This window comes from Burkholderia sp. WP42 (assembly GCF_000745665.1).
In the GTDB taxonomy this organism is placed as follows: Bacteria; Pseudomonadota; Gammaproteobacteria; order Burkholderiales; family Burkholderiaceae; genus Burkholderia; species Burkholderia vietnamiensis.
Genome location: NZ_JQJT01000021.1, coordinates 57,672 through 115,342 on the forward strand (window position 1 = coordinate 57,672; position 57,671 = coordinate 115,342).

The following is a 57,671-nucleotide window of genomic DNA, read 5'->3' on the forward strand; positions in this document are numbered from 1 at the left end:
CCGCGAAGTTCGATCTGTCGTTCCAGGTCGTCGAAAGCGCGGGCACGCACCTGATCCAGTTCATCTACAACACGCACCTGTTCCGCGCCGCGACCATCGCCGCGATGCGCGACCGGCTGCTCGCGATCCACGACGCGTTCCGTCGCGATCCGGCCATGCCGATCGATCGCATCGCGCTCTCCTCTGATGCGCCCGCGGGCGGCGAGCGCGTGCGGGTCGGCCTGCGCCTGAAGCGCACGGCCGCGCCCGCGGTCACGGCCGACGCCGCGATCGAGGAGAAGACCTGATGCGCGCCGTCCGTGGCGACCGCGGCGCGCGTCATGCGCGCGGCCGCGGGTCGTTCCAGCTAAACAAAACGTCTCAAGGAGTGTCCTGTGCAAGACAATAACGTGCTGGTCACCGACCATCGCTATGCGCATACCGCGCGTTTCTGGCGCGAAAGCCTGTCGCAGGTTGCCGGCGTCTATCGGATCGCACCGCACGGACCGGGCCGCCAGCCCGCGCGCCGGCTGTCGCGCACGGTGCCGCTCACGCGCGCGTCGGTCGACGTGCTGCGGCGCATCGGCGACGGCGAGCTCGGCGAGTTCGCCGTCGCGGCGGCGGGCATCGCGTTTCTGCTGTGGAAGTACTTCAGAATCCCCGTGACGGTGCTCGGCACGCCGGGCCTCGCCGCGCAGCCGTCGGCGCGCGCCGCCGCCATTCCGCTGATCATCGAGGTCCGTCCCGACGAGCGCGTCGACGACTATCTGGCGCGCGTGGCCGCGATCGTCGAAGACAGCTACGCCGCGCCCCATTTCCCGCTCGACACGCTGGTGCGCAACGAAAAGGACATGGACGTCGCGCAGCTCACGCGCGTCGCGCTCGCGGACGATCGCGTCCACCAAGCGCCCACCCTGCGCGACGACGACCTGCAGCTTCAGCTGCGGCTCGCGCGCGGCGAAATCGAGCTGCACCATAGCGACGCGATCGAGCCGTTCGTCATCGACGGTTTCGCGAACAGCCTCGGCGCCGTGCTGGAGGCATTCGAACGCCTCGACGCGCCGGTCGGCGACATCGTCGCGAGCACGCCGGCGGAGCGCCGGCTGCTGGCATCCTTCAACGAAACCGCGACGGCCGGGCCGCGCCACCCGACGGTCGTCGAGATGTTCGAGGCGCAGGTCGCCCGCACGCCCGCGGCGCCGGCCCTCGTCACGGACACGTCGCTGATGAGCTACGCGGATCTGAACGCGCGCGCCAACAGCCTCGCGCATCGCTTGCGCGAGGATCACGGCGTCGGGCCGGAAGCGCTGGTCGGCGTCATGTTCGACCGCTCCGAATGGATGATCGTCGCGATCCTCGGCATCCTGAAGGCCGGTGCGGCGTTCGTGCCGCTGGACCCGGCGTATCCGGCCGAACGGATCGATCACATCCTCGCCGACACGGGCCTCGCGCTGCTGCTGACCCACTCGGACCAGCTCGCGCAGTGGTATGAGTTCTCCGGCGCGACGCTGCTGCTGGATCAGGAGCTGCCCGGCTGGACGCCGCTGCCGGACAATCCGCCGTGCCGCGCGGAGCCGGCGCGGCTCGCCTACGTGATCTACACGTCCGGCTCGACCGGCAAACCGAAAGGCTGCCTGCTCGAACACCGCAATCTGGCCCACTACATCGGCTGGGCCGCCGACTACTACTTCCCGGAAAGCACGACCGGCAGCTTCGGGCTGTACAGCTCGCTGTGCTTCGACTTCACGCTGACCAACATCTTCTGCCCGCTGGTGCGCGGCAAGACGCTGCGCATCTATCCGCAGTCGGAGAGCATCGACACCATCCTGGCCCGCATGTTCCAGCCCGGCAGCGGCGTCGACACGCTCAAGCTCACGCCGACCCACATTCACCTGCTGGAATACATGAACCTCGGGCGCTCGGGCGTGCGCAAGGTGATCGTCGGCGGCGAGGAGCTCGCGCCGCAGCACATCGCGACGCTGCGCAAGATCGACCCCGCGATCGAGATCTACAACGAGTACGGTCCGACCGAAGCGACGGTCGGCTGCATCGTCGAGCGCGTCGACGACGTGCCGTCCACGGTGCTGATCGGCCGGCCGATCGCGAACACGCGCGTGTACATCGTCGACGACGCGCTGCGCCCGGTTCCGCTCGGCGTGCCGGGCGAAATCTGCATCGCCGGCGCCGGCCTCGCGCGCGGCTATCACCAGCGTCCCGACGTCACCGCCGCGAAGTTCGTCGAGCAGCCGTATCCCGACGAACCGCGCGTCTACCGGACCGGCGACATCGGCCGATGGCTGCCCGACGGACGGATCCAGTGCTACGGACGCGTCGACGACCAGGTCAAGATCCGCGGCCACCGCATCGAGCTGGGCGAGGTCGAGGCCGCGATCGCCGCGCACGAGGAAGTCGTCGGCGCGGCGGTCATCGTGCGCGAGTCCGCGCACGGCGCCCGCAAGCTGGCCGCCTATGTCAAGGGTTCCGCGAACCTGAGCATGGCCGACCTACGGGCCTTCCTGGCCGCGAAGCTGCCCGACTATATGGTGCCGTCCGACCTCGTCCCGATCGCCGAATTTCCGCTCAACGCGAACGGCAAGCTGGATCGCCCGGCCTTGCTCGCGCTGACGCCCGCCGCCGCACCCGACGATGCCGCCGTCGACGCCGACGCCACGCCGATTCAGCTCGAGCTGTTGCGGATCTGGCGCGATGTGCTCGACAACCCGGCCGTCGATCTCGCCGGCCGCTTCTTCGACTACGGCGGCGATTCGCTGCAGGCCATGCAGCTGGTGTCGCGCATATGGAGCAGCTTCGCGGTGGAGATCGGCATCGACGCGATCTTCGAGCTCCAGACCATCGGCGCCGTGTCCGACCTGATCGAGGCGTCGTCGCCGCGCGCCGGTTCGACGGCCGGCAGCATCGTGCCGCGCCCGCGCGCCGGCGACCTGCCGCTGTCCTTTCCGCAGCAGCGCCTGTGGTTCCTCGCGCAACTCGAAGGACCGTCGTCGACCTACAACGTCTCGAGCGCGCTGCGCTTCGAGGGCGAGCTGGACGTCGAGCGGCTGCGCGCCGCCGTGTCGGAGATCTGCCGGCGTCACGAGATCCTGCGCACGACCTTTCCGGCCGTCGACGGTCTCGGGGTCCAGCGCATCGCGCCGCCCGCGGCGGTCGCGCTCGACGTCGTCGACGTCGCGAGCGAAGCCGATGCGCTCGAACGGCTCGCGCAGCAGGCCGACCGGCCGTTCGATCTCGCCGCCGGGCCGCTCCATCGCGTCGCGCTGTATCGCGTGCATGCGCGGCTGCACGTCTTCGGCATCGTGATGCATCACATCGTCTCCGACGCGTGGTCGTCGGGCATTCTGCTCGGCGAACTGGCCGCGCTCTACGCCGGGCGCTCGCTGCCGGAACTGGCCGTCCAGTACGCCGATTACGCGGTGTGGCAGCACGAGCGCCTCGCATCCGCCGACACGCATCGAGAGCTTGCGCTGCTGAGCGCCGCGCTCGCCGATGCGCCGGACGTGATCGCATTGCCGACCGACCGCCCGCGGCCGGCGATCCAGCAGTTTCGCGGCGCGGTGCTGCCGTTCCAGCTCGACCGCGATCGCGCCGGCGGCCTGCGCGCGCTCGCGCGCGCGTCCGGCACCAGCACCTACATGGTCGTGCTCGCCGCGTATGCGCTGCTGCTGTCGCGCTACAGCAACCAGCAGGACCTCGTGATCGGCTCGCCGATCGCCAATCGGCGCTCCAGCATGACCGAGCCGCTGATCGGCTTCTTCGCGAACATGCTCGCGCTGCGCGTGGACCTGTCGGGCAACCCGAGCTTCGGCGAACTGCTCGCGCGCGTAAAGCGCGTCGCGCTCGACGCCTACAGCCGTCAGGAGATTCCGTTCGAGCAGGTGGTGGACGCGCTCGCGCTCGAACGCGACCTGAGCCGCACGCCGGTGTTCCAGGTCGTGTTCGCGTACGAGAAGGCGCAGCCCGACGCGCTGAACTTTCCCGGCCTCGTGACCACGCCGGTGCAGGTGGAGAGCCACACGTCGAAGTTCGATCTCACGCTGCACGTCGAGGATGCCGACGACGGCCTCGCGGGCGCGATCGAATACAACCTGGACCTGTTCGACGCCAGCACGATCGAGCGGATGGCCGGGCACTTCCGCACGCTGCTCGATGCAGTGATCGCCGCGCCGGACCGGCCGCTCGGCGAGTTGCCGCTGACGAGCGACGCCGAGCGCGCTTTGGTGACCGTCGAATGGAACCGCACCGACGTCGACTTCGGTGACGCGGCCGGGCAACCGCTGCATCGGCTGTTCGAGCAACAGGTCGAGCGCACGCCCGATGCCGTCGCTGCCGTCTATGACGGCGCGGCCCTCACCTACGCCGAACTCAACCAGCGCGCCAACCGTCTCGCGCACCGGCTCATCGCGCTCGGCGTCGCGCCCGATACGCTCGTCGGCGTCGCGATGGAGCGTTCGCTCGACATGATCGTCGCGTTGCTTGCGGTCCTGAAGGCCGGTGGCGCATACGTGCCGGTCGACCCCGACTATCCGGCCGAACGCGTGCGCTTCATGATCGACCACGCGCAGTTGCGCTGGCTGCTCACGCAGCAGCATCTGCTCGCCGCGCTGCCCGATACCGGCGCACGCACGATCGTCGTCGATCGCGATACGTCCGAGTTCGACGCCGCGCTCACGTCCAACCCGGCGCTGGACCTGAGCAACGACAACCTCGCCTACATGATCTACACGTCGGGTTCGACCGGCCGGCCGAAGGGTGCGCTCAACACCCATCGCGCGATCGTCAATCGCATTCTGTGGATGCAGCACGCGTATGCGCTCGACGCCGACGATGCCGTGCTGCAGAAAACCCCGTTCAGCTTCGACGTGTCGGTGTGGGAGTTCTTCTGGCCGCTCGTCACCGGCGCGCGCCTCGTGTTCGCGCGCCCCGGCGGGCAGCGCGAGACCGACTATCTGGTCGAACTGATCGAGCGCGAGCGGATCACCACGCTGCATTTCGTGCCGTCGATGTTGCGTGCGTTCCTCGATCATCCGCAACTCGACGCGCACTGCGCGTCGCTGCGCCGCGTCGTGTGCAGCGGCGAGGCGTTACCCTACGACCTGCAGCAGCGTTGCTTCGAGCGCCTGGATGTCAAGCTGTACAACCTGTACGGCCCCACCGAGGCCGCGGTCGACGTGACCGCGTGGGAATGCCGGCGCGACGACCCGCAGCGCATCGTGCCGATCGGCCGGCCGATTGCGAACACGCGCATCTACATCGTCGACGCACAGCTGCAGCCCACGCCGATCGGCGTGCCCGGCGAGTTGCTGATCGGCGGTACGCCGGTGGGCCGTGGCTATTACAACGAGCCGAACCTGAGCGCGGAGAAGTTCATCACCGATCCGTTCTCCGACGACCCGCACGCACGCCTCTACCGCACCGGCGACCTCGCGCGCTACCGCCCCGACGGCAACATCGAGTTCCTCGGCCGCATCGATCATCAGATCAAGCTGCGCGGCCTGCGCATCGAGCCCGGCGAAATCGAGGCCGTGCTGCGCACCTATCCGGCGGTCGACGACTGCGTCGTGATCGCGAAGACCGAAGACGCGCGAACCTTCCTGATCGCATACGTCGCGACCGCTTCCCGGGACATCGCCGGCCTGCGCGACCATCTGCGCGGCAAGCTCGCGGATTACATGGTGCCGTCGCAATTCGTCGCGCTGGCGTCGTTGCCGCTGCTGCCGAACGGCAAGATCAACCGCAAGGCGCTGCCGGCTCCGGCGGCAGCCGACGATGCGGCGCGGCCATACGCGCCGGCCGTCACGCCGCGGGAAATGCTGCTCGCGTCGATCTGGCAGCAGGTGCTGCAACTGCCTTCCGTCGGTATTCACGACAATTTCTTCGAGCTCGGCGGCGATTCGATTCTCAGCATCCAGGTGATCGCGCGCGCGAACCGGGCCGGGCTGCGCGTGACGGCGCAGCAGCTGTTCCAGTACCAGACGATCGCGCAACTGGCCGCCGCGCCCGACGCGCACGCCGCGCCCGCGCCGGTAGCCAGCCCGCTCGGCGATGCGCCGCTGACGCCTGTACAACACTGGTTCTTCGAACAAGACCTCGACATGCCGTCGCACTACAACCAGACGGTCCTGATCGAGGTGCCGGCCGACCTCGACGCCGCGCGGCTCGCGGACGCGTTCCGGCAGGTCTGCGAACATCACGACGCGTTGCGCACGCGCTTCTCGCGGGGCGCGGACGGCTGGACTCAGGAAGTGCTCGGCAGCGGCGCGATGCCCGCCGTCTTCGCGGTGCAGACCGTCGCAGGCGACGCCGCCGAGCGCCTCACGGCGATGCGCGCGGCGGCCGCCGACGCGCAGCGCGGCATCGACATCGTGCACGGCCCGCTGCTCGCGGCGCGGCTGTTCCGCGCGGCCGGCGAGCCGCTCGCCCGCCTGTTCGTGGCGATCCATCACCTCGCGGTGGACGGCGTGTCGTGGCGCGTGCTCGTCGAGGATCTGCATGCCGCGTACCACGGCCGGCCGTTGCCCGAGAAGACGACGTCGTTCCGCGAATGGGCGCTGCATCTGCAGCAACTGGCCGGCTCGCAAGCCGTTGCCGACGAAGCCCCGACGTGGCAGGCGCTGCTCGCGCAGCCCGTCGAGCCGATGCCGGTCGACTATCCGGCCGCGGGCACCAACAACGCGGTCGGCGATGCGGCGTCCGTGTCGTTCGAGCTGGACGAAGCCGCCACCACGGCGTTGCTGCGCCGGCTGCCGCGCGCGTACGACACGCGCATCAACGACGTGCTGCTGGTCGCGCTCGCGCAAGCGTGCAGCATGGCGACCGGCAACGTCCGCACCCGGATCGACCTCGAGAGCCACGGCCGCCACGTGGCCGATGCGGCGCTGGACCTCAGCCGCACGGTGGGCTGGTTCACGTCGATCCATCCGGTCGTGCTCGAAGTCGACGCGATGCAGGCGCCGGGCGACGCGCTGCGTGCCGCGCGGCAGCAACTGCGGCGCATCCCGGCCGACGGCCTCGGCTATGCGCTGCTGCGCTACCTGAGCCCCGACGACGCCGTGCGCGCGAGCCTCGCCGCGCTGCCGAAGGCCGACATCCTGTTCAACTATCACGGCCAGCTCGATACGGTATTGCAACAGTCCGACGACTGGCGGCCGGCACGCGAGGATCTCGGTGCGCTGCGCGCCGAGCGCTCGCAGCGCACGCACGCGTTCGAGATCGTCGCCGCCGTTGCCGACGGCAAGCTGCAGGTCGACTGGCATTACGGCGAGCGGCTGCACCGTCGGCAGACGGTCGAGAACCTGGCCGCGCACTTCAAGGACCGGCTGCTCGACTTCGCGGCATCGGTGCGCGACACCGCGTGGGACGGCGTCGACGACAGCTATCCGCTGTCGTCGCTGCAGCAGGGCATCCTGTTCCATTCGCTGTACGACCTCGACCCGGCCGCCTATTTCCAGCAGTTCAGCTTCGTCGTCAGCGGGCCGCTGCAGGTGCCGGCGCTGCGGCAGGCGTGGGCCAACGCGATGGCGCGCCATCCGGTGCTGCGCACCGCGTTCGCCTGGGCCGACCGCGAACGCCCGGTCCAGACCGTGCTGCATACGGTCGACCTGCCGTGGAGCTTCGTCGACTGGCGACACCGCGACGCGACGCGCCGCGCGCAGGACTTCGACGCGTTCCTCGCCGACGACCGGCAGCGCGGCTTCGATCTGCGCCGTGCGCCATTGTTCCGCTGCACGCTGATCCAGGAAACCGACACGCGCCATCGCTTCTGCTGGAGCGCGCACCACATCATCCTCGACGGCTGGAGCACCGCGATCCTGATGAAGGAGGTGTTCGACGACTACCTGTCGCTCGCCCGCAGCGGCGCGCCGGTCGCCGTCGCGCCGGTGCCCGGCTACCGCGCGTACCTCGACTGGCTCGCGCGCCATCCGCGCGCGGCCGACGAGCGCTGGTGGCGCGCCGAACTCGCAGGCTTCCGGGCCGCGACGCCGATCGCGGGCAGCGCCGCGCAGCCGGCGGCCGGCGACGCCGCGCGGCGCGACACGCTGCGCAAACAGCAGTTCGTGCTCGACGACGCGCTGACGGCGCGGCTGCAAGCGCTGCTGCGGGCCCATCGCGTCACGCTGAACGTGCTGATCCGCGCAGCCTGGGCGCTGGTGCTGTGGCGCCGCGCGGCGACCGACGACGTCGTGTTCGGCGTCACCGTGTCGGGCCGCCCGCCGGCGCTCGAGGGCGTCGAGTCGATCGTCGGGCTGTTCATCAACACGCTGCCGCTGCGCGTGCGCATCGCGCCGGAGCGCCCGTTCGTCGACTGGCTGGCGGCGCTGCACGCCGCACAGGCCGCGATGGAGCCGCATTCGTACAGCTCGCTGGTCGATATCCAGTCGTGGAGCGAGCTGCCCGCCGGCGACAGCCTGTTCGACAGCCTGCTGGTGTTCGAGAACTTCCCCGTCGCCGCGGCCCCCGATCTCGGGCCGGACGAAATCGAGATTCTCGACGTCCGCGCGTTCGCCGAATCGAACTACCCGCTGACGCTGACCGTGCATCCGAACGAGCGCATCGGCTTCGAGCTCTCGCACGATGCACGCCGCGTCGCGCCCGAGGTCGTGCGGCAGATGCTCGACACGCTGCGCGCGTTGCTGGAGCGATTCGCCGACGACCCGCAGCAACTGACCGGCCAGCTCGTCGATGCGGCGAGCGCCGCCGGCCGGCCGGGCACGCCGCACGGCGCGCCGGGGCACGCTGCGCCGGCCGTCGAGCCTGCCGCCGACGCGGCCGCGACGGCGCGGGCCGTCGTTGCGCCGTCGGCCGACGAGCGCACGTTGCTGGAGATCTGGCAGCGGATCTTCAAGCGCGACGACATCGCGGTCACGGACAACTATTTCGATCTCGGCGGCCATTCGATCATCGCGATCCAGCTGATGGCGAACGTCGAGAAGGCGTTCGCGCGCCGGCTGCCGATTTCCTGTCTGTTCGAGAATCCGACGATCGAGAAACTGGCGGCGGCGCTCGCGACCCAGGCGACGTCGGCGCGCACGGACGTGCTCGTGCCGATCCGCGACGGCGGCCCCGCGGCGCCGCTGTTCCTGCTGCCGGGCGCGGGCGGCAACGTGGTCTACTTCCATCCGCTCGCGCACCATCTGAGCGCGGCCCACGCCGTGTACGGGCTCGAAGCGCTCGGCCTCGACGGCTCGTGTGAGCCGCTCACTCACGTGGAAGACATCGCGGCCCGCCATGTCGAACGCATCTGGCCGCTGGTGGGCGCCGGGCCGTACTACCTCGCCGGCCATTCGTTCGGCGCGCACGTGGCGCTCGAGATGAGCCGGCAGCTCGTCGCCAAGGGCGCGGTCGTGAAACTGCTGGCGATCTTCGACGCGTCCGCGCCGGTCGACAGCACGGCCGCCGCCTACTGGCACGACTGGGACGACACCGACTGGCTCGTCGCGATCGCGCACGAAATCGGCACCTTCCTCGGCGCCGATCTTCAGGTGACGCGCGACGACCTCGTCGCGCTCGATCCCGACGGCCAGGCGGGCCTGATTCTCGCGCGGATCGGCGCTCGCGGCAGCTGGTTCGCGGACGCCGACTCCGACCGGCTGCGCGCCTATCTGCGCGTCTATCAGGCCAACTTCAAGTCGCGCTACGCGCCGCAGGCCGAGCCGCTGCCGGTGCCGATCGCGCTGTTGCGCAGCGTCGAGCACGACCCCGGCGACCACGCCCCGTCGCCGGAGATCGCGCAGCTCCGTCTGGACCCGACCTGGGGATGGTCGCGCTTCTCGACGCTGCCGGTAGCCGTGATGGACGTCCCCGGCGACCACCTGACCATGCTGCTCGATCCGCATGCCGGCGCCGTCGCTGCCCATCTCAACCCGTTCCTGGAAAAAACGCCCTCATGAAATCGACCGCGACGATCGACAACACCTTTGCCCGCAAGGTCTGCATCAACCTCGACCGGCGCCCCGACCGCTGGGAAGCGATGCAGCGCAAATTCGCGGAACAGGACATCCGCACCGTCGAACGGCTGTCCGCCGTCGATGCCAGACAGATCAGCGTGCCGGCCTCGCTGAGCCACATGCGGCCACAGGATTACGGCTGCACGATGAGCCATCTCGCCGCCGTGACACAGGCGAAGGCGGCCGGCGCGAGCGAAGTCCTGATCTTCGAGGACGACGCGTTCTTCGCCCCCGAGTTCGCGGAGCGCTTCCCCGAGTTCATCGCGCAGGTGCCGCAGGACTGGCACATGCTGTTCCTGGGCGCCTACCACTTCACGCCGCCGATTCCCGTCGCGCCGAACGTCGTGAAGGCCGTGGAGACGCTGACCGCGCACGCCTACGTCGTCAGGGACTCGCTGTACGACGCGTTCATTGCGATCAACGAACGGCCGCCCGCGATCAACGACCGCAACAACCTCGTGCTGCAGAAGACCTTCAACTGCTACTGCTTCGAGCCGAACCTGGTCGGACAGGAGTCCGGCTACTCCGACATCATGGAAGAGGTCATGCCGGAGAAGCCGCTGGCCTATTCGCTGCCGATTCCCGACGGCTGGTGAGCGCCGCGCGCGCCGTTCGCAGCAATCCCTATCCCGACAGGCTATGACGACCATGAAAATCACCACCGCCGACCACGAAGCGGCGTTCGTGCAGTCCGCACTCGATTCGCTCCACCGCGATCACAAGCTCGCCGAGGCCATTGCGCTGACCTTCGGGAAATGCGAATCGGCCGCCGACGTGATCGATCTGATTTTTCCGCTGATCACGAAGAAGCGGCGGGTCGATTACGTTCTCATGTACAGCATCGTGAGCAATCCGCGCACGCTGCTGCAGTTCCTTCGCGCGGCCGATTCGCGGCTGAGCCAGGCCGCCGCGTGGGCGCCCGCGTCGGTCGACGCGTCGTTGCGCGCCGCGGCCGCGGCGGCCGACCTCGGCTGGGACCGTGCGCAGCGCGTGCTGAAGTGCTGCGTGCTGTTCTCCGACTCGCCGCTCGAAATCGTCGCCAGCATCGCGTTCCTCGGCCGGCACGAAACCGCGTCGAGATTGCGGTCGGCGGCGCACAACGTCGAGCTGAGCCACCTGGTCAACTGAGCATATTGGCATCCCATGGATTTCGCTGAAAGCAAATCGCCGCCGTGGCATTCGGCCGTCACGCTGATGTGGCGCAGCCATCCGTGGCTGACGCTCGGCACGGTGCTGACGGGGCTGCTGAGCGGCGTCGCGTCGATCGTGGGCGTCGGCCTCATCAGCCGCGCGCTGCACGACCCGGACGAGCGACGCACGCTGCTGCTCGTGTTCATCGCGGTCAACGTCGTGGCGATCGTCTGCCGCAGCGGCGCTGCCGTGATGCCGTCCTATGCGTGCATGAAGCTGATGACGCGCCTGCGCGTCAACCTGTGCAAGCGGATCCTGGCGACCCCGCTCGACGAAATCGACCGGCGCGGCGCGCCGAACGTCCTGACGCTGCTCACCCAGGACATTCCGCAACTGAGCCAGACGCTGCTGACGATACCGACGATCATCGTTCAATCGGTCGTGCTGATCTGCAGCATCGTCTATCTCGCGTATCTGTCCTGGATCGTCTTCGCGTCGACGATGGTCCTGACGATCGTCGGCCTCGCGCTTTACCTGTTCTTCTACCGGAGGGCGGTCAATTTCACCGAGCGCGTTCGCGACGAGTTCGTGCGCTTCAACGAATACACGCACGGGCTCGTGTTCGGCATCAAGGAGCTCAAGCTCAACCGCGCGCGGCGGCGCTGGTTCACGCGTGCCGCGATCGAGCTGTCGTCGAAGCGCGTGGCCGGCTTCAATTACATCGAGCGCTTCTGGTTCATGGGCGGCGACACCATCGGCCAGATCACGGTGGCCGTGCTGCTCGGCTTCCTGCTGTTCGGCGTGCCGTCGCTCGGCGTCGTCGATCCGTCGGTGCTCACCGCGAGCATTCTCGCCGTGCTCTACATGATGGGTCCGCTGACCATGCTGATCAATATTCTGCCGATGGTGGCCGAGGGCAAGACGGCGCTCGCGCGGCTGGCGGAGTTCGGCTTCCTGGTCGACGACACGCAGGTCTCGCCCGCCGACCGCTCGCCTGCGCTCGCGCCGGGTTCCTCATCGGCCGGCGCGTGGCGCGTCATCGAGCTGAAGGGCGTGAAGATGAACTACCGCGATAGCGAGTCGACGACCGACTTCGTGCTCGGCCCGATCGACATGACGATTCATGCCGGCGAGCTGGTCTACGTGATCGGCGGAAACGGCAGCGGCAAGAGCACCCTGGGCAAGGTGCTCAGCGGCCTGTATGCGCCCACCGAAGGCCACATCGCGCTCGATGGCGCAGTCGTCGACGACGATGCGCGGGAGCGCTACCGAAACCTGTTCTCCGCCGTCTTCACCGATTTCCATCTGTTCGACCGCGTGATCGGCCCCGATCGCGAGGACGAAGGCATCGCGCGTGCGCGCCGATACCTCGAGACGCTGAAGCTGGCCGACAAGATCAGGATCGACGGCAAGCATTACTCGACGACGACCGCGCTGTCGACCGGGCAACGCAAGCGGCTCGCGCTGCTTTGCGCGTACATCGAGGATCGCCCGATCTATATCCTCGACGAATGGGCCGCCGATCAGGACCCCGTTTTCAAGCGGTTTTTCTACGAGGTGCTGGTGCCCGACCTGCGAGCGCGCGGCAAGTGCGTCGTCATCATCACGCATGACGACCAGTACTTCGGGCTGGCCGATCGCGTCATTCGCCTCGAGCGCGGCCGGATCTTCTCCGATACGGCGATGGAAACCGCGCGAGCCGAAGCGGCAGGATGAGCGGCGCGCCGGGCGCGCGCGTCGCCGTCGGCGGTTGATCGGCTGTCCCTGCTATCCGTTACAGACGCGGCCGCCGCCCGGTGCTTAAATCACGTCGGCATCCGTGCGCGCAAGCGCAGCTTCAACGTCTCATCAGGAATCCATTCATGGAGTTCAGCAGATTGTTCGCACACGTCGGCGAAGCGATCTCGAGCAGCGGGAGCCGACGCTTTCCCCGCATGATGTACAGCCTGATCTCGGCGGCGGTCCCCGTCGACGAGATTCGCATTTCGGAATTTTCGGTCGACGCCGCGCCCGCCGGCGAGCTCGCGATGCGCAGCCTCGGCGCCGCGCCCGACAAGACCGGCGCGGCAGGGGCCGGTCATGAAGCGCAGATGCCGCCGCAAGCGAGCGCGCGCCACGTGTACGTCGACGACACGCCGGCCGGCCTCGGCGCGGCCCCCGCGCTGGTCGAGCGCATCGTCGCGCTGCTGTCGGCAAACGCGTCGCCGCACGGCCGGCAATTCCATCTCGTGAGCCGCAAGCGCACGCACTGTTACGTGATCTCGTTGCATCGCGCCGAGACGGCTGACGATTTCTCGCCGCAGGAGCAGGACTTCATCAAGGAGCTGTCGCACGTGCTGTTTCCGATCGTCGCGAGCCACGCGACGGCGCTGGGCTCGGCTCCGCCGTCACCGGCGCGGCTCGCCGCCGTTGCGCCGCCCGCGACGGAATCTGGCCGCGAGCGCGTCGCGCGGCGATTCGCCGACCGTCTGCGACATGCCGGCGTCACGCTGTCGGCGCGCGAGATCGACGCGTGCACTGCGCTGCTGGCCGGCGACACCGTGGCCGCGATCGCGATGCGTTTGGCGCTGCGCGAAAGCACCGTCGAGACTTATCTGAAGCGGGCCGCCGTCAAGCTCGGCTTCGGCGGCCGTCATGGCCTGACGCGATGGATGCTGGACGAGACGGCCGGCGGCGCAACGGATGCCGGCCTGGAGCGCGCCGGCGGCGCGTGCCGCGACTGCGGGGCATCGCGCCTCGGTACCTGAACGCTCGCGGGTAGGATGCGCGAGGGCCGTCGGTTACTCTGCGTGCGTTGGGCCCGGCGCCGCGCGCTGCTGCATGGCGGCCGCCGATGCAGGCGTCGTACGAGCGCGTCACGTATCGCCACGGCGGCCGCGCTGTGCGTCGATTCGTACGCCGGCTATCGTACATTCGGACTCAACCGCGCCGCAGCGCCGACCGACATCGTCACGGCTCTTGCTGCAACCGGCGTCGAAGCGGCCGAGCACATCCGCAATCGGGGCTCGCTCGGCCTTGCCGGCGATCGTCGTCGATCGCCGGCATGAACCGGATCACGCTGCCGACGCGTAGGTCGTGCAGTCGTCGATCATCCATTTCGTGAGCCCGTGCCGGCCGCTGATGCCGAGCTTCACCGCGGCGCGCTTGATGTACGTCTCCACCGTGCTTTCCTTCACGCCGAGCTCTTCGGCCAGTTCCCGCAGCATCTTGCCCGCGAGCAGGCCGAGGCACACTTCGCTTTCGCGAGCGGACAGCGCGACCGCCGCTCGCGCCAGCCTCGACTCGAACTCGTGCCGCAGCGCGTCGACGCCCGGCAGGCCGCCCGTCGCAAGCGGCGCCGGCGCGCAGTCGCGCTCGCCGTGCCGGCGCGTCGACGCGTGCCATTCGACGAGCGGCAGCAGCGTATCGGCGAAATTCTTCAGGAACGACATTTCCCGCAACGAGAAGTCGTGATGCGACGCTGCGCGATGCAGCGAGATCACGTAGCGGCGGTTCGCCTTGCCCGACACCAGATGACACTGGAATCCATCGCATGCGCCGCGCGGCGGCGCGGCTTCGCTGCCGTGACCGTGCTGGCGCTGCGGGCTGATGTGGATGAGCTGCCGGTCGCTGGCGGACCGGATCCGGTTCAACAGCGGATGCGCCGGCTCGCGCTCGCCCTGCGCCGCCGCCGTGCCGAACGCGCCGAGCGACTGCACGTGCACCACTTCGCCGGCCGGCTTGTCGAGCGTCCATTCCGTCATTCGGGTGATGGCGAGCGGAACGGATTCGACCAGCAACGCATGCATGTCCGATGCGAATCGCTCGCTGCCGGCGCTCGAAATCACCTTCCCAAGCTTCGCGAATATCGCGACCATCTGACTCTCCTAGTTGTGCCTGCGTGACGACCAGCGGCGCAATGCCCGCGTGCATCGGCGCGATTTGCTGCCGCTGCTTCTCGACACGCATCGTTGCGCGCGGCTGCCGCGATTACCGCGCCGTCGCCACACGTGTTGAAGGCCAAAATCGAAAAACCCGACGACGTTTCGAACGGGATGAGTTCCCTGCAAATCAAGCAAAAATCGCAATCGAAAAATGAAACAATCATTTTCATTGAATTTGATCGGCATAAATACCCGCTGCGTATGATAGCCACGATTTTAGAAGTTTGCAGATGGCGTGATGGTGACTTCGTCGATTTTCGACCATCGAGAATACGAATTCAGCTTCCCCTACCGTCTGACACGTGAACGCAACATGAATCAGCTCGATAAATCAATATCATTTTGCATTGAATTTCTGTAACAATCCGATGACGTCGGCATACCACGAATTCTCGCCATTCGACGTTCCCGGCAGTTGGAATATCAACCTTTGCCGCGCCGTTTTTCTTTTAACCGTATGGCTTCGCGTTCCGCATACCGTGCATTGTTGCGAATCCCTCAATGCTCGGCCGAATATGCGCGACGAAAGGGCACAATTCATCGCGGCCGCCAGGCGGCCTCGTCCGACCGATTACCCCATTCGGCAATAAAAATCCACCTCGATAATATTTACGACGGTGTCGACGCCCGCGTTGCAAAATACCCACAAAATGCCGCTCATTGTCTGCCGCAAACCCACCACATTGAAGCCGCGCAGTTCATCAACTCCGCGGCTTGCTCACGGATGGATAAATTGCTAATCTCGCCCGGCGATATAACGCATGCGCCGTCCAATTACCTTGAATTACGATAGCGTTTATTCAGAAAATCGAAACATGCCTATAAACATTCACGCCGCATCATCTTTTATCGCGCGCCGTTGCTGACGGCCGCCCGCCGCAATTAAAGATTCAATCGAAATACCGATATTCCCTCGGCCGAAGGATCGGTCGACGGCTCGTTGCAAAAGTCGTCCGAAAAATACTCGTTTCTCTCGTTGAACGCCCGTGACGATGCGCGCTCGCGCCACCTCGTTCGCGCATCACACGCGCTTGAAGTGCCACACCCGCCTCAACGCATCGATTGCCGTTTCTCCAATCACAAAACGCATCCGAAGAACTGGAGCACACGATGAATCAAGACTTCCGAGACGAACCCGCGCGCCGATCCTTCCTGGCCGACATGGCGAAGCTGGCGGCGGCCGGCGTCGTCGCCGGCTGGACCCCGCTCTATCAGATCGCCGCGCACGCGCAGTCGGCCGGCGCGACGCCGCCCGGCTTTCCGGCCGACGTGCCGCTTTACAAGCAGGCGTTCCAGAACTGGAGCGGCGAAGTTGCCGTGCAAGACGTGTGGACGGCCGCGCCGCGCTCGGCCGATGACGTCGTCGCGATCGTCAACTGGGCGCGCGCGAACGGCTACCGCATCCGCCCGCGCGGCTACATGCACAACTGGTCGCCGTTGACGCTGGAGCCGGGCGCCGGCGCCGCGAACGTCGTGCTGCTCGACACGACGAAGTCGCTGACGAGCGTATCCGTCGACACGTCGGCGCATCCGGCGCGCGTCACCGCGCAGACGGGCGTGTCGCTGGAGAGCTTGCTCGCGACGCTCGAGCAATATGGCCTCGGCGTGATCGCCGCGCCTGCGCCCGGCGACATCACGCTCGGCGGCGCGCTCGCGATCGACGCGCACGGCACCGCGGTGCCGGCCGCCGGCGAAACGCTGCAGCCGGGCCATAGCTATGGGTCGCTGAGCAATCTCGTCGTCGCGCTGACGGCGGTCGTGTTCGATTCGGCGCGGCAGCAATACGCGCTGCGCCGGTTCGAGCGCAACGATCCCGAGATCGGCGCGTTCCTTGCGCATCTCGGGATGGCCTTCGTCGTCGACGTCACGCTGATCGCCGGGCCCAACCAGCGGCTGCGCTGCCAGAGCTTCGTCGACATTCCGGCTTCGGAGTTGTTCGCACCGGCCGGCACGGCCGGCCGCACGATCTCATCGTTGCTCGACCGCTCGGGCCGGATCGAAGCGATCTGGTTTCCGTTCACGAGCGCCCCGTGGCTCAAGGTCTGGACGCCGACGCCCAGCAAGCCGTTGTTGTCGCGCACCGTCACGCAGCCGTACAACTATCCGTTCTCCGATTCGATCTCGCAGTCGATCTCGGATCTCGTGAAGCGGATCGTGATCGGCGGCGAAGCCTCGTTGACGCCGCTGTTCGGCCAGACGCAGTTCGCGGTGACGGCCGCCGGCCTCGCGCTCACGCTCAGTGCGGACCTCTGGGGCTGGTCGCGCACGGTGCTTCAGTACATCCGGCCGACGACGCTGCGCGTGACCGCGAACGGCTACGCCGTACTGGCGCGGCGCGCCGACGTGCAGCGCGTGATCGGCGAGTTCGTGCAGTTCTATCAGAACCGCATCGACGCGTACAAGGCACGCAACGAATATCCGATCAACGGCCCGGTCGAGATCCGCATCACCGGCCTCGACCAGCCGGCCGACGTCGGCGCTGCAGCGGTGGCGCCGACGCTGTCCGCGCTCACGCCGCGCCCCGATCACCCGGAATGGGACGTCGCCGTCTGGTTCGACATTCTGACGTTGCCCGGCACGCCCGGCGCCGACCGCTTCTATCGCGAGATCGAGCAATGGATGCTGGCCAACTACACGGGTTCGTATGCGATGCTGCGCCCCGAATGGTCGAAGGGCTGGGGCTACACCGACACCGCCGCCTGGCAGGACGGCACCATGTTGTCCGTCACGATCCCGCGCCTGTATCGCGACGGCCAATCAACGACAAGCAACTGGGACGCCGCGCGAGCGACGCTCGCGCGCTACGACCCGCAGCGGATCTTTCGCGCACCGCTGCACGACCGGTTGATGCCGTAGCGAACCGTGCGACTGCGGGCTCGCTCGATGCAACGGAGCCGATGCCGATAGCGGCGCGCGAGCCGGGCCTGTTCGGCGCATAGAGGACGGCCGGTCCGGTGCGCCGCGAGGTGACGACTCGGCGCGCGGCCCGCGGCCGTCTGCGCGTGTCCGAGCGGCCTCGCAGCCCGCTGTAAAAATCGACGCAGCGGCGATCGCGCCGATGCCCAGGCTCGCGTCGTTCGACCGATTCGGTTCGCTCGTCACGGTGTCGCGCACACGCGCCGTGAATCGTCGGCGGGACGATCGCGCGTCGCGTCGTTCGCGCACTTGACGAGGTTCGTAAGCGGAATCGAAGCGATGGGAAAGATTGCGGACGACGAACCGACGTTGCGCGGGCGCGTTACATGCGCTGCATCGATGAACGCAGCATGTACCGTACCGCGGATACGGCGAGCGCCGGGCGATACGCAACCTGCGCGTACCGCCCGGCGTCGCCCGTTCCGACGGCTGCTTGCTTCGCCTTCGATCAGCCGATCGATCAGCGTGTCGGCACAGACGCCCTGTGTCGTCACGCCAACTTCGGCTGCCGCACGCTTGCTCGTTCCGAAATCGGCGTTGCCGCGCATGCTCGCCGCGGCGGCCGCATCTTCATCGAACGGGCGCGTCGGCGTCGGCCTGGCGGCGCGTATTGCCGAGCACGGCGACGAGCACCAGCCCGCCGATCAGCCCGAGATGCTCGAAGAACGCGTTGAGCGCCATGAAGCGCGCGGCGCCCGACATGTTCCAGAAGTCGGCGGCCACCAGCATCGCGACGAGCGTCAACACGCCGAGGCCACCGGCGCCGAGCCACGTGAAGCGCCGGGACAACACGCACAGCGGCCCGCCGATCTCGACCACGATCGCCATCGCGGCCCAGACGGGCCCGGGATGCAGGCCGAAGTGCGCCTGCTCCGCGGCAGCTGCATTGAAGTCGAGCAGCTTGTAAATGCCCGCGATCAGATACGCGGACACCAGCGCGGCGCGCGCGACCGGCAGCACCCACCGCTGCGACAGCAGTGCGCCGCCCCAGGCCGGACAGTCGTAAGCCGCACGTGCCGTCATCTCAGATCGCCCAGCACGAGCATCCGAACGCGCCCCAGAAGCCCTTCGCGTCGGACGTCGGCAACGCGCTGCCCCATGCGCCCGCGTGCGCATGCTGGTGAACGTTGCATTCGTTCGCGCAGCCGCACATCGCGGCGGCCGCCGCGCGTTGCAGCGGCGCACCGGCGCGCTGCGTCGCGCCCCAGCCGCCGTAGCCGCCGAACTCGCGCACCGGCGACCAGTCGGGCATCGCCGGCGGGATCGGCGCGTCGTGCGACTCGAACGGCCCCGCACCCCAGACGATCTTGCCGTCGACCACCGTCAGCAACGCAGTCGTGGCGGCGATATCGTCCTCCGCGCACGCGAAGAAATCGCGATCCGGGACCACGAGGTCGGCAAGCTGCCCCACCGCGATGCGCCCTTTCTTGCCTTCTTCGTTCGAGAACCACGTCACGTACTCGGTCCACATCCGCAGTGCGGTTTCGCGATCGAGCAGGTTGCGCTGCGGATACATCCTGAGGCCGCCGACCGTCTTGCCCGTCACGAGCCACGCGAGCGATACCCACGGGTTGTACGACGCCACGCGCGTCGCGTCGGTGCCGGCCGACACCTTCAGCCCCTTGCCGAGCATCTTCGCGACCGGCGGCGTCGCCTCGGCGGCTTGCGCGCCGTAGCGCTCGACGAAGTATTCGCCCTGATACGCCATCCGGTGCTGCACCGCGATGCCGCCGCCGAGCGCGGCGATCCGGTCCATCGATTTCTCGGTGATGGTTTCCGCATGATCGAAGAACCAGTTCAGCCCTTCGAGCGGGATGTCCTTGTTGACCTTCTCGAACACGTCGAGCGCGCGGCTGATCGTTTCGTCATAGGTCGCGTGCATGCGCCACGGCCAGCGGTTCTCCGCGAGCACGCGCACGACGCCTTCGAGGTCGTCCTCCATCTGCGCGGGCAGGTCCGGGCGCGCCACGCGGAAATCTTCGAAGTCGGCCGCGGAAAACGCCAGCATCTCGCCGGCGCCGTTGTTGCGGAAGTAGTCGGTTCCGTCGTGATACTTGACGCTCTTGGTCCAGTTCACGAAGTCTTCCTTCTCGGCGTTCGGCTTCTGCGTGAACAGGTTGTACGCGATGCGGATCGTCATCTCGCCGGCGTCGTGCAGCTTGCGGATCACCTCGTAGTCTTCCGGGTAATTCTGCGAGCCGCCGCCCGCGTCGATCACGCCCGTGACGCCCAGCCGGTTCAGTTCGCGCATGAAATGGCGCGTCGAATTGTATTGATACTCGAACGGCAGCTTCGGCCCCTTCGCGAGCGTCGCGTAGAGGATCGTCGCGTTCGGGTTCGCGAGCAGCAGGCCGGTCGGGTTGCCGGCGGCATCGCGCAGGATGGTGCCGCCCGGCGGCTCCGGCGTGTCCTTCGTATAGCCGACGACACGCAGCGCCGCTGCGTTCAGCAGCGCACGATCGTACAGGTGCAGGATGAACACCGGCGTGTCCGGCGCGACTGCATTGAGTTCGTCGATCGTCGGCAGGCGCTTCTCGACGAACTGATGCTCGGTGAAGCCGCCGACCACGCGCACCCACTGCGGCGCGGGCGTCACGGCCACCTGGCGCTTGAGCATCTCCATCGCGACGGCGAGCGACGGCACGCCGTCCCAGCGCAGCTCCATGTTGTAGTTCAGTCCGCCACGAATCACGTGGCAGTGGTTGTCGATCAGGCCGGGCAGCACGCCGCGGCCGCCGAGATCGACCACCTTCGTCGCGCGGCCCGCGAGCGGCATCACGTCCGCGTCGCTGCCGACGGCGACGAAGCGGCCGGCGGCAATCGCGACCGCGGTCGCGATGGGGTTCGCGCGGTCGAGGGTCGTGAATCGCCCGTTATGCAGGATCAGATCCGGTTGGGTCACGGTTGCGGTCATGTGCATCACCTCTTGATGATCAGAAGCCAAACAGCTGTTTGACGGTGGGCAAGGCCTGCACGCCGATCAGCATGCCGAGCAACCCGACCAGCGCAATCAGCGGCGGTGCGGGAGAGCGAACCTTGATGGCGCTGTAAATCACACCGATCAGCAGGCCCGCACCAAGGGAAACCAGATAAGGTTCCATGCGATAAATCTCCCGGAGAATGTCGAACGCGGCGGCGGTGTGCCGGCCCGCATGCCGCGCGCGGCATGCGTGACGCGCTCACGTGCGCCCGCGCGGCAATGGCCGCTGCGGCGGGTTCGCATGGAACCCGCCGCAGCGGCCGCGACGGTCGTAGCCCGTCTGCGCTTACTTCGCCGGAACCGGCGGGATCGACTCGTGCGGCGTCGCGGTGCGCGGCGCGGTCTTGTGGACCATCGTGTACGCGTAGTCGACGCCCATCCCGTACGCGCCCGAATGCTCCTTGGCGATCGCCATCACGGCGTCATACGTTTCGCGGCGCGCCCAGTCGCGTTGCCATTCGAGCAGCACCTGCTGCCACGTGACCGGCACCACGCCGGCCTGCACCATGCGCTGCATCGCGACGTCGTGCGCGGCTTGCGACGTGCCGCCCGATGCGTCGGACACCATGTAGATTTCGTAGTCGCCTTCGAGCATCGCGCACAGCGCGAAGGTCGTGTTGCAGACTTCGGTCCACAGGCCCGACACGACCACCTTCTTGCGGCCGTTGGCGGCCAGTGCGTCGCGCACTTTCTGGTCGTCCCACGAGTTCATCGACGTGCGTTCGAGCGTCTTCTGGTTCGGGAACACGTCGAGCAGTTCCGGATACGTGTGGCCCGAGAAGCTGTCGCTTTCGACGGTCGTGATCGTGGTCGGGATGTTGAAGACCTTCGCGGCCTTCGCGAGGCCGACGACGTTGTTCTTCAGCGTCTGGCGATCGATCGATTGCACGCCGAACGCCATCTGCGGCTGCTGGTCGATGAAGATCAGCTGGCTGTTGTGCGGAGTCAGTACTTCAAGCTTCGGGTTGCTCATGGCGATGATGTCCTTTGACGCGGAGAAATGTGAGGCTTGCCCCGCCGACGAATCTGCGAGGCGTCCGATGCGTTGTGTCGAGCGGTTCGACAGTCAACGCGCACCATTTCAGCGGCAAGCAGCCGACTACGCCAGTTAATCGTTCTGATTATCTCGACCAGCGATATTCAGGCTTAAAAGATCTGAATTTCAATGAAGGCACATGGGATGAACGCGAAGACCTGATAGGCTGATTCGAGACTTTCGGATCGCCGCCGAACCGGTCGCGATCGCCATTTCAACACGCTGTCCGTCACGTTCCATTGCCATGAAACCGTACGTTGCTTCACTTCTCGCCGGCATTCTCGCCGGCATCGTCTACGCGCTGATCGGCGTGCCGTCTCCGGCGCCGCCCACCATCGCTCTGGCCGGCTTGCTGGGCATTCTGGCGGGCGAACAGATTCTTCCCGTCGCGCGGCGGATGATCGGCGGCATTCGGCTCGGGACCGCCTGGCGCGAGGCGAAGTGCAGTCAGCACATGTTCGGTGCGCTGCCGGGCGGTCATGCGGCGGATGCTGGGGCGAAGCGCGATTGATGGCAGGACAGCCGGCTTGCGTGAGATCCCGGCGAGGTCTGCAAACGGCCGTCGGATTTGGACGTGAGGCGTTGCCGCATGCGGCTCTCAGTCGAGACCGCCGGCTTTTGCACGAAACGGACGATTGACGCGCCTGGACGGTGTCGCGGCGCACACCGTCACGACGTCACGTTCTGCGCGCCAAGCTCGCCGAGCAAGCAGCCGGCTGCTTGCCCATCCCAACAGCAGCGCAACCGCTGGGCATTCGCCGGCGCCACCGTCGAACCACCTGTCGGCGAGCGATCGACGAATCCGCGCACGCCACCCCCCTCATCCCCCCGCCCCACCGCCTCCCCGCACCCCGCTCCGATAAGCCCCCGGCGGCACCCCATACCAGCGCTTGAACGCCTGCGAAAAGCTCGATAAATCGCTGAAGCCGAGCCGTTCGGCCACTTCGGTCAGCGGCAGATGCGCGTCGCCGAGCAGCGCCTCGGCCATCGCGCCGCGGGCCTCGGCCAGCAGCGTACGGAACGTCGTGCCCTCCTCCTGCAGCCGGCGCTTCAGCGTGCGCGGGCTCGTGTTCATCAGCCGTGCGATGTCGTCGAGCGAAAACGGCACGTTGCCGGGCGTCGCGGTCAGATACTGCCGCACCATCTCCGCCGTGCCGATCCGGGCACGCCGCGCATCGAGCAGATGCGCGCACATCTGCTCGCACATCGAAACGGTCAGCGGATTCGCATGCGGCAATGGACGGTCCAGAAACGTGCGATCGAACCCGAGGCTGTTCGCCCGCGCGCCGAATACCGGTTCGATGCCGGCAATGCGCGGCGCGGCGCCACTCGGCGCGCTCGCCGCCTGCATCGTGAAGCGCGACAACCTGAAATCGCCGCCGCCAATTTCCTGCAGCAGCACGGCAGCGGCCGCCATGTCGCGCTCGACGAGGAAACGGCTCAGATCGGCCTCGAGCTCCGGCGCACCGAAATTCAGCACGCCCGTATGCGGCTCCTCGCGGTACGTGATCACCGTGTACGCATACGTGAGCGGTAGAAAGCGCATCGCGAGCGCCAGCGCGTCGCGCGCGGTCGCGCTCGCGATCAGCCCATAGCCCCACACGCCGTACGCGGAGAAGTGATAGCGCTGCCCGACCTCGAACCCGAGGCCCGGCGCACGCCCGAGCGCGCGCACCAGGTTGCCGGTCAGCCGCAGTTCCTGCGCGGCCGTCACCTCGGCATTGGGATCGTCGAGCTGCGCGTCGGCGAGGCCCGTGCCGGCCAGCAGCCTTGCATGCGGCACGCCCCGTTCGTCGCCGAAATCGACCAGCAGCCGTGCGCTGGCCGGACTCCGGGTGAAGTCCCAGAAGCTCATGCGGAGAAACCCTCGAAGCGCCGATTTGGCCCAAATACTAAAACAATTGTCCCGAACCAGCATTGGTGTTTTCCCATGCGGCCCGCACCATCGGCGTCATCAGTCGTCGCCCGAACGACGCCAACACCCGGAGGAGACACCATGCGACCGAGTCGCCCACCCGAGCTCGCCGCCCGCTTCGAACGCCAGCGCGCCGCCTATGCGCGCGATCCCGCGCCGCCGCTCGCGATCCGCCTGTCGCGGCTTGACCGTCTGCGTGCGCTGCTCGATACGCATGAAGCCGCGCTCGTGCAGGCGATCGACGCCGATTTCGGCGGACGCTCCGCGCACGAGACGCGGCTCGCCGAATTGTTCGTGGTCCGTAGCGGCCTGCGCCATGCGCGCGCGCACCTGCGGCAGTGGATGCGCGAGCGCCGCGTGCCGACCGCCGCGCATTTCCGGCCGGGCTACAACCGGATCGCGCCGCAACCGCGCGGTGTCGTCGGCGTGATGGCGCCGTGGAACTATCCGCTGCAGCTCGCGCTCGGGCCGGCGGTCGCCGCGCTCGCCGCCGGCAACCGCGTGCTGGTCAAGCCGTCCGACCTGACGCCGCGGCTGTCGGCCCTGCTCGAATCGCTCGTCGCCGACGCGTTCGATGTGGACGAACTCGCCGTCGTCACCGGCGACGTCGACACCGCGAAGGCGTTCGCGCGCCTGCCGTTCGACCATCTGTTCTTCACCGGCTCGACCGCGGTCGGGCGCGACGTCGCGCAGGACGCGGCCGCGAACCTGACGCCGGTCACGCTGGAACTGGGCGGCAAGTCGCCGGCGATCGTCGACCCGTCGTGCGATCTGGCGCACGCGGCCGCGCGCATCGCGTTCGGCAAGCTGCTCAACGCCGGCCAGACCTGCATCGCGCCCGACTATCTGCTGGTGCCGGCCGGCACCGCCGAGACCGTCGCGGCACGCGTGGCGGACGCGATCGCGCATCACTACCCGACGCTCGCCGCCAATCCCGACTACACGTCGATCATCGCCGCCACGCATCGCGACCGCCTCGCGGCGCTCGTCGACGACGCGCGCGCCGGCGGCGCACGCGTGCGCGAAGTGAACCCGGCAGGCGAACGCTTCGCTGCCGGCTCGCGCAAGTTCGCGCCGACCCTCGTGCTGGACGCGCGCGACACGATGCGCGTGATGCGCGAGGAGATCTTCGGCCCGGTGCTGCCGATCGTCGAATACGCGGATCTCGACGAGGCGATCGACCGCGTGAACCGCGGCCCGCGCCCGCTCGCGCTGTACTGGTTCGGCCGCGACGCCGCGCGGCGCGATCGCGTGCTGCGTGAGACGGCGTCGGGCGGCGTCACGGTGAACGACTGCCTGTGGCATCTCGCGCAGGAGCACCAGCCGTTCGGCGGCGTCGGCGCGAGCGGCATCGGCGCCTATCACGGCAAGTGGGGCTTCGATACGTTCAGCCACCACAAGCCCGTGTTCCATCAGGCGCGCCGCAGCGGCACCGCGCTGTTCCATCCGCCGTACGGCAAGACCTTCGATCTGCTGCTGCGCGTGCTGACGCGCTTCGCGTGACCATCGACCACTGGGAGACGATTCCATGAGCAGGACTTTCGACTACATCGTCGTCGGCGGCGGTTCGGGCGGCTGCGTCGCCGCGGGACGGCTGACCGAGGACCCTTCCGTGACCGTCTGCGTGCTGGAGGCCGGCGGCCGCGGCGACGACGCGCTCGTCAACGTGCCGACCGGCGCGGTCGCGATGCTGCCGACGCGCGTGAACAACTGGGCGTTCGACACCGTGCCGCAGCCGGGGCTCGGCGGACGCATCGGCTACCAGCCGCGCGGCAAGGCGCTCGGCGGCTCGTCCGCGATCAACGCGATGGTGTACGTCCGCGGCCATCGCGTCGACTACGACGGCTGGGCCGCGCTCGGCAACGAAGGCTGGGCCTACGACGACGTGCTGCCGTACTTCCGGCTCAGCGAACACAACGAACGCTTCGACGACGCGTTTCACGGCCGCGACGGCCCGCTGTGGGTCAGCGACCTGCGTACCGGCAACCCGTTCCATGCGCGCTATCTCGAAGCGGCGCGACAGGCCGGGCTGCCGCTCACCGACGACTTCAACGGCGCGCAGCAGGAAGGCATCGGCCTCTACCAGGTCACGCAGAAGCACGGCGAGCGATGGAGTGCGGCGCGCGCGTATCTGCTGCCGCACGTCGGCCGCCGCGACAACCTGAGCGTCGAGACGCACGCACAGGTGCTGCGCATCCTGTTCGACGGGACGCGCGCAACGGGCGTCGAGGTGCGGCAGCACGGCGAGGTGCGCACCTTGCGGGCCCGGCGCGAGGTCGTGCTCGCGGCCGGCGCGCTGCAGACGCCGCAACTGCTGATGCTGTCGGGCGTCGGCCCGGCCGACGAACTGCAGCGGCTCGGCATTCCGGTGCGCGTCGCTCTGCCGGGCGTCGGCCGCAACCTGCAGGACCATCCGGACTTCGTCCTCGGCTACCGCACCCGCGGCGTCGACACGATGGGCGTGTCCGCGCGCGGCGCGCTGCGCCTGCTGCGCGAATTCGCGCGCTTTCGGCGCGAGCGGCGCGGCATGCTGACGTCCAATTTCGCCGAAGGCGGCGGCTTCCTGACGACCCGCGCCGGCCTCGCCGCGCCCGACATCCAGCTGCACTTCGTGGTCGCGCTGGTCGACGATCATGCGCGCCGGCACCATGCCGGCCACGGGCTGTCGTGCCACGTGTGCCTGCTGCGCCCGCGCAGCCGCGGCACGGTCACGCTGCACAGCGCCGATCCGCTCGCGGCGCCGCGCATCGATCCGGCGTTCTTCGCCGATCCGCGCGACCTCGACGACATGGTCGCCGGCTTCCGGCTCACGCGCCGTTTGATGGAAGCGCCGGCGCTGGCCGACTGGACCACGCGCGACGTGTTCACCGCCAACGTGAGCACCGACGACGAGATCCGCGACGTATTGCGGCGCCGCACCGATACCGTCTATCACCCGGTCGGCACCTGCCGGATGGGACGCGACGCGCTCGCCGTCGTCGATCCGCAACTGCGCGTGCATGGCGTCGACGGGCTGCGCATCGTCGATGCGTCGGTGATGCCGACGCTGATCGGTGGCAATACCAATGCGCCGACGATCATGATCGCCGAGAAGGCGGTCGACCTGATCCGCGGCGTGCGCCGCGTGCCCGCGCGGCCGTCCATCGACACCGCATCCGAAACCGCCGCCCCATCGTGCCCGTCCTGCACCTCGGACGCGGCCCACCACCCGGAGGAAAACCGTCATGTCGTCGCCTGAAACGTCACGTCCCGCCGAAGCGAGCGCACCGCTCGCGGCCATCGTCATCGGCGCCGGCTTCGCCGGCATCGGCATGGCTGTCGCGCTGCAACGCGCCGGCATACACGACTTCGTGATCGTCGAGCGTTCGCACGACGTCGGCGGCGTGTGGCGCGACAACCGCTACCCCGGCGCCGCATGCGACGTGCCTTCGCATCTGTACTCGTTCTCGTTCGAGCCGAACGCGAACTGGTCGCGCGTGTTCGCACCGCAACCGGAGATTCATGCGTACCTGCAGCATTGCGCGCGCAAGTACGGGCTGGCACGCCATCTGCGCTTCGGCGCCGAGGTCGAGCAGGCACGCTATGACGAAGCCGGTGCGTTGTGGCGCGTCGCGCTCGCCGACGGCACGACGCTCAGCGCCGCCGTGCTGATCAGCGGCACCGGCCAGTTGAGCCGGCCGGCGCTGCCCAAACTGCCCGGCATCGATACGTTCCGCGGCCGCGCGTTCCACTCCGCGCAATGGGATCGCGACTATCCGCTCGCGGGCAAGCGCGTGGCGGTAGTGGGCACCGGCGCATCGGCGATCCAGTTCGTGCCGGCGATCGCCGGCGACGTCGCGCGGCTGCTCGTGTTCCAGCGTTCGCCGGCCTACGTGCTGCCGCGCCCGGATCGACCGTATCGCCGCTGGGAACGCGCGCTGTTTCGCCGCTTGCCGGGGGCGATGAAGCTGCATCGCGCGTCGATCTACCTGCGTTACGAATCGCGCGCGATCGCCTTCACGCGGCTGCACGGGCTGATGGACTTCGCGGTCGGCCGGCCGTTCCGGAAGCTGCTCGCACGCGACGTGCGCGACCCTGCGCTGCGCAGCAAGCTCACGCCCGACTATCCGATCGGCTGCAAGCGGATCCTGCTGTCGAGCGACTACCTCGCCGCGCTCGGACGCGACAACGTCGAGCTCGTCACGCGGGGCATCCGCCGCGTGACCGAAACGGGCATCGAGACCGACGACGGCGTTCACCATCAAGTCGATGCGATCGTCTACGGCACCGGTTTTGCCGCGACCGAATTCCTGTCGCCGATGCGCATCACCGGTCGCGACGGGCTCGACCTGAACGACGCGTGGCGGCGCGGCGCGCAGGCGTATCTGGGCGTCACCGTGCCGGGCTTTCCGAACTTCTTCATGCTGTACGGCCCGAACACGAACCTCGGCCACAACTCGATCGTCTACATGCTCGAAAGCCAGATCGCGCACGTGATGCGCTGCCTCCGCGCGATGCAGCGCGACGGCGCGAGCGCGATCGACGTCGACCCGCGCCGCTACCGCCGCTACAACGCGCACGTGCAACAACGGCTCGAAGGCTCGGTGTGGAGCGGCTGCAAGAGCTGGTACGTCGACGCGTCGGGCCACAACAGCACGAACTGGCCCGGCTTCACGCTCAGCTACCGCTGGATCACGCGCTTCACCGGCCTGTCCGCTTATCGCTTCTCGCGACCGCTGGCCGGCGACACCGCGCCGACACAGGCGGTCGTCGTCGCGCCGCCTGCCGGGCGCGTGGAAGCGCTGGCCGCAGCGTCGTTGCGCGGTTTCCTGCGCGCTGCGTTCCGGCCGCTGATCGGGCCGCCGTTCGGCGCGCGCGTGCAGCGCCGCGTCGTCGCGATGCTGTCGCCGCTGATGCCCGGCGCGGGCGGCACGCTGCGCTACCGGACGGCTGCCGCCGGCGTGCCGGTCGAAGTGATCGCGCCGAAACGTGGCGACGCCGGCGGCGTGATCCTCTACCTGCATGGCGGCGCCTTCTGCGTCGGCAGCCCGCGTACGCATCGCAGCGTGACGACGCGCCTCGCGGCCGAAGCCGGGCTGCCGGTGTGGGCGCCCGACTACCGGCTCGCGCCCGAGCATCCGAGCCCGGCGGCCGTCGACGACGCGCTGGCCGCGTACGAGGCGTTGCGCGCGCAGGGCTACGCGCCGCACCGCATCGTGATCGCCGGCGATTCGGCCGGCGGCGCGCTCGCACTGGCGCTCGCCATGGCGCTGCGCGAGCGCGGCGAGCCGGCCGCGGCCGCGCTGCTGCTGATCTCGCCCGTGACCGACGCGGCGCTCGGCGGCGCCACGCTCTCCTCGCGCCGCCACGACGATCCGATGATCCGCCGCGGCTGGCTCGAACAGGGGCTGCGCTGGTATCACGGCGCGGGCGCCGGCGCGTCGCGCGGCCCGCTCGACGCCGACCTGCGCGGGCTGCCGCCGATGCTGGTGCAGGTCGGCGATCAGGAGGTGCTGCTGTCGGACGCCCAGCGGCTCGCCGCGCATGCGCGCGCATGCGGCGTGCCGTGCCGGCTCGAGATTCATGCCGCGCGCTGGCATGTGTTTCATCTGCAGGCGTTCTATCTGCAATCGGCGCGCGACGCGTTGCGGACGCTGGCCGGATTCGCCGCGCAGCGCGTTGCCGCGCCGGTGTAGTGTTGCTTGCTGCGGCGATGCTTGACGAGCCTGGCGGTCGTACGCGGCTGCCAGAGCACGCCCACCGCGCCCGCATGCGCGTCAAAACCGATGCCGGATCCCGACCGCCATCACCAGTTGATTCGCGCCGGATGCGCGCGAGAAATTCGAGATCTGCGCGCCGGCAATGCCCGTTCCGGCCAGTCCGTTCGCATGCTGGAACAGCGCTTCCGTATAAACGTCGGTGCGCGGCGACAGCGCATCGATCGCGATGACGCCGGCTTGCTGCCATCGCGGCCGCGCCGCGCCCGCCGCACCGTCGAACGACGCGACGGTGAACACGTAGTCCGCCGCGACGGTCCATTTGCGCGTCAGCGCGTAGCGCGCGTTGATCTCCGCGTTGTGGAACGTGATGTTCGCGCCGTGCAGCACGATCGGCGCATCGGCGACGTTGTTGATCGATGTGACCGCATCGAGCCGCGTGCGCGTCGCGATCGCGGACACCCGCAGCCGGTCCCACGTGTAAGCGGCCGCCGCGCTGACGGTGCGCTGCCGCGCCGCGTTGAACGGCGCGCCGGCCGGCTCCGCGCCGTCGGCATTGGCGGGCGGCAGATTGCCTTCGCGGTCGAATGCGAGGTAGCTCGCGCCGGCCGAAAACGGCCCGTGCTCGTAGGTGGCCGCGAACGCGTAGCCGCGGTTGTTGCCGAAGCCGCCGGCCTCGTTCGAAAATCCGTACGTCGCGCCGAACCGGAAGCCGCCGAGCAGCGGGCTCGTGTACTTCACCGAGTTGTTGGTGCGCGTGTAGTTCGCGAGATTGTCGTTGTCGAACGGATGCGCGAACGCGACGCCGCCGAACGGCGTGCCGGCCAATGCAAACGGCTGAACGAGTTGCAGCGTCGAATCGAACTGGCGGCCGACCGTCACCGTGCCGTACCTGCCGGACGCGAGCCCCACGTAAGACTGGAAGCCGAACAGCCGCCCTTGCTGCCCGAGCGCACCGTTGGTGACCGCAAAACCCGTCGCGAGCAGAAACAACGCGTTCAGATCGGCGCCGAGCGGCTCGTTGCCGGAGAGCGTCAAGCGGCTCACGTTGGCGTCGCCGGATTTCGCCTGGAACGCGTGCGCGTCGCCGCGGTGGCTGCCGATGTCGTCGACGAACGCGATCCCGCCGTCGATCAGGCCGGAAATCGCGACCGTGCCCTGCGCACGCGCGACGGCCGGAATGAACAGCGCGACGATGCAGCCGCGCACGGCGGCCCGAATCCGTGGGTTCATACGCGCTGCCGCGATGCGCTCGACGGCTTGCCGGACGCCGCTTCCGCGCGGCGCAACGGCGCGCGCTGCACGGCCGAGATGCGCGAACGCAGCGCATGGACGATCCACGCACGCTCGGCCACTTCCCGCTGAATTTCGCGCGCGTGGCCTGACGCGCGATCGCCGTCGCGCGGGCTTTCCGGCCGCGTCGCGTGCGCGTGCGCGTGCGCCGGCGCGGCGTCGGCGTTGACGTCGGCGATCAGGCGCGCGGCGTCGCGCGCGGCGGCGGCAATCGTCGCCCGGTCCAGCGCGTCGAGCGTATCGTCGAGATACTCGACCGGCGCGAGCGCGCCGACCAGCGCCTTCATCTGCTGCATCGCGACGGTTGCGCTCGCGGTGCGCGGGTCGGACGCAATCGACTCGAAGCGCGTCGCCGCGATGGTCGCATCGAGCCGATCGATCGCAACGCACGCCTGGCGGCGCAGCACGGTCAGCGATTCGCGGCGCGCGCGCGCGTGCGCGGGCGCGTCGTCGCCGACCGCGCGCAGGTAGGTCGCGGTGGCCGCCATCGCGAGATCGGCCACCTCGCCGATCCGGTGATGCTCGCGGTCGGGCCATGCGAGCAGGCTGATGACCACGCCGACCAGCACCCCGGCAAAACTGTTGCCGACCCGCAGCGCGGCCAGCATCCATGACGGCCCGATCGGCGTCCCGAGATGCGCGACCAGAATGAAATGCGACGTCAGGAACAGGATGTACGACACGTAGCTCACGCTGCGCGTGGCGAGCGTGCCGGTGGCGAGCGGCAGCACCGCGAGCGCCAGCAGCAACGGATCGTGAACCAGCAGCGACACGGCCGATGCGAGCACCGCGCCGAGCAGCGTGCCGCCGATGCGCAGCCCGGACAGCTTCACCGTCTGCGACAGCGTCGGCTGCATGATGAACATCGTCGTCAGCGCGAGCCAGTATCCCTGCTGCACGCCCGAGATGCGCGCGAGCGCGACGGCGATCATCGCGGCCACGGCAAGACGCGACGCATATCGATGAAACGGATTCGGCGCGACGATCTCGCGGCGCAGCGCGGCGAGCCGGCCCGCGCCGCGCGCGGGCTTGCCCGGTGCCGGCGCGGTGAGCGCCGCAGGAACGGTCGCGGTAGAAGGCGACTCCACCGCCGGATGAAGCAGCACTGCCGCGTATCGCGCGATCAGCGTTTCGCACGCGCGCAACCACGTCAGCCCCGCGTCGTCGCGATGCGCAACGCGAAACTCGGCGACGCGCCCCGCGAGCGTCGCGCGGAGTTCGGCGAGGTCGTTCGCGAGCGACTGCGCCGCGTCGGCGGCCGCGCCGTCGCGGCCAACGGCGCGCGGACACGCTTCCACGAGCCGCGCCAGTTGCGCGAGCACCGGCGCGAGCAGCGCGGCGGCTTCGCGCCGTTCGCCGACGCCAGCCGCGGCGATGTGCGACTCGAGGCCGGCGAGCAACGCCATCGCGCGTTCCGCATCGGCGCGCCACTTGGCGGACAGCGGCGGAAGACCGCCGCGCGGGTGCATCGACACGGCGATCATCGCGTCGAGGCGCGCGCGCAATGCCGCGCGGCCGCGCTCGAGCGAGGCGGAATCGCCGTTCGCGGCCCGTGCGAGCCGTTCGACGAAGTTCGCCATCGCATGCAGGAACGCCATCGTCGCCATCCGCGCGCGTGCGCTGCCGTCGGTCTGCCACAGGACGATGCCGGCCAGCGTCGCCCAGACGCTGCCGCCGAAGTAGAACAGCGCGTACTGCACGGCCGACGCGCCGCCATGGACCGGAAAGCATGCAGAGACGGCGCATGCGGTCGCGGTCAGAATGCCGCGCGTGCCGGCCGCGCCGCCCCACTTGCGCGCCGACGCGCCCAGATACGCGACGGCCCCGACGATGACGATCGACAGCGGCGGCAGCGCATGCGTCGCGATCGCGCTGGCGGACGCCAGGCCGCCCAGCATCCCGAACGACAGGCCGGTGGCGAGGCGGCCGGCGGCCGGGCGCTCGGACTCGTCGGCGAGGCAGGTCCAGAACGCGGCGATCGCGGACCAGCACAGCATCGGCATATGCAGCCGCGCCGCGGCGACGGCCGGCACGACACAGATCAGCCCGCCGCGCAGCGCTTCGGCGAGCGGCAGGTAGTGTCCGCCGAGATTGACGAAGCGCCGCAATCGGTCGCGAGCGGTTGAGACTAGACCCATCGTCGATCCTGCGCGCTCAACGTGCGTCGCCTGCGAGCGGGACCGGAATCACGGTCAGCGACCGGATGCCCTGCGCACCGCGGATCAGCACGCCTTCGATGTCGGCCGTCGCGGACGGCCCGCTCATCAGGCACGCGTAGCGCGCCGCGAAGAACTCGGGGCGGTGATACGCGTGATGCAGGTTGCCGACGATCTGCGCCGGGTCGAGCAGCGCGACCAGATGTTGCGACAGGTAGCCGAGCGCGTTCACGCGATACTCGCGCTCGCTCAGATAGAGCGAGCCGGTTTCCGCGACCGCGAACGCCGGGCGCACGATCCCGACGTCGACGTCGTTCAGCTCGTGCGGCCGCTCGACGGCTTCGATGCGCCGCGTGCCGGCCACCTCGGGCACCGCCGAACAGACCACCCGCGCGTCCGGAAAGCGCGCGCGGAGCAGCGCGTCGAGGTCGCCGTCCGCCGGCGGCTCGCACCAGATGCCGCCGACCCGCGCGAGCGCCTGCTTGAACGCGTCGAGCGCGGGCGGCAGATCCTGATCGAACAACGGCACCGCCGGCAGCGGCGCCGGCGTCCGGCCGGCCGCGCGCAGGCGGGAAAGGATCAGGTCGCGGCTGCTCATTTCTTGTTCCTCTTCAGATACCAGTCACGGAAAGTTTCGGCCGGCGGCTCCGGCAGTTCGCGCTGCTTGCCCCACTCGTTGAGCGGGTTGTACAGCACCGCGCGCGGCAGCGTCGAGATCGCGCCGGCGGCGCCCTTGATCGCCGCGCGATAGAGCTTCGGCCGGGACAGCACCTTGCCGGCGACCGTCATCGCTTCGCGCTTGACGAACGGCAGCGCGTGCCGCTCGGCGATGATCTGCCGCCACTTGTAGATCTGCTCGTGGATGTTGATCTTGACCGGGCACACGTTCGTGCAGCTGCCGTTCATCGTCGACGCGAACGGCAGCGAGCTGTATTTCTTGAAGTCGTAGGTCGGGTTGATGATCGCGCCGATCGGACCGGAGTAGACGCCGCCGTAGCTCAGCCCGCTGCTGCGCCGGTAGACCGGGCACGTGTTCATGCACGCGCCGCAGCGGATGCACTTCAGCGAATACCAGAAGTCGTCCATCGCGAGCCGCTCGGAGCGGCCGTTGTCGACCAGCACGAAGTGCATTTCGCCGCCGTCGCGCGGGCCGCGGAAATGCGACGTGTACTGCGTGATCGGCGAGCCGAGCGCGTTGCGCGACAGCATGCGGATGAAGAGGCCGAGGTGCTCGAGCTTCGGAATCAGCTTCTCGATGCCGATCGACGCGATGTGCAGCGGCGGCAGGTTCGCGCTGAGGTCGGCATTGCCTTCGTTCGTGCAGACGGTGATGCCGCCCGTCTCCGCCACCGCGAAGTTGCAGCCCGTCATGCCCGCTTCCGCGGCGAGGAAGTGCGGGCGCGTGGCCTGCCGCTGCGCCTCGGCCAGCCGCGGAATGCTGCTTTCGGCCGGATCGGTGCCGAACGAGGCCGCAAAGGTCTGCGCCACGTCCGTCGCGAGCTTGTGTACGGCCGGCACGACGATATGCGACGGCATCTCGTCGTCGAGCTGCTGAATCCGCTCGCCGAGATCGGTTTCGACCACCGCGATGCCGCGCGCCTCGAGGTACGGGCGCATCTCGCACTCCTCGGTCAGCATCGACTTGCTCTTGACCAGCGTGCGCACGTTGCGGCCCTGCAGGATGTCGTAGACGATCCGGTTGTGCTCTTCCGCGTCCTTCGCCCAATGCACGACCACGCCGTTCGCGGTCGCATTGCGCTCGAACTGCTCGAGATAGTCGGGCAGATGCGTGAGCGTGTGCTCTTTGACCGCGGACGCGAGCGCGCGCATCGTTTCCCATTCGGGAATCGCATGCACGGCCTCGTCGCGCGCGGTGCGCAGCCCCCACAGGCGCTTGTCGTGGAACTCGACGTGTTTCTCGTCGGCGATGAACTTCTTCGAGTAACCGACGTGGTCGACGCGTTTCATGCTCGTGCTCCGTTCAGGATGCTCGCGATGTGGATGAACTTCAGGCCGAGTCCGAGGCGCTCCGAGCAGCCCTTCTGATGCATCAGGCACGACGAATCGGCCGACACGACGTACTCGGCGCCGTTGCGCGCATGATCGCGCACCTTGTCGGCGCCCATCCGCGCGGATACCGGCTCCTCCGAGACGCAGAACGTGCCGCCGAAGCCGCAGCATTCGTCGGGACGGTCGGGCTCGATGAACTCGATGCCCTTCACGCCCTTGAGCAGCGTCAGCGGCTTCGAGAAGAACGGGCCGCCGATTTCGGACATGCTGGCGGTCTTCAGGCCGCGCAGCGTGCCGCAACTGTTGTGCAGGCCGACCTTGTGCGGAAATTCCGCCCACGGAAAGTCGCGCACCTGCAGCACGTCGTGAATGAACTCGACCAGCTCGTAGGTGTTGCGGCGGACCGCGAGCGCGTCGGGCGTCTGATCGGCCGCGCTCAGATGGTCGCGCACGTGATGCACGCAGCTGCCGCTCGGCGCGACGATGTAGTCGTAGCCGGCGAAGTTGCGCACGAACAGGTTCTCGGTGGCCGCGGCCTGCTTTTCACAGCCGCTGTTTCCCATCGGCTGCCCGCAGCAGGTCTGGTCGAGCGGATAGTCGACCTCGCAGCCGAGGCGCTCGAGCAGTTCGAGCGTCGCGACGCCCACGTCGGGAAAGAACGCGTCGATGAAGCACGGGATGAACAAGGCTACTTTCAATGCAGCGGCTCCTGAAAACGGTTTGCTGGTTCGGGGTACGGCGCGGCCGCGGCGGATCAGTCGTGCGCTTCGCGGTACTTCGCGAACTTCGACGTCTGGCCGATCCCCGGGTTGAAGCAGTTGCACGGGTCGAGCCCTTCGTAGAACGCCTTGAGCGCCGGCTTCGCGTGGTACAGGTGCCCGACGTTGTGCTCGGCCGGATATTCGGCGCGGCGCGCGTCGAGCAGCTTCCACATCGCGTGTTCGAGCGCGAGGCAGTCGTTGCCCTTCTTGACGATGTAGTCCTGGTGGAACACGTGGCACAGGAAGTGGCCGTAATACAGCTTGATCGCGATCGGCGCGTCGATGTCGGGCGGCAGCGTCTCGAACCAGTCGCGATCGTTGCGGCGAAGCGCGATGTCGAGCGCGACGATGTCCTCAACGTCGCGGGTATGCACGTTGCGGTAGCGGATCGCCGCGCCGGCCGCCGCGAACCGGTGCAGGAACGCCTTCTCGCCTTCCGCCGGCGTGCATTCGAAGAACGCGCCCGTGCGCTTCGCGAAGAACGACGTCAGGAAGCTGCGCGCTTCCTCCGCGGTATCGGCCGATACCTTCAGCATCAGATGATGTTCGTAGCGCTTGCCGTAGTCGCGAATGCGCGGCGGCAGGTGATTCGGAAACAGGTTGCTGACGGCCTGCATCACGCGATCGCTCAGATGCCGCGGCAGGAAGCCGAGCCGGTCGAACCACGCGTCGCATTTGCTCTTGAAGCCGAACAGCATCGGCATGCGCTTCGTGCCGAAGTGGCGGATCATCAGGAACGTGTCCTTGCCGTACTTCTGCGCGATGTCGAACGCGTCGCGGTGCAGGTATTCGCCCGCGATCGGCAGGCGCTTGAACTGCGTGAGCGCGTGACGGCGGATGTCGGTCAGCTCGTCGATGTCGTTGGTGCCGATGTAGAACACCTTCGCACCGGCTTCGATCGGAAACGTGTCGAGGCGCACCGCGAACACCATCACCTTGCCGGCCGAGCCCGATGCTTCGTGCAGCCGCAGCGGATCGGCGTTGTAGCGCGCGGGCGTGTCGGCATCGACGTCGCGCACGTGCTCGGCGTAGTGGTGATCGGAACCGGACGCATCGCCGTCGACGATGTCGCGCTCCGAGAAATCGCCGTTGTCGAGGCGCGCGAGGATTTCCTCCGGCACCGCGCCCAGGCGCACGTCGAGATGGTTCACGAGCTTCAGGCGCCCGTCCGCACCGACCTGGGCGAACACCGACATCTCCGTGTAAGCCGGGCCGCGCTGCACCAGCGCGCCGCCGGAGTTGTTGCAGACGCCGCCGATCACCGACGCGCCGATGCACGACGAGCCGATCACCGAGTGCGGCTCGCGCCCGAGCGGTTTCAGCGTCTGCTCGAGCTGATCGAGCGTCGCGCCCGGCAGGCAGATCACCTGCTTGCCGCTTTTGATGACGTGCACCTTGCGGATCCGTGCGGTGCTGACGATCACGATGTCGCGGTCGTAGTCGTCGCCGTCGGGCGTCGAGCCGCCTGTGAGACCGGTGTTCGACGCCTGGCAGATCACGATCACGTTCGCGGCCACGCAGGCCTGCAGCACCTTCCATTGCTGGAGCAGCGTGCCGGGCCGCACCACCGCGAGCGTCCGGCCTTCGCCGAACCGGAAGCCGGTCCGGTAGCGCCGCGTGTCCCGCTCGTTCGTCAGTACGTCCTGCTGGCCGACGATTTCCGTCAGCGAACGGATGAACGCCTCATGCCGCCCGGTGGGCGGCGCAAGCGGCGAAGACGATTCGCCTGATACGGTTGACACGTGAATTCTCCTGTTGACCGAGCGCGGAAGAGGGATTGAACGGCGCCGCAGCGGCGTCCGATCGGAATGCCGTAAGGCTAGGCGTGCGGGGCGGTGAAGTCCAATATCGCGTGGACGCGATTTCAAGACGAAATGCATATCGCTCGCCGCGCGGGCGGGCGTGCAGGCGGCGCGGCGGCGGCGATTGGGGCGTGGTGCGGGGTGGAATGCGGGTGGTTTGCGAGCGGTTCGCCGGCGGATTGCCTGCGGATTGCGGCTTCCGCGCGGCGTGCCGCGTCGAATCGACGGGCCGATGCCGCTAGCGGCGCTGACCGTGGGCGCCGGCGCTCATGGCTTTCACGGCGTCGCGGCGCCGTCGGCCGTTTCGCGCGCGAGCGTGCGGACGGCGCGCACGAGATTCTGAATCACCGGCGATTTTTCGCGCGGCCGGTGAACGAGCACGATCGGCGAGCGCAGCGGCTCACCCTGCAAGCCGTGGTAGGTGACGCGATCCGTCGGCGCCTGGCGCACCGACTCGGGAATCAGCGTCACGCCGAAGCCGGCCGCGACGAGGTTCACCGACGCGGGGATCTGCGGCGACTCCATTTCGATGGTCGGCGTGAAGCCGGCTGCCCAGCACGCGCCGACGATCGCGTCGTACAACGCGGGGCCGATCGCGCGCGGGAACAACACCAGCGGGTCGTCGGACAGCGCGTGCAGTGCGAGCACCGCTTCCGCGCCGTGGCGGTGGCCGGACGGCAGCACGGCCAGAAAGCGCTCTTCGACCAGCGGCTGCACGGCCAGGCCGCGGCAATCGAGCGGCAGGCGCACCAGCGCGGCATCGACGCGCGCCTCGAGCACCTTGTCGATCAGCGCCGGGCTGTTGCTCTCTTCGCAGTGGATCAGGACGTCCGGATAGTCGCGCCGGAAGCGTTGCATCAGCGACGCGACGAATGGATGGAACACGATCGAGCCGGCAAAGCCCAGCACGAGCCGGCCGCTCAGGCCGCGCCCGGCGTTCTGCGCTTCGGCGAGCGCGAGCTCGGCTTCTTCGACGATATGCTTCGCGCGCTCGCGGAACAGGCGGCCGGCGTCGGTCAGTTCGACGCGCCGCGGATGGCGGATGAACAGGCGTGTGCCGATCTCGCGCTCGAGCTTCAGGATCTGCTGACTCAGCGGCGGCTGCGCGATGCCGAGAAACTCGGCGGCCTCGGTGAAATGCAGATACTCGGCCACCGCGAGGAAGTAGCGTAGCTGACGGAATTCCATGCGGGTGTCGGGTCGGAAAAGCGTGGGGCTCGGGGCCGGGGGAAGGCTTGGGGGGCGATTTTAACTCGGGCGGGCGGGGGGTGGGTTTTGGCGGGGTATGGGGGCCCTCCAACAGAATTCGCTATCTGGACCGGCGCGAGATCGCGTGACCAATGCGGTCGATCCGGTGGCGGCGAGACTACCGCGCAAAGAGCCGACGCTATGCGAGTCGTCGTCCGCGGTGGCACGCATGTTTCGATGCCGCGTTCGTCGTCGCGAGGCGCGGCACATGCGGACAGCCTCGCCGCATTCCCCGCCAACGCTCACCCCACCCGAAACCCACCCTGCTCCACCGTCAACCCCGCAAACACCGACCAATCGCAATCGCCCATGCCCGCCTCGACGGCTTCCGCCATTCGATCCCGCACCACCGCGAGCATCGGCAACGTGCGGCCCGCCTGCGCGGCGGCGTCGCCCGCGAGGCGCAGATCCTTCAATCCGAGCGACGCCTTGAAGCCGGGCCGATACGCGTTCTCGACGATATTGCGCGAATAGGTCCGATACGGACGGCTGCCGAACAGCGTGCCGAGGATCAACTCGAAGAACCGCGTGCGAGAAAGCCCGTTCGCCTCGGTGAGCACGACCGCTTCGGCCATCGCTTCGATCGCCATCGTGATCATCATGTTGCACGCGAGTTTCGCGGCATAAGCGGCGGGCGGCGCTTCGCCCATGTCCCATACCTGCTTGCCGATGGCGTCGAGCGCCGGCATGACGCGCGCGAGCGCCGCCGGCGCGCCCGCGGCCAGCACGTTCAGCTCGCCCTGCGCCGCGACGTCGGGGCGCCCGAGCACCGGCGCAGCCACATAAGCGACGCCCGCCGCGCGATGAAGCGCGACCAGCTCGTGCGCGAACGCGACCGAGATCGTCGATGCGACCACATGCACGAGCCCCGGCCGCGCCTGCTGCAACAGCTTCGCATCGAGCAGCACGGCGCGGATCGCCGCGTCGTCGGACAGCATCGTCAACGCAACGTCGGCCTGCAGCGCATGCACCGGCGCGTCGACCATGCGCACGCCGTCGACGGCGCCGCCCGACCGATTCCACGCCGTCACCGCATGGCCGGCGGCGACCAGATTGCGGGCCATCTCGCGCCCCATCGAACCCATCCCGATGATGCCGATTTCCATTCGACTCTCCTTGCGCACACGCGCGTTCACGAGGTGCTGTGCAGCGGCTCGGCTGCCTCGGTATGTTCGACGAGCCAGTTCAGCACCGGCGCCAGCGCCTCATCGGAGTTCTTCTCGTAGATGAGCCCGTGGCCGTTGCCGAACACCCGATGGTCGGGCAGATGCAGCACTTCAGCGTGGCTGCCGGCGGCGTTGAGTTCCCGCCGCCCGACGTGCGGCGGTCCGGCCGAAGCCGCAGTCGACCGTGACGACATGCGGTGGATCGAAGTCTGTCAAATTCAGTTTCGTGCGGCAATTCAATATAATGAACAGCATCCGTTCATTTTTGTGGGTACATCGATATGGAGTGGGGCGACGTCCGGATCTTCCTCGCGATTGCGCGTACGGGCACGCTAGGCGCGGCGGCACGCGCGCTGGCGCTGAGTCACCCGACGATCGGGCGACGCTTGCGCGCGCTGGAAGCGTCGATGGGGCAAGTGCTGTTTCAGCGAACCGCGGACGGCTTCGTTCTGACCGAGGAAGGCGTCGCCATCCTGCCGCTCGCCGAGCAGATGGAAGAAAGCGCGCTGACGATGGAGCGCCGGCTGACCGGCGAGCAGCAGAAGCTCGAAGGCACGCTGAAGATATCGTCGTCCGACTGGTTCGGCGCGTATGTGTTGCCGCCCGTGATCGCCGAGTATTCGCGCGACTATCCGCTGGTTGAAATCGACGTGCTGACCGGCACGCGCCTGTTCAATCTCGCCCAGCGTGAAGCGGACGTCGCGTTCCGGATCGTTCCATTCACCGGGCACGACATCGTGCAGCGCCGGCTGACGCGGATGCGCTACGGCGTCTACGTGGCGGCCGCGCATGCCGATCCGGTCGAAGGCGACGGCGCCGGGCACCGCCTGATCGCGATGGATACGTCGACCGGGAGCTTCCCCGACATCGACTGGCTGAAAGCGCGCTTTCCGAATGCGGGCGTGGTATTGCAATCGAATAACCGGAATGTCCAGGCCCAGATGTGCGGCCGCGGTTTGGGCATTGCCGTATTGCCGCGGCCGGTCGGCGATCAGCTCGCGACCATTCGCAGGCTCGATTTACGCGACGAGCCGCCGCAACGCGATATCTGGATGGGCTACCACCGCGATCTCAGGCGGCTGCATCGCTTGCGCGCGTTCGTCGATCTCGCGGTCAAGCACATCGGCAACGAATGAATCGCAACGACCCGCGGCCGCGAAAGCCTCACGCGGCAATCCAACGTCGAGCCCGATAATTCACCGCGTACCACTAAACATTCGCGGCCGAACGGAAGTGACGGCACCGACCTATCCGCAGCGCAGCGGTCGTTCAGGCATCTGCTTCGACGCGTATAGAACGACGCTTCACGTCTTACCAAATCACACATTCAAGTGCTTAGCAAGCCGAATATGCTGGCTCAGCCATCACACTGCTGGATATACGAAATATTCGGCATTCGAAATTATCATCTAAGTTCTTCGCCGCTTGATTTTAATCAATATAGATATGCCCGCCGCTGCCTTATAAACCTTAAAGGGAATACTTGATATTTCCTGTTTTCATCATACGGATGATCGCAGTGCGAGCATCCAATCGACTGGCATCAAGGCGCGGCATGTATTTGTTTCTTATGTTTGGTTTGTTGTGCTGCGCAATCGTCGTCCTGTTCTGGACCAATCCACGGGACGGCGATCGGTAGAGCATTCAACCGGTACGGGTGTGCGTCGCCTTGCTCACGACCACATCCGCACGAAGCAACGCGCCACTGCGGACGTAAAGAACGCGAATACCCACCATCGACGCCTCCCGCAATACCGCCCGATAGCATCCCGAACCGATACACCGATGCCGTTTCGACAACGGCCGACGTGCTGCCGACGCACGTGCGCCGGACTCAGAATTTGTGCGCCACGCCGACCATGAACATGTCCTGGTCCTTGTCGTTGCGGGTCGCGACACGGTTGAAGCGCACGCTCGCCGCCCAATCCTCGGTCACCTGATAACTTACCTGCGCGCTGAGCAACGCATTGAGCCGCGTCTGGCTCGACGCTTCGTCGCGATCGCGTGACAGATACGGGCCGACGCCGGCCGACAGCGTCCAATTGCTGCCGACCGGCGCGACGTACCAGAATTGCGCGGCCACGCCGCGCCGGCCCGCGACGCCATTGTTGCCTTCGTAGACGAAGCTCGCCGAATAGGCCCACGCAGTGCCGAACGGCCGCCGGACTTCGACCATGTACCCCTTCTCCATCGGCACTTGCGGACGGTTGGTCTGCGACGTGCCGGCCCACACCGCGACCTGCGTCTTGCCGTCGGATACCGCCGGATGCGACTGGCCGCCGAAGTCGGAGCCGATGCCGAACAGCACCGCGTCGGAATTGAAGCCGCCGAGCATCTGCACGTGGTTGTATTGCACCTTGACGAAGAAGCGATCGGGAACGACGTAATAGCGCATCGCCGCCGACGCGCGCACGCCCCATCGCTTGTCGTTGCGCGCCTCGTTGTCGACGTGCGTGGTGTCCATGCTGAAGTACGGCCCCGCCGACAGTTCGAGCACCCACCGATTGGCGAGCGGCCAACGAAACGAGCCGAGCGCCGCGAAGCCGTCGCGGTGATGGTCGAGCGGATGCCCTTCGTTCAGGTACGCGACATAGACCGACAGGTAGTCGTTCAACACGTCGCCGAAACCGACTTCGTAGGCGCGCCAGTGCATATCGCCGCCCTCGGTCGCGCGGCCGTCGCCATACACCGCATAGACGTCGATCGTCCGGTCAGCTGACTTGGGGGTGGCAGGCAAGTCCGGCGCGCCGTCGGCGGCGCGGGCATGCAGTGGAGACGCCAGCAATGCGAAACCGGCGATCGAACTCGTGACAACGAAGCGCAAGCAGACGCGACGATATCGTCCCATTTCGACACCCCCTCACGTTGGGCACCGCGGTTTCGTGGACAAGTCGCTGGCGATTATAGGTGGCGCCGGGCCGTGAGGACCAGCCCGGAGATGCACGTAGGCGCGCGGATAGCAGCGCGCCTGCGGTGAACGCAGGCGCGGCAGTGATGATAGTGAGGGCCGCGCGGTCTATCGGCGCGTGTCGCCGAACGTGGCGTCCGGCGGCGTCCGGCCGTCATGCCGGGCCCTCGGCGCACATCGTCAACGCGCCGGATCGCGAACTGCCGAGCGTCGCGCGAAGCGCTCGACTTTGGTCACACGAAATGATCGACGGCCGCGGCTCGCTACGTTCCGCTACGTTCCGCTACGTTCCGCTACGTTCCGCGGCGCGCCGGCAAACGCTCAGGCGTCGCCCTGCGCCGAGCCGATCCGAAATACCGAGACGGTCGCCGCGAGCTGCTCGGCCTGCGCCTTCAGCGACAGCGCCGACGACGACGCCTGCTGAACCAGCGCCGCGTTCTGCTGCGTGACCTGATCCATCTGCGTCACGGCCTGGTTCACCTGCTCGATGCCCTTCGACTGCTCGTCGGATGCGGCGGCGATCTCGCCCATCAACACCTGCACGCGCTGCACCGACGCGAGGATCTCCGACATCCGGTCGGTCGCACGGTCGACCTGGCGCGCGCCCGTCTCGACGCGCCGCAGCGAATCGTTGATCAACTCCTTGATCTCGCGCGACGCGGTGGCGCTGCGCTGCGCGAGCGAGCGCACCTCGCCCGCGACCACCGCGAATCCGCGGCCCTGCTCGCCGGCGCGCGCCGCTTCGACGGCCGCATTCAACGACAGGATGTTGGTCTGGAACGCGATGCCTTCGATGACCGAGGTGATTTCCGCGATCTTGCCGGACGCGTCGGACAGGCCGCGCATCGTGCCGACCACTTCCTGCGTCGCCTGATTGCCCTCTTCGGTCAGCATTGCCGCGTTGTGCACCACCTGGTTCGCCTGCTTCGCGTTGTCGGCGTTCTGGCGCACGGTCGACGTCAGCTGCTCCATCGACGCAGCCGTTTCTTCCAGCGACGCGGCCTGCTCCTCCGTGCGCTGCGACAGGTCCATGTTGCCGGCCGTGATTTCATGCGCAGACGTCTCGATGGACCGGGAGCCTTCGCGCACGATCCGGATGGTCTGCAGCAGCTTGCTCTGCATCGTCTGCAGGCCGCTCATCAATTGGCCCATTTCATCTGACGATTCGACGTCGATCCGCGTCGTCAGGTCGCCCTCGGCGATCGCGCTGAAGTGACCAAGCGCGCGCGCCAGCGGCACGCCGATCGCATTCTGCAGCGACCACCACGTGAACGCCGCCGCGCCCAGCGCGACAGCGATGCCCGCGATCGCGAAGCCGACGAACCAGTGAAAGCGGGCCTGCGCGGCATCGAACGTCACGCGCGACGCGCTCATCTGGATCCGGCCGAGCGCATCCATCGAATCCGATGCGTCGATGAACAGCGACGGCGGGATGTGCCGCCACACGTTCGGAATGTTCGCGGGATCGCGCGCGGCGATCGCGGTGAACATCGGCTCGAGGCCGTGCTCGACGAGCGCGTTGAACTTCGTGTTCGCGTCGGCTGCGCGGCGCGCTTCCTCAGGGCCGGAAAGCCGCAGCCCACGATAGGTGTCCCATGCCTTCTTCGACGCGGCGAGCAGCTCGCGGGCCGTGGCGCTCTCTTGCGCGACGTCGGGGCTGTCCGGATCGAGCGCGATGCGATACAGCCACAGACGCGTTCTCGACAGCGCGACGTTGGCCTGCCCGAGCGCCTCCGACGACGCCAGCCGTTCCGAATAGAGCGTCTTCACATCGTCGTTGCTGATCGCGACGCCGATGACGCCGATGAAGCCGCCGATGACGAGCAACACCCCGAGAAAGCCCATTGCGAGCGCCAGCCGGACGCGAATGCTTAAATTTCTGATCATGAAGAGGCGAACGTTGAGCACGAAACCGTTGCATGCGACGCATGCGTGTGAAGCCGATCGAAGCGGCACGTGCGGGACCGATGCCTCGATAACGACCAAAGCGGCGCGCGAATTAGTGCGGAGCCCGTAATGGACGTTTCCTGAAGCCGCGATTAATGGGGGGAATTTGGCGTGGTAGCAGCAGCGCGAGCCGGTTCATTGCTCGCACTTGCGTGGGTGACGGCGTGGCGCAGGCCACGCGATGACATTCATCCGACCAATCCTACAACAACACGATTTTTTTCGGAACGCGAAATCGCGCAGCGACGATCCGCACGACGACGTGATGACCGCGCCGGCATCCATGCTCAGCGCGCAGCTGCCTCCGTATTGCGCACGCTGCCGAGGAAGCGCCCCAGTTCGACCGTCTGCGGACGCTCGAAGATGTCCTCGGCGCTCCCGCTCTCCCACACTCGCCCTTGATGCATGAACACGATCCTGTCGCTGACCGCACGCGCGAAGTTCATCTCGTGCGTGACCATGATCAGCGTCATGTGCTCGCGCGCCAGCTGCTCGACGACGCCCAGCACCTCGCCCACCAGTTCGGGATCGAGCGCGGACGTGATCTCGTCGCACAGCAGCACGCTCGGCTTCATCGCGAGCGCCCGCGCGATCGCGACGCGTTGCTGCTGGCCGCCCGACAGCTGGTCGGGAAACGCGTCGAACTTGTCGCCGAGGCCGACGCGCTCGAGCATCAGTTCGGCGACCGCGCGCGCCTGCTGCCGATGCGCGCGCTTCACGACCGTCTGCGCCAGCATCACGTTCTGGCCGGCGCTCAGGTGCGGAAACAGGTTGTACTGCTGGAACACCATGCCGACCTTGAGCCGCAGTGCGCGCAACTCCGAGTGCCGCGCGTCGACGCATTCGCCGTCGATCGAGATGGTGCCCGCGTCGATGCGCTCGAGCCCGTTGAGCGTGCGCAGCAGCGTGCTCTTGCCCGAGCCGCTGCGGCCGATGATCGACACGACCTGGCCGCGCTCGACGGAGAAATCGATGCCCTTGAGCACATGATGGGTGCCGAAGTACTTCTCGACACCGCGGGTTTCAACGAGCGGCATGCCATCTCCTTTGCAACGTGCGCGCATAACGCGTGAGCGGATAACAGAGTGCGAAATAGATCAGCGCGACGAGCCCGTACACGACGAACGGCCGGAACGTCGCGTTCGAGATCGCGATGCCGGTCTTGGTCAGCTCGGTGAAGCCGATGATCGACACGAGCGCCGTATCCTTGACGGCCTGCACGCCGAAGCCGACCGTCGGCGCGACCGCGATGCGCGCGGCCTGCGGCAGGATCACGTGCCGCAACTGCTCGACGTAGCTCATCGCGAGGCTCGCCGACGCTTCCCATTGCCCTTTCGGCACCGCCTCGACGCAGCCGCGCCAGATTTCGGCCAGATAGGCGCTCGTGAAGAACGTGAGCCCCGCGGTCGCGGCGACCCACGGCGGCACGTCGAAGCCCAGCAGCGGCAGACCGAAGAACACGATGAACAGCTGCATCAGCAGCGGCGTGCCCTGGAACACCTCGATGTAGACCTTCGCGCAGCCGCGCAGCAGCGTCGAGCCCGACACGCGCATCACGAGCACCGCGAGGCCGACGATGCCGCCGGACAGGAACGACACGATCGACAGCACGACCGTCCAGCGCGCGGCGAGCAGCAGGTTCGCGAGAATCTGCCCGAACGAGAATTCGATCATCGCGCACCTCGCACGCGGCGGGAGAACAACCGCCGCCCCATCGATCCGAGCGCGCCGCGCAGCAGCAGCGCCATCGCCAGATATGCGGCGGTGATGACGAAATACGTCTCGAATGCGCGGAAGTTGCGCGACTGGATGTAGCCGGCCGCGTAGGTCAGATCGGCCACCGAGATCTGCGACACGACCGCCGAACCGAGCATCGTGATCACGATCTGGCTCGACAGCGCCGGGAACACCTTCGCGAGCGCCTGCGGCAGCACGACGTGACGCAGCATCTGTGCGCGCGACATCGCGAGCGCGGACGCGGCCTCGACGTGTCCGTTCGGCACCGCGGCGACGCCCGCGCGCACGATCTCGACCGAATACGCGCCGAGATTGAGCGTCATCGCGAGGATCGCGGCCGCGTATTCGCCGATATGCACGCCGAGCGCCGGCAGGCCGAAGAAGATGAAGAACAGCTGGACGACGAACGGCGTATTGCGGATCGCCTCGACGTACGCGCCGATCAGCGGCCGCAGCCGCACGGCCGCGCGCGCGTCGACGCTGTAGGCGGCCGCGCCGAGTATGCCGATCGCCACGCCGAGCACGGTCGCGACCGCGGTCAGCGCGAGCGTGGTCGCGGCGCCGCTCGCGAACACGCCGGCGTAGTCGGCAAGCTCGCCGAATTGAAGCTGGTAGCTCATGACGGTCGATGGATTCAGGTTTGACGATGCAAGCCGCTGCGGCGGCCGCCGGGCGCGCCGCGGCGGCGGATCAGGCGGGGCGGCGGCCGGTCACAGCCCGGCCGGCAGCGGCTGGCCGAGCCACTTCTTCGACATCGCGCCGAGCGTGCCGTCCTGCTTTGCATGCGCGATGGCGTCGTCGATCTTCGCGAGCAGGCGCGGTTCGTTCTTGTTGACGCCGACGAAGCACGGCGAATTCTTGATCACGAACTTGACCTCGGGCCGGCGCGGCGGATTCTTCGCGAGAATCGCCGCGGCCACGATGTTGCCGGCCGCGATCAGCTGCACCTGCCCGGAGAGGAACGCCTGGATCGTCGCGTTGTTGTCCTCGAAGCGCTTGATGGTCGCGTTCGGCGCGAGTTGCGTCAGCGCGATCTCCTCGAGCGCGCCGCGCGTGGCACCCACCGTCTTGCCGGTGAGATCGGCCGGCGTGCTCACCTTCACGTCGGCCGGCCCGAACACGCCCTGGAAATACGGCGCGTAGGCGCTCGAGAAGTCGATGACCTTCTCGCGCTCCGGGGTCTTGCCGAGCGACGAAATCACCATGTCGACCTTGTTGGTCGTCAGGTACGGAATCCGGTTCGCGCTGTTCACCGGCACGAGCGCCAGCTTCACGCCGAGCGCGCGCGCGAGCAGGCCGGCCATGTCGATGTCGTAGCCTTGCGGCTGCATGTCGGTGCCGACCGAGCCGAACGGCGGATAGTCTTCAGGCACCGCGACGCGCAGCGTGCCGCTCTTGGCGATGGTGTCGAGCGCGTCGGCCTGGGCCGGGGCTGCGGCGAACAGCGCCGTCACGGAGGCAGCGAGCAACGCAGCCAGCCACGTGCGTCGGGAAAACGGTCGAATCGTCAGGCTCACGGTCAATCATCCTCGTCTGGTATGTCGTCGGGCGGCGCGCAACGATTGCGCGGCCGGCACCACACCAGCAAGAAGCGGGCCATCGTCGTGAATCGGCTGTCGCGTCGGCATCGCACACACGCGCCGGCGATCTGCATTCCTCATTTCGGTGCATCGCCCGACGCGGCGCGCGGCCGTTGCCCATTCGCAGCGCGCGCGAGCGCACCAAATTAACCGGCTGGTTCACGCGCGGCGCGACGATGGCGATGAGGTTGCGCGCGGGTCGAACGTCGATGGCCGCGGATGCGCGTGGCGCGGCGCGTCGGTTGGACCGATCGGCCCGCAACGCGATGGCGAGAGGAAGGCATTACGCACGCCGTGCGCGGCCGGCCGCGCGCATCCCGCCCGAAATACCGCAGCGGATGCGCGCTCGGGATACCTATCGACCCTGCACCGGCAAGGTCACGCGCACGCCGAATCCGCCGCCGTTCAGCCCGTCGACGTAGGTCAGACGCCCGCCGAGCTTGGCCACGATCCGCGCGACGATCGACAGCCCCAGGCCGCTGCCGCTCGCGTCATGATCGGCACCGCGAAAGAACCGGTCCTGCAAGCGCGCCAGATCCTCGGTCGGCACGCCGGGGCCGTCGTCGCACACCTGGAGCGTGACCGCGTCGGCGTCCTGCCAAGATGCGATTTCGACGTGCCCATGCTCGCGGCCGTACTTGATCGCGTTATCGACGAGGTTGTCGAGCAGCACGCGAAGCAGCGTGGGCGGCGCGTGCATGACGACGCGGCCATCGACCCGCGACGTCACGGACATCTCCTTGCGCTCCGCGCGCGCCTGATGATCGTTCACGCATGCGGCGATCAATTGACGAAGATCGACGTCCGCGCCGTCCAGCGGAACCGTCTCGTCGAGCCGCGCCAGCGCGAGCAACTGATCGGCCAGATGCGTGCTGCGGTCGACGCCCTCGACGACCCGCTGCATCGCGCGCCGCTGGCGCTCCGGATCGCGCGCGGTGAGCGCTACCTGCGCCTGGACCTTGATGGCGGCGAGCGGCGTCTTCAGCTCGTGCGCCGCGTCGCTGGTGAACGCGCGCTCGCGAACGAGCGAGTCGCGCAGGCGTTGCAGCAACGTATTGAGCGCGGCGACCAGCGGACGCACTTCATCGGGAATGCCGTGCGTGCCGATTGCGTCAAGGTTGTCGGCCGAGCGCGCTTCGATCGCGTCGGACAGCGTGCGCAGCGGCGTCAGGCTGCGGCCGATCGCGAACCAGATCAACACCGCCAGCACCGGCAGCGCGAACGCCAGCGGCCGCGCCACGCGCCGCGCGACTTCGGCGGACAGGTCCGAGCGGCGCGTGCGCTGCTCGAAGATGCGCACCGTCCGGCCGCGCGCGGCATCGGTCAGCACGTACGCGTGCCACTTCGGATTGCCCGACTCGGCCGCGCCGGATGCGCCGGATGCAGCAGCCGCAGACGCCGGCACGTCGAGCGCCGCGAGACCCGGACTGGCCGCGAGGACGTGCCCGTCGGCATCGCTGACCTGGTACAGCATCGGCGGCGCGGCATCGTTGTCGCCGTCGTCGTCGTCGCGGCCGGCGAGCACGATCTCGGCGAAGCGCGGCAGGTCGCGCGCGTCGAGCACCGCGAAGGTCCGGGCGATCTGCTCGACGCGCGTTTCGTACCATTCGTCCGCTTCGTGAATCGCCTGACGATAGCTCGACACGAGCGAATAGGCCCACACCACCACCACGCCCGACAGCACGAGCAAGGTCAGCCGTTGCCGGATCGAACGCATCACGACGCCTTCTCCACCACGTAGCCCACGCCGCGGATCGTGCGGATCAGGTCGGCGCCGAGCTTCTTGCGCAGGTTCGACACGTGCACCTCGATCGCATTGCTCTCGATCTCCTCGTTCCAGCCGTACAGGCTGTCCTGCAGCTGCGCGCGCGACAGCGGGCGGCCCTGATTCGACAGCAGTTCGACCAGCAACGCGCATTCGCGCGACGTCAGCGCGATTCGCTCCGCGCCGCGGGTGGCCGTCATCAAGGCGGGATCGACCGACAGGTCGCCGTATTCGATCGTGTCGGTGCTGCGCCCCTGCGAACGCCGCACGAGCGCACGGCAGCGCGCAACCAGCTCGGTCAGGTCGAACGGCTTGCCGAGATAATCGTCGGCGCCCGCGCTCAGGCCGCTCACGCGATCGGCCACCGTGTCGCGCGCGGTCATCACCAGCACCGGCGTATGGTCGCGACGCTTGCGAAGCCACGCGAGCAGCTCGACGCCGGACATGCGCGGCAAGCCCAGATCCAGCACGACGAGGTCGTACGGCGTGGTTTCGAGCGCCAGTTGCGCATGCCGGCCGTCGTGCGCCCAGTCGACCGTCATGCCGGCCTCGCTCAGCCCGTCCTCCACGCCGCTGCCGATCAGCTTGTCGTCCTCCACGAGCAATACCCGCATGATGCGCAACTCCTCTTCGATCCGGACCTCGCGTCCGTTGCGGCACGATAACCGCAGGCGTGCCCGCGCATCAAGCGGGTCGCGGCCGAAATCGGGCCTTAAGAATCCGTTAACGTCGGCGCACTATCGTCGCGCTCACCGATACTGCCGACCCGAAACGCCCATGAAGACGCCCGCATTCCGATTCCGCTTCTGCGCCGCGCTCGCCGCGCTGCTCGTCGTGACCGCCGCGCCCGCGCAGGCGGGCGAGATCAAGCCGCTGATGCGCGACATGAAGCAGACGATGCAACGCGCGCTGAACAGCCGGACGACCGCCGAGATGCGCGGCTACGTCGCCCGGCTCGAAAGCGACGCGCAACAGGCGAGCCGCCAGCGCTATCGCAGCGACCAGTCGACCTACGACGAAGGCATGCGCACCTTGCAGCGCGAACTGACCGAAGTCGATCGCGCGATCGCGGCGAACGATCTGCCGGCCGCCAAGCAGGCATTGCGCCGCATCAACGACACGAAGAAGCACTACCACGACCTGCTCGGCTGAGCCGATCGCACTCCCCGCTTGCCACTGAACGATATTCCGTCATGAAGACCGCTACCCGTTATCCGCTGTCGATCAGCCTGCTCCATTGGCTGCTGGCCGTCGCACTGATCGGCAACCTGATCGTCGGCCTGCTGCTGGACGACAACGAAGACCTGGTCGGCCTGCACAAGTCGATCGGCGTCGCCATTCTCTTGCTCGTGGCGCTGCGTCTCGGCAACCGGCTGCGCGCGCGCGACCGGCTGCCGCCGTCGGTCAATCCCGCCGGCACGCTGCGGCATTCGGCCGAACGCGCCGTCCACGGGCTGCTGTATGCACTGATGCTGGCGATCCCGGTGCTCGGCTGGCTGAAGACGAACGCGGCCGGACACCCGGCCAGCTGCTTCGGGCTCTTTTCGCTGCCGACGCTGGTCGCGAAGAACCGCGAGCTGTCGCACTGGCTCGGCGAACTGCACGCACTCGCCGCCTACGCGCTCGTCGCGCTGGTCGGCCTGCACGTCGCCGCGGCCGTGGCCCATCGTGTGGTCCACGCGGAAAACGTCCTGCCGCGCATCCTGCCGTGGTCGGCCCGTTCCGGCCGACGCGGGCTGCAGGCGAAGGATATCGGCTGACGCCGGCATTGCGGTGCGCGGCGGCCGGGCCGCTTCGAGAAGCGGCAGGAAACCGGCGTCGCGCGTCGCCCGCACGTCTCGGCAGCCATGCGGCAGACCGAACGCGATCAGCAGACCCACACGCTCCACGCGACCGTTGATCTTCGTCAACGCCTCGGTGTCCACACCCTTCAACGACGGGCGCCGGTCGATCAATATCGACGTATCGCAACCGGGCTTCATGCGCGCAGCCGAAGCGAGCCGCGAGCACGCCGGTCATTCCGTTACCGCTGTGGGGTGTGAAATGTCGATGCCCGGGCCACGTAGCGCCGTCGCCATCATCCGCCACGAACATACGCAGTTGTCGACCGTGATCGACGGCATGCGGCACTTCGTCCGTCTGCTCGTGGCGGGTGAGCCGGTGCCGGGCGTGATCGTGTTCCGCGCGATGCTCTATTACATCCGGGAATACCCGCAGCGCATTCATCATCCGAACGAAGACCGCTACCTGTTCGCGCCGTTGCGGGCGCGCACCGGCGAGTTCGACAGCGTGCTCGACCAGCTCGAGGCGCAGCACGACAAGAGCGACATGAAGCTGCGGAATCTCGAGCACGCGCTGACGCGCTACGAGTTGAAAGGCGCGAGCGCGCTGCATACGCTCGGCGCGCTGATGGACGATTACGCGGAGTTCCATGCGGACCATCGCTGTCTAGAAGAGACCGTGATCCTGCCGGCCGCCACCCGCGTGTTGACGCCCGACGACTGGGTCGGGATCGACGCGGCGTTCGCCGCGAATCGCGATCCGTTCGACGGCCAGCCGCTCGACGAGGATCTCGACCGGCTGTTTTCGATGATCGTCCAGGCGATCCCCGATCGGGCGCCCGATTAGCAGCGCGGCCGCCCTTCGGCCGCTGGAAAGCCAGCGGCACGCATTACCCGGCGAACATGAACGCGCTTGACGAAGGTCAAGCCGCGCGCGCCTCGCGTGCGAACAATGGCCGTATGCACGATCGCCGGTTGCCACCGGACCGGGAGACCTTCATGAGCGCCAGCAACTCACCCCTCCACCCCCACCACGCGCCCCAACGGGTGCTGATCGCGATCGACGGCTCCGCCGCGTCCGATCATGCGCTCGCGTATGCGCGTAACCTCATTGCGCCGAATGCGTCGGTGCACGTGGTCAGCGTTGCGGAAAATCCGCGCACACTCGTTCCGCGCGGATCGAAATCGGCCGCGTTCTTCGAAGCGGCGCGCGACGAATTGCTGCACGACGCCGCCGACGCGCTGTCGCGCGCCACCGGCGCATTGCGGCGCGACGACATCGCGATCGACAGCGAAGTCATCGACCTGTCCGTGCACGGCGCCGATATCGCCCATGCGCTGGCCGAAACCGCGCAGGCGTGGCGCGCCGATCTGCTGATCGTCGGCGCGCGTCAGCATCACGGCCTGCTGCGGTGGATCGAAGGCACGGTGTCCGGCCCGCTCGGCCACCTCGCCGGCTGTCCGCTGCTGATCGTCCCGGAAGGGTTCCAGCCGGCCGCCGAGCATGTGCCGGCGCGCATGCTGTTCGCCGTCGACGGCAGTGCGATCGCCCTCAACGCACTGCGCGCGGGCCTCAAATTCGCGCGGTCGGACACCGAATTCCGTGTGATCCACGTCGTGGACCGGCCCGTATCGCTGGGCGATTTCGTTCCCGTCGAGACGCTGGAACAGGCGTCGATCGACGAAGGCCGCCGCGTCCTGCAAAAAGCCGTCGCGCTGTTCGACGGCGCGGCCCGACACGCGCAGTCGCAGCTGATTCAAACCGACCGCACCGGCGACGACGTATCGCAACGGATCGTGCACGACGCGAGCGGCTGGCATGCCGACCTGATCGTGATGGGCACCCACGGACGGCGAGGCGTCACGAGCTGGGTGCTCGGCAGCGTGGCGCGCCGCGTCGCGCGGATCGCGCCGACGCCGGTCCTGCTCGTGAACGCGCCGCATGCGTAGCGCGCTAGCGCGTCACACGTCCGCGCCCACCGCGTGGAACAGCTCCTCCTCCTGCGCGCAATGCAGGCGGACGATCGCTTCGAGCCCGTACAGCGTCCGTTGGATCGCCTGAGCGCCCGCGGCGTCGGCGTGTTCGCGCGGCAGATCGGCGACCATCTGCCTGAGCGCCCTGACCATCCGGAAGATCTCGCGGTGCGCGCCGCTCATCGCCGCAAGCGGATCCTCGCCGCCGAGCAGCGGCGCGAGACGCGCGTAGACGTCGCGGTCGTCCGCGCGCTCGTGCGGCAGCAGCCGCGCGTCCAGCACGCCGATCAGCCGCGCCGATTCGCTCGCGATGGTCGCGGCCGGCAAGCCGGGGATGCGATCGGCGAGATCCCGCAACTGGTCGAGCAGCGGCGACAACGCGGCGTGCTCTCGCTTGAGCTGCTCGACGTCGAGGCCGCTCGGCCGCGCCTCCGACGGCTTCGCGCGGACTAGCAACACGCGCAGCGCATTGACGATCACGACGACGTCGATCACCTCCTGAATCACCGCGCCCGCAATCGGCGGCAGTAATCCGGCCGCCGCGACCGCCATCGCGAGCGCCGACAACGACATGCCGGCCACCACGCTCTCGAGCGCGATGCGGCGCGCGCGGCGCGCAATGCGGATCGCGTCCACGAGGCGGTCGAGCCGGTCGACCAGCAGCACCACGTCGGCGGCCTCGGACGACGCGGCCGCGCCACGCGCGCCCATCGCGATGCCGACGTCGGCGGCCGCGAGCGCCGGCGCGTCGTTCACGCCGTCGCCGACCATGATCGTCACGCCGTCCTTGCGAGCCGACTGGATCGCGGCGAGCTTGTCCGTCGGCGTTTGCTCGGCGCGCACGTCGGTCACGCCGATCAGTTCGCCGACTGCCAGCGCGATATCGCGCCGGTCGCCGGTCAGCATCACGAGGCGCTCGACGCCTTCGCGCTTGAGTAGCCGCAATGCGCGCGGCGTCTCCAGCCGCAGTTCATCGGCCAGCTCGATCGCGCCGATCATCGCGCCATCCACGCCGACGAATACCGCCGCGCCGCCCTGGCCGCCGACGCGCGCGACGAACGCATCGCTCCACGGCGCCGGCGTCGAGCACGCCGCGACGAAACTAAACTTGCCGATCGTGACCGTGTGACCGTCGACGCTGCCCGTCACGCCTTCGCCGGGCGTCTCCAGTACGGCCGACGGCGCCGACAGACCGACGCCGCGCTCCCGTGCGGCAACCGTCAGCGCGTCCGAAATCACGTGCGCCGACGCCTGTGCGAGCGACGCCGCGAAGCGCAGCACGTCGGCGGCGGCGACCTGCGCGCCGCATTCGATCGCGACGATGCGTGCGCGCCCGCCGGTCAGCGTGCCGGTCTTGTCGAAGAACAGAATCGTCGCTTGCGCGAGGCGTTCCAGCGCGCCGCCGCCCTTGACCAGCACGCCGCGCTTCGAGCAGCGCGACATGCCCGACACGATCGCGACCGGCACCGCGAGAATCAGCGGACACGGCGACGCGACGACGAGCACCGCGAGCGCGCGGCCGACGTCGCCGGTCGCGAGCCACGCGCCGCCCGCGACGAGCAGCGCAATCACGACGAAGCCCGCCGCGTAGCGATCCGCGACGCGCACGGACGGGCTGCGCTCGCGCTGCGCGCGCTCGACCATCCGTACGATGCCGGCAAACGTGCTGTCGCCAGCGGTCGTGCGCGCCACCATTTCGAACGGCGCGCCGGCGTTGACCACGCCGCTGCATGCGGTTTCGCCCGAACGTCGCCGCTGCGTGGACGATTCGCCGGTCAGCATCGATTCGTCCAGTTCCGCGTCGCCGGTGAGTGTGCCGTCGACCGCGACGCACTCGCCGCTGCGCACCAGCAGCCGGTCGCCGGGGACGATCGCATCCGGAGCGACGGGCCGCCATTCGCCATGCTCGAACCGCGTCGCCTGCCGCGGCGCGCGGCCGAGCAGCGCGGTCATCTCGCGTTGCGCGCGGCGCTGCGCGTGCTGCTCCAGCGTCCGCCCGCTCGCGAGCATCAATGCGATGACCGCGGCGGTCAGCGTCTCGTCGAGCGCGAGCGCGAGCCCGATCGCGAGCCACGCGAGCACGTCGATGCCGGGCTGCCGGCGCGCGACCGCCTTGGCGACGGTGACCGTCAACACGAGCAGCACGGGCAGCGCGCCGAGCAGCCACACGAGGCGCGCGAGCGCAGGCAGGCCGAACGCGACGCACGCGCCGCCGGCGGCGAGCGTGACGGCAGACAAAACCAGCAACGTGAAATCGAGCGACCAGCGCATTCGGGGCATGACGAGTTTTCCGGTTGCCGCGCGTGGGCCCGAGCGTTGCGTCGGGCGCCGTTGACGACGGCGTGGCATCAGTCTAGAAAATGCCGCGCTTCGACCTTTGACGTGGGTCAGCCCGACGCGCGTGCCCGCGCGGTGCGTTGCTTGACGTGAGTCAACGGGGCGGCCCGTCTCTTCAGCACAATCGAAACGTGACACCGGATGGTCTGGAGCCGATATCGTGCTGACGCTGGCTGTGCTGTTCCTGCTGATTCTGCTGCTGAATCTCGTGCCGGCATTCGCGCCGCCCACCTGGATGGCGATGTCGTGGGTGGGCTTCAACCTGCCCGACGGCAATCCGTTCGTATTCGCCGTCGTCGCGGCGGCCGCGGCCACCATCGGCCGCGTGATCCTCGCGACCTTCGCGCGCTCGCTGGTGCGCTCGCGCTGGGTGCGGGACGCCGATCGCGAGAACATCGCCGTGGCGACGCGCTGGCTGCGCAAGCACGGCACGCTGACCGCCGGGGCGTTCTTCCTCTATGCGCTGAGCCCGCTGCCGTCGAACTATCTGTTCATCGCATACGGGCTGTCCGGCTTGCCGCTCAGGATCATCGCCGCGGCGTTCTTCATCGGCCGCGTGACGACCTATGCGATCTGGGCGCACGTCGGCCGCTTCGCGTCCACGCAGCTCGACGCCGAGTCCGAACTCGGCGGCAGCTATCTCGGCGGCTACTTCATCGTCACGCAGCTCGTGCTGCTCGCATGCATCGTCGTGTTGATGAAGCTCGACTGGCACGCGCTCGTCCACGAACGTCGATTGACGTTCCGGCGCGGCCAGCGCGTGCGCCGCTCCGATTGAGGCCGGCGCGGGCGTGCGTTGGCCGATACGCCGCCCGTCCCCTCTTAATTTCGGTGAAGCGCTGCGGCTTCGACCGCCGTTTCGCGCTTGCGCGGATCGACGTGCGTCATCACGTTCAGCACCCGATGATGGCGCAGCACGCGCGCGCGCGCGTCCACCGCGATGTCGTGCCCTTGCGCCACGGTGAGATCGGCGTCGATGTCGAGATGCACGTCGACCAGGATCAGATCGCCGGTCTTGCGCGTGCGCAGGTCGTGCAGGTCGAGCACGCCGGGCGTGGCGAGCAGCGTCGCGCGGATCGCCTGCACGTCTTCGGCGTCGGCCGCGCGGTCCATCAGATCGTGCAACGCGTTCCAGCCGAACGTCGCGCCCATTTTCACGATCATCCCGCCGACGATCAGCGCGGCGACCGGATCGAGCAGCGGATAGCCGAGCAGGTTGCCCACGATCCCGCATCCGACCACCAGCGACGACGCGGCGTCCGAACGCGCATGCCACGCGTTGGCCACCAGCATGCTCGACTTCACGCGCGTCGCGACCGCGAGCATGTAGCGAAACAGGCTCTCCTTCGCGACCAGCGCGACGAGCGCCACCCACAGTGCCGCGACGTGGACGCGCTCGATCGCCTCCGGATGCTCGAGCTTCTGCACCGCCGACCACAGCATCCCGCCGCCGACCACCAACAGGATCGCGGCAAGCGCGAGCGACGCGCCGGTTTCGAAGCGTTGATGGCCGTAAGGATGCTTTTCGTCGACCGGCTTGCGGCTGTGATGGCCGGCCAGCAGCACGACGAAATCCGCGACCAGATCGGACAGCGAATGAATGCCGTCCGCGACGAGGCCCTGCGAGCGCGACAGGATGCCGATCACCACCTGGCCGATGCTCAGCGT

The 57,671-nt window shown here is 68.1% G+C and carries 44 protein-coding genes (2 of these 44 cut by a window edge); 18 read left to right on the forward strand and 26 right to left on the reverse strand.

Translation table 11 applies throughout. The features are described 5' to 3' along the window. From EX20_RS13785 to EX20_RS13810, 6 genes are all read left to right on the forward strand, one after another. Positions 1-287 carry the 3' end of a non-ribosomal peptide synthetase gene (locus tag EX20_RS13785; RefSeq protein ID WP_072465498.1) on the forward strand. Its footprint begins 8,818 nt before the window's first position, so 287 of the gene's 9,105 nt are visible here — the last part of the coding sequence; its start codon lies beyond the left edge, outside the window; it ends in the stop codon at positions 285-287. Between the two features lie 87 nt (positions 288-374). Beyond that, positions 375-9,884: a non-ribosomal peptide synthetase gene (locus tag EX20_RS13790; RefSeq protein WP_034193899.1), complete on the forward strand. Its 9,510-nt coding sequence runs from the start codon at positions 375-377 to the stop codon at positions 9,882-9,884. Further along, a complete protein-coding gene (locus tag EX20_RS13795) occupies positions 9,881-10,537 on the forward strand; it encodes a glycosyltransferase family 25 protein (RefSeq protein ID WP_014725951.1) in 657 nt (218 codons plus the stop codon). Before EX20_RS13790 ends, EX20_RS13795 begins: the two co-directional genes overlap by 4 nt. A gap of 52 nt (positions 10,538-10,589) precedes the next feature. Next, positions 10,590-11,069 carry a hypothetical protein gene (locus EX20_RS13800; RefSeq protein ID WP_224019696.1) on the forward strand — a complete coding sequence of 160 codons (480 nt, stop codon included), beginning with the start codon at positions 10,590-10,592 and terminating at the stop codon, positions 11,067-11,069. A gap of 15 nt (positions 11,070-11,084) precedes the next feature. Then, entirely contained in the window at positions 11,085-12,788 is a 1,704-nt protein-coding gene (locus tag EX20_RS13805) for a cyclic peptide export ABC transporter (RefSeq protein ID WP_034193901.1), read from the forward strand. A 146-nt stretch (positions 12,789-12,934) separates the two neighbouring features. Beyond that, the gene (locus EX20_RS13810; protein ID WP_034193902.1) at positions 12,935-13,819 is read left to right on the forward strand and encodes a helix-turn-helix transcriptional regulator; all 885 of its coding nucleotides are present in this window, start codon (positions 12,935-12,937) and stop codon (positions 13,817-13,819) included. Between the two features lie 306 nt (positions 13,820-14,125). Here EX20_RS13810 and EX20_RS13815 read toward each other — a convergent pair whose 3' ends face one another. After that, positions 14,126-14,929 carry a helix-turn-helix transcriptional regulator gene (locus EX20_RS13815; RefSeq protein WP_014725956.1) on the reverse strand — a complete coding sequence of 268 codons (804 nt, stop codon included), beginning with the start codon at positions 14,927-14,929 and terminating at the stop codon, positions 14,126-14,128. A 481-nt stretch (positions 14,930-15,410) separates the two neighbouring features. Between EX20_RS13815 and EX20_RS31960 the strand changes: the two genes are divergently transcribed. Together EX20_RS31960 and EX20_RS13820 are read left to right on the forward strand one after the other, a co-directional pair. Next, on the forward strand, positions 15,411-15,788 hold the full coding sequence (locus EX20_RS31960; RefSeq protein ID WP_139164704.1) for a hypothetical protein: 378 nt from the start codon (positions 15,411-15,413) through the stop codon (positions 15,786-15,788). A 317-nt stretch (positions 15,789-16,105) separates the two neighbouring features. Next, the gene (locus EX20_RS13820) at positions 16,106-17,851 is read left to right on the forward strand and encodes a cholesterol oxidase substrate-binding domain-containing protein (RefSeq protein WP_034193903.1); all 1,746 of its coding nucleotides are present in this window, start codon (positions 16,106-16,108) and stop codon (positions 17,849-17,851) included. A gap of 242 nt (positions 17,852-18,093) precedes the next feature. On the opposite strand, the gene EX20_RS13825 is transcribed toward EX20_RS13820, so the two are convergent. The 5 genes from EX20_RS13825 to EX20_RS13845 form a co-directional block, all read right to left on the reverse strand. Next, a complete protein-coding gene (locus EX20_RS13825) occupies positions 18,094-18,459 on the reverse strand; it encodes a hypothetical protein (protein ID WP_034193904.1) in 366 nt (121 codons plus the stop codon). 22 nt (positions 18,460-18,481) lie between these two features. Then, positions 18,482-18,934, reverse strand: a complete 453-nt coding sequence (locus tag EX20_RS13830) for a DoxX family protein (RefSeq protein ID WP_034193905.1) — start codon at positions 18,932-18,934, stop codon at positions 18,482-18,484. Position 18,935: 1 nt separating this feature from the next. Further along, a complete protein-coding gene (locus tag EX20_RS13835; protein ID WP_014725962.1) occupies positions 18,936-20,825 on the reverse strand; it encodes an amidohydrolase in 1,890 nt (629 codons plus the stop codon). A 19-nt stretch (positions 20,826-20,844) separates the two neighbouring features. Further along, on the reverse strand, positions 20,845-21,012 hold the full coding sequence (locus tag EX20_RS13840; RefSeq protein ID WP_014725963.1) for a DUF1427 family protein: 168 nt from the start codon (positions 21,010-21,012) through the stop codon (positions 20,845-20,847). Between the two features lie 165 nt (positions 21,013-21,177). Continuing rightward, positions 21,178-21,864: a hydrolase gene (locus EX20_RS13845; protein WP_014725964.1), complete on the reverse strand. Its 687-nt coding sequence runs from the start codon at positions 21,862-21,864 to the stop codon at positions 21,178-21,180. Positions 21,865-22,171: 307 nt separating this feature from the next. On the opposite strand from EX20_RS13845, the gene EX20_RS13850 reads away from it, so the two are divergent. Then, complete coding sequence (locus tag EX20_RS13850) at positions 22,172-22,438, forward strand: XapX domain-containing protein (RefSeq protein ID WP_034193906.1); 267 nt, start codon at positions 22,172-22,174, stop codon at positions 22,436-22,438. 309 nt (positions 22,439-22,747) lie between these two features. On the opposite strand, the gene EX20_RS13855 is transcribed toward EX20_RS13850, so the two are convergent. Then, positions 22,748-23,782, reverse strand: coding sequence for an AraC family transcriptional regulator (locus tag EX20_RS13855; RefSeq protein ID WP_034193907.1), 1,035 nt, complete (start codon positions 23,780-23,782; stop codon positions 22,748-22,750). A 141-nt stretch (positions 23,783-23,923) separates the two neighbouring features. On the opposite strand from EX20_RS13855, the gene EX20_RS13860 reads away from it, so the two are divergent. Genes EX20_RS13860 through EX20_RS13870 form a run of 3 tightly spaced genes read left to right on the forward strand, consistent with a single transcriptional unit; the run spans position 23,924 to position 29,517 of the window. Then, positions 23,924-25,345 (forward strand): coniferyl aldehyde dehydrogenase, encoded by a 1,422-nt coding sequence (locus tag EX20_RS13860; protein WP_034193908.1) that lies wholly within the window; start codon positions 23,924-23,926, stop codon positions 25,343-25,345. Between the two features lie 25 nt (positions 25,346-25,370). Continuing rightward, complete coding sequence (locus EX20_RS13865) at positions 25,371-27,080, forward strand: GMC family oxidoreductase (RefSeq protein WP_034193909.1); 1,710 nt, start codon at positions 25,371-25,373, stop codon at positions 27,078-27,080. Then, complete coding sequence (locus EX20_RS13870) at positions 27,067-29,517, forward strand: flavin-containing monooxygenase (RefSeq protein ID WP_034193910.1); 2,451 nt, start codon at positions 27,067-27,069, stop codon at positions 29,515-29,517. The genes EX20_RS13865 and EX20_RS13870 overlap by 14 nt, the downstream gene beginning before the upstream one ends. Positions 29,518-29,598: 81 nt before the next feature. Here the strand turns inward: EX20_RS13870 and EX20_RS13875 are convergent, their stop codons facing one another. The 9 genes from EX20_RS13875 to EX20_RS13915 form a co-directional block, all read right to left on the reverse strand. Beyond that, positions 29,599-30,771 (reverse strand): porin, encoded by a 1,173-nt coding sequence (locus EX20_RS13875; protein WP_034193955.1) that lies wholly within the window; start codon positions 30,769-30,771, stop codon positions 29,599-29,601. Beyond that, positions 30,768-32,969 carry an FUSC family protein gene (locus EX20_RS13880; protein WP_034193911.1) on the reverse strand — a complete coding sequence of 734 codons (2,202 nt, stop codon included), beginning with the start codon at positions 32,967-32,969 and terminating at the stop codon, positions 30,768-30,770. The genes EX20_RS13875 and EX20_RS13880 overlap by 4 nt, the downstream gene beginning before the upstream one ends. 16 nt (positions 32,970-32,985) lie before the next feature. Further along, the gene (locus EX20_RS13885) at positions 32,986-33,585 is read right to left on the reverse strand and encodes a LutC/YkgG family protein (protein WP_006481910.1); all 600 of its coding nucleotides are present in this window, start codon (positions 33,583-33,585) and stop codon (positions 32,986-32,988) included. After that, complete coding sequence (locus EX20_RS13890; protein WP_006481909.1) at positions 33,582-34,955, reverse strand: lactate utilization protein B; 1,374 nt, start codon at positions 34,953-34,955, stop codon at positions 33,582-33,584. The genes EX20_RS13885 and EX20_RS13890 overlap by 4 nt, the downstream gene beginning before the upstream one ends. After that, positions 34,952-35,695 carry a (Fe-S)-binding protein gene (locus EX20_RS13895; protein ID WP_006481907.1) on the reverse strand — a complete coding sequence of 248 codons (744 nt, stop codon included), beginning with the start codon at positions 35,693-35,695 and terminating at the stop codon, positions 34,952-34,954. Before EX20_RS13895 ends, EX20_RS13890 begins: the two co-directional genes overlap by 4 nt. 56 nt (positions 35,696-35,751) lie before the next feature. Continuing rightward, on the reverse strand, positions 35,752-37,500 hold the full coding sequence (gene dld, locus EX20_RS13900; RefSeq protein ID WP_014725973.1) for a D-lactate dehydrogenase: 1,749 nt from the start codon (positions 37,498-37,500) through the stop codon (positions 35,752-35,754). A 336-nt stretch (positions 37,501-37,836) separates the two neighbouring features. Then, positions 37,837-38,748, reverse strand: a complete 912-nt coding sequence (locus tag EX20_RS13905; protein WP_034193912.1) for a LysR family transcriptional regulator — start codon at positions 38,746-38,748, stop codon at positions 37,837-37,839. 302 nt (positions 38,749-39,050) lie between these two features. Further along, the gene (locus EX20_RS13910) at positions 39,051-39,932 is read right to left on the reverse strand and encodes an NAD(P)-dependent oxidoreductase (protein WP_230939102.1); all 882 of its coding nucleotides are present in this window, start codon (positions 39,930-39,932) and stop codon (positions 39,051-39,053) included. Between the two features lie 8 nt (positions 39,933-39,940). Beyond that, positions 39,941-40,168 (reverse strand): hypothetical protein, encoded by a 228-nt coding sequence (locus EX20_RS13915; RefSeq protein WP_034193914.1) that lies wholly within the window; start codon positions 40,166-40,168, stop codon positions 39,941-39,943. 87 nt (positions 40,169-40,255) lie between these two features. Here EX20_RS13915 and EX20_RS13920 point away from each other — a divergent pair, with 87 nt between their 5' ends. After that, positions 40,256-41,110, forward strand: a complete 855-nt coding sequence (locus EX20_RS13920; RefSeq protein ID WP_034193915.1) for a LysR family transcriptional regulator — start codon at positions 40,256-40,258, stop codon at positions 41,108-41,110. A gap of 698 nt (positions 41,111-41,808) precedes the next feature. Here EX20_RS13920 and EX20_RS13925 read toward each other — a convergent pair. From EX20_RS13925 to EX20_RS13960, 8 genes are all read right to left on the reverse strand, one after another. Continuing rightward, a complete protein-coding gene (locus EX20_RS13925) occupies positions 41,809-42,822 on the reverse strand; it encodes a hypothetical protein (RefSeq protein WP_014725978.1) in 1,014 nt (337 codons plus the stop codon). Positions 42,823-43,203: 381 nt separating this feature from the next. Then, on the reverse strand, positions 43,204-44,769 hold the full coding sequence (locus EX20_RS13930; RefSeq protein WP_034193956.1) for a methyl-accepting chemotaxis protein: 1,566 nt from the start codon (positions 44,767-44,769) through the stop codon (positions 43,204-43,206). 347 nt (positions 44,770-45,116) lie between these two features. Continuing rightward, positions 45,117-45,866, reverse strand: coding sequence for an amino acid ABC transporter ATP-binding protein (locus tag EX20_RS13935; protein ID WP_034193916.1), 750 nt, complete (start codon positions 45,864-45,866; stop codon positions 45,117-45,119). Further along, a complete protein-coding gene (locus tag EX20_RS13940; RefSeq protein WP_034193917.1) occupies positions 45,853-46,503 on the reverse strand; it encodes an amino acid ABC transporter permease in 651 nt (216 codons plus the stop codon). Before EX20_RS13940 ends, EX20_RS13935 begins: the two co-directional genes overlap by 14 nt. Further along, the gene (locus EX20_RS13945; RefSeq protein ID WP_014725982.1) at positions 46,500-47,186 is read right to left on the reverse strand and encodes an amino acid ABC transporter permease; all 687 of its coding nucleotides are present in this window, start codon (positions 47,184-47,186) and stop codon (positions 46,500-46,502) included. Before EX20_RS13945 ends, EX20_RS13940 begins: the two co-directional genes overlap by 4 nt. A gap of 90 nt (positions 47,187-47,276) precedes the next feature. Then, a complete protein-coding gene (locus EX20_RS13950) occupies positions 47,277-48,083 on the reverse strand; it encodes a transporter substrate-binding domain-containing protein (protein WP_011880344.1) in 807 nt (268 codons plus the stop codon). Between the two features lie 418 nt (positions 48,084-48,501). Then, positions 48,502-49,863, reverse strand: a complete 1,362-nt coding sequence (locus EX20_RS13955; protein ID WP_034193918.1) for an ATP-binding protein — start codon at positions 49,861-49,863, stop codon at positions 48,502-48,504. Then, positions 49,863-50,525 (reverse strand): response regulator transcription factor, encoded by a 663-nt coding sequence (locus tag EX20_RS13960; protein ID WP_011880346.1) that lies wholly within the window; start codon positions 50,523-50,525, stop codon positions 49,863-49,865. The genes EX20_RS13955 and EX20_RS13960 overlap by 1 nt, the downstream gene beginning before the upstream one ends. A gap of 163 nt (positions 50,526-50,688) precedes the next feature. Here EX20_RS13960 and EX20_RS13965 point away from each other — a divergent pair, with 163 nt between their 5' ends. The 4 genes from EX20_RS13965 to EX20_RS13980 all read left to right on the forward strand — a co-directional run bounded on the left by EX20_RS13965 (position 50,689) and on the right by EX20_RS13980 (position 53,642). Then, on the forward strand, positions 50,689-51,063 hold the full coding sequence (locus tag EX20_RS13965; RefSeq protein ID WP_034193919.1) for a cytochrome b562: 375 nt from the start codon (positions 50,689-50,691) through the stop codon (positions 51,061-51,063). Positions 51,064-51,104: 41 nt separating this feature from the next. Further along, positions 51,105-51,671, forward strand: coding sequence for a cytochrome b (locus EX20_RS13970; protein WP_034193920.1), 567 nt, complete (start codon positions 51,105-51,107; stop codon positions 51,669-51,671). 283 nt (positions 51,672-51,954) lie between these two features. Continuing rightward, the gene (locus tag EX20_RS13975) at positions 51,955-52,539 is read left to right on the forward strand and encodes a hemerythrin domain-containing protein (RefSeq protein WP_034193957.1); all 585 of its coding nucleotides are present in this window, start codon (positions 51,955-51,957) and stop codon (positions 52,537-52,539) included. 152 nt (positions 52,540-52,691) lie between these two features. Beyond that, positions 52,692-53,642 (forward strand): universal stress protein, encoded by a 951-nt coding sequence (locus EX20_RS13980; RefSeq protein ID WP_034193921.1) that lies wholly within the window; start codon positions 52,692-52,694, stop codon positions 53,640-53,642. Positions 53,643-53,654: 12 nt separating this feature from the next. On the opposite strand, the gene EX20_RS13985 is transcribed toward EX20_RS13980, so the two are convergent. Continuing rightward, positions 53,655-55,946, reverse strand: a complete 2,292-nt coding sequence (locus EX20_RS13985) for a heavy metal translocating P-type ATPase (RefSeq protein WP_034193922.1) — start codon at positions 55,944-55,946, stop codon at positions 53,655-53,657. Positions 55,947-56,163: 217 nt separating this feature from the next. Between EX20_RS13985 and EX20_RS13990 the strand changes: the two genes are divergently transcribed. Further along, positions 56,164-56,781 carry a VTT domain-containing protein gene (locus EX20_RS13990; protein WP_014725991.1) on the forward strand — a complete coding sequence of 206 codons (618 nt, stop codon included), beginning with the start codon at positions 56,164-56,166 and terminating at the stop codon, positions 56,779-56,781. A gap of 44 nt (positions 56,782-56,825) precedes the next feature. Here EX20_RS13990 and EX20_RS13995 read toward each other — a convergent pair whose 3' ends face one another. Continuing rightward, positions 56,826-57,671 carry the 3' portion of a cation diffusion facilitator family transporter gene (locus EX20_RS13995; RefSeq protein WP_072465504.1) on the reverse strand. 51 nt of this gene lie beyond the right edge of the window, so 846 of the gene's 897 nt are visible here — the last part of the coding sequence; the start codon falls outside the window, past its right edge — the gene reads right to left on this strand; its stop codon occupies positions 56,826-56,828.

Excerpts from the sequence above, each read along its gene's own strand:
- EX20_RS13810 (WP_034193902.1), top strand. The coding sequence starts at position 12,935 with ATGGAGTTCAGCAGATTGTTCGCACACGTCGGCGAAGCGATCTCGAGC.
- EX20_RS13940 (WP_034193917.1), bottom strand. The coding sequence starts at position 46,503 with ATGATCGAATTCTCGTTCGGGCAGATTCTCGCGAACCTGCTGCTCGCC.
- EX20_RS13835 (WP_014725962.1), bottom strand. The coding sequence starts at position 20,825 with ATGACCGCAACCGTGACCCAACCGGATCTGATCCTGCATAACGGGCGA.
- EX20_RS13825 (WP_034193904.1), bottom strand. The coding sequence starts at position 18,459 with ATGCGCGGCAACGCCGATTTCGGAACGAGCAAGCGTGCGGCAGCCGAA.
- EX20_RS13830 (WP_034193905.1), bottom strand. The coding sequence starts at position 18,934 with ATGACGGCACGTGCGGCTTACGACTGTCCGGCCTGGGGCGGCGCACTG.
- EX20_RS13815 (WP_014725956.1), bottom strand. The coding sequence starts at position 14,929 with ATGGTCGCGATATTCGCGAAGCTTGGGAAGGTGATTTCGAGCGCCGGC.
- EX20_RS13845 (WP_014725964.1), bottom strand. The coding sequence starts at position 21,864 with ATGAGCAACCCGAAGCTTGAAGTACTGACTCCGCACAACAGCCAGCTG.
- EX20_RS13865 (WP_034193909.1), top strand. The coding sequence starts at position 25,371 with ATGAGCAGGACTTTCGACTACATCGTCGTCGGCGGCGGTTCGGGCGGC.
- EX20_RS13880 (WP_034193911.1), bottom strand. The coding sequence starts at position 32,969 with ATGGGTCTAGTCTCAACCGCTCGCGACCGATTGCGGCGCTTCGTCAAT.
- EX20_RS13955 (WP_034193918.1), bottom strand. The coding sequence starts at position 49,863 with ATGCGTTCGATCCGGCAACGGCTGACCTTGCTCGTGCTGTCGGGCGTG.
- EX20_RS13905 (WP_034193912.1), bottom strand. The coding sequence starts at position 38,748 with ATGGAATTCCGTCAGCTACGCTACTTCCTCGCGGTGGCCGAGTATCTG.
- EX20_RS13885 (WP_006481910.1), bottom strand. The coding sequence starts at position 33,585 with ATGAGCAGCCGCGACCTGATCCTTTCCCGCCTGCGCGCGGCCGGCCGG.
- EX20_RS13980 (WP_034193921.1), top strand. The coding sequence starts at position 52,692 with ATGAGCGCCAGCAACTCACCCCTCCACCCCCACCACGCGCCCCAACGG.
- EX20_RS13930 (WP_034193956.1), bottom strand. The coding sequence starts at position 44,769 with ATGATCAGAAATTTAAGCATTCGCGTCCGGCTGGCGCTCGCAATGGGC.
- EX20_RS13805 (WP_034193901.1), top strand. The coding sequence starts at position 11,085 with ATGGATTTCGCTGAAAGCAAATCGCCGCCGTGGCATTCGGCCGTCACG.
- EX20_RS13855 (WP_034193907.1), bottom strand. The coding sequence starts at position 23,782 with ATGAGCTTCTGGGACTTCACCCGGAGTCCGGCCAGCGCACGGCTGCTG.
- EX20_RS13860 (WP_034193908.1), top strand. The coding sequence starts at position 23,924 with ATGCGACCGAGTCGCCCACCCGAGCTCGCCGCCCGCTTCGAACGCCAG.
- EX20_RS13965 (WP_034193919.1), top strand. The coding sequence starts at position 50,689 with ATGAAGACGCCCGCATTCCGATTCCGCTTCTGCGCCGCGCTCGCCGCG.
- EX20_RS13920 (WP_034193915.1), top strand. The coding sequence starts at position 40,256 with ATGGAGTGGGGCGACGTCCGGATCTTCCTCGCGATTGCGCGTACGGGC.
- EX20_RS13960 (WP_011880346.1), bottom strand. The coding sequence starts at position 50,525 with ATGCGGGTATTGCTCGTGGAGGACGACAAGCTGATCGGCAGCGGCGTG.
- EX20_RS13970 (WP_034193920.1), top strand. The coding sequence starts at position 51,105 with ATGAAGACCGCTACCCGTTATCCGCTGTCGATCAGCCTGCTCCATTGG.
- EX20_RS13850 (WP_034193906.1), top strand. The coding sequence starts at position 22,172 with ATGAAACCGTACGTTGCTTCACTTCTCGCCGGCATTCTCGCCGGCATC.
- EX20_RS13985 (WP_034193922.1), bottom strand. The coding sequence starts at position 55,946 with ATGCCCCGAATGCGCTGGTCGCTCGATTTCACGTTGCTGGTTTTGTCT.
- EX20_RS13945 (WP_014725982.1), bottom strand. The coding sequence starts at position 47,186 with ATGAGCTACCAGCTTCAATTCGGCGAGCTTGCCGACTACGCCGGCGTG.
- EX20_RS13925 (WP_014725978.1), bottom strand. The coding sequence starts at position 42,822 with ATGGGACGATATCGTCGCGTCTGCTTGCGCTTCGTTGTCACGAGTTCG.
- EX20_RS13795 (WP_014725951.1), top strand. The coding sequence starts at position 9,881 with ATGAAATCGACCGCGACGATCGACAACACCTTTGCCCGCAAGGTCTGC.
- EX20_RS13890 (WP_006481909.1), bottom strand. The coding sequence starts at position 34,955 with ATGAAACGCGTCGACCACGTCGGTTACTCGAAGAAGTTCATCGCCGAC.
- EX20_RS13870 (WP_034193910.1), top strand. The coding sequence starts at position 27,067 with ATGTCGTCGCCTGAAACGTCACGTCCCGCCGAAGCGAGCGCACCGCTC.
- EX20_RS13820 (WP_034193903.1), top strand. The coding sequence starts at position 16,106 with ATGAATCAAGACTTCCGAGACGAACCCGCGCGCCGATCCTTCCTGGCC.
- EX20_RS13840 (WP_014725963.1), bottom strand. The coding sequence starts at position 21,012 with ATGGAACCTTATCTGGTTTCCCTTGGTGCGGGCCTGCTGATCGGTGTG.
- EX20_RS13935 (WP_034193916.1), bottom strand. The coding sequence starts at position 45,866 with ATGCCGCTCGTTGAAACCCGCGGTGTCGAGAAGTACTTCGGCACCCAT.
- EX20_RS13975 (WP_034193957.1), top strand. The coding sequence starts at position 51,955 with ATGTCGATGCCCGGGCCACGTAGCGCCGTCGCCATCATCCGCCACGAA.
- EX20_RS13875 (WP_034193955.1), bottom strand. The coding sequence starts at position 30,771 with ATGAACCCACGGATTCGGGCCGCCGTGCGCGGCTGCATCGTCGCGCTG.
- EX20_RS13915 (WP_034193914.1), bottom strand. The coding sequence starts at position 40,168 with ATGTCGTCACGGTCGACTGCGGCTTCGGCCGGACCGCCGCACGTCGGG.
- EX20_RS13800 (WP_224019696.1), top strand. The coding sequence starts at position 10,590 with ATGAAAATCACCACCGCCGACCACGAAGCGGCGTTCGTGCAGTCCGCA.